The organism is Streptomyces sp. R41, assembly GCF_041053055.1.
In the GTDB taxonomy this organism is placed as follows: Bacteria; Actinomycetota; Actinomycetes; order Streptomycetales; family Streptomycetaceae; genus Streptomyces.
Map to the genome: position 1 here is coordinate 5124138 of NZ_CP163443.1, position 56944 is coordinate 5181081.

51 protein-coding genes, 5 tRNA genes, 1 other RNA gene and 1 pseudogene (2 of these 58 only partly in view) are annotated in these 56944 nt (G+C 71.0%); 30 read left to right on the top strand and 28 right to left on the bottom strand.

The features are described from left to right. Positions 1-783, bottom strand: partial view of a sterol carrier family protein gene (locus AB5J53_RS23465; RefSeq protein ID WP_369252411.1) — the 5' portion only. It extends 15 nt beyond the left edge of the window; the window shows 783 of its 798 coding nt (coding positions 1-783); the start codon lies at positions 781-783; its stop codon lies off the left edge, out of view. A gap of 10 nt (positions 784-793) precedes the next feature. Next, entirely contained in the window at positions 794-1432 is a 639-nt protein-coding gene (locus AB5J53_RS23470) for a TetR/AcrR family transcriptional regulator (protein ID WP_369247632.1), read from the bottom strand. 94 nt (positions 1433-1526) lie between these two features. Here AB5J53_RS23470 and AB5J53_RS23475 point away from each other — a divergent pair, with 94 nt between their 5' ends. Beyond that, a complete protein-coding gene (locus AB5J53_RS23475; RefSeq protein WP_369247633.1) occupies positions 1527-3017 on the top strand; it encodes an MFS transporter in 1491 nt (496 codons plus the stop codon). Positions 3018-3153: 136 nt separating this feature from the next. Here AB5J53_RS23475 and purL read toward each other — a convergent pair whose 3' ends face one another. Genes purL through purS form a run of 3 tightly spaced genes read right to left on the bottom strand, consistent with a single transcriptional unit; the run spans position 3154 to position 6349 of the window. After that, a complete protein-coding gene (purL, locus tag AB5J53_RS23480) occupies positions 3154-5412 on the bottom strand; it encodes a phosphoribosylformylglycinamidine synthase subunit PurL (RefSeq protein ID WP_369247634.1) in 2259 nt (752 codons plus the stop codon). Further along, complete coding sequence (gene purQ, locus AB5J53_RS23485; RefSeq protein ID WP_369247635.1) at positions 5409-6089, bottom strand: phosphoribosylformylglycinamidine synthase subunit PurQ; 681 nt, start codon at positions 6087-6089, stop codon at positions 5409-5411. The genes purL and purQ overlap by 4 nt, the downstream gene beginning before the upstream one ends. Beyond that, entirely contained in the window at positions 6086-6349 is a 264-nt protein-coding gene (purS, locus tag AB5J53_RS23490) for a phosphoribosylformylglycinamidine synthase subunit PurS (RefSeq protein WP_005482678.1), read from the bottom strand. The genes purQ and purS overlap by 4 nt, the downstream gene beginning before the upstream one ends. A gap of 359 nt (positions 6350-6708) precedes the next feature. Between purS and AB5J53_RS23495 the strand changes: the two genes are divergently transcribed. The 8 genes and pseudogenes from AB5J53_RS23495 (at position 6709) to AB5J53_RS23530 (ending at position 11793) form a co-directional block, all read left to right on the top strand. After that, on the top strand, positions 6709-7026 hold the full coding sequence (locus tag AB5J53_RS23495) for an Lsr2 family protein (RefSeq protein WP_369247636.1): 318 nt from the start codon (positions 6709-6711) through the stop codon (positions 7024-7026). A gap of 141 nt (positions 7027-7167) precedes the next feature. Further along, positions 7168-7239, top strand: a tRNA-Gly gene (locus AB5J53_RS23500). 79 nt (positions 7240-7318) lie between these two features. Next, a tRNA-Gly gene (locus tag AB5J53_RS23505) sits at positions 7319-7394 on the top strand. A 223-nt stretch (positions 7395-7617) separates the two neighbouring features. Then, the gene (locus tag AB5J53_RS23510; RefSeq protein ID WP_369247637.1) at positions 7618-8586 is read left to right on the top strand and encodes an ABC transporter ATP-binding protein; all 969 of its coding nucleotides are present in this window, start codon (positions 7618-7620) and stop codon (positions 8584-8586) included. After that, positions 8583-9392 carry an ABC transporter permease gene (locus tag AB5J53_RS23515; RefSeq protein WP_369247638.1) on the top strand — a complete coding sequence of 270 codons (810 nt, stop codon included), beginning with the start codon at positions 8583-8585 and terminating at the stop codon, positions 9390-9392. Before AB5J53_RS23510 ends, AB5J53_RS23515 begins: the two co-directional genes overlap by 4 nt. A 20-nt stretch (positions 9393-9412) precedes the next feature. After that, positions 9413-10624 (top strand): annotated as a pseudogene (locus AB5J53_RS23520) (sensor histidine kinase); the annotation flags it as partial. A gap of 404 nt (positions 10625-11028) precedes the next feature. Then, positions 11029-11694 carry a response regulator gene (locus tag AB5J53_RS23525; RefSeq protein WP_369247639.1) on the top strand — a complete coding sequence of 222 codons (666 nt, stop codon included), beginning with the start codon at positions 11029-11031 and terminating at the stop codon, positions 11692-11694. A gap of 23 nt (positions 11695-11717) precedes the next feature. Continuing rightward, a tRNA-Gly gene (locus AB5J53_RS23530) sits at positions 11718-11793 on the top strand. 116 nt (positions 11794-11909) lie between these two features. Here the strand turns inward: AB5J53_RS23530 and AB5J53_RS23535 are convergent. The 6 genes from AB5J53_RS23535 to ffs all read right to left on the bottom strand — a co-directional run bounded on the left by AB5J53_RS23535 (position 11910) and on the right by ffs (position 21226). Further along, entirely contained in the window at positions 11910-12809 is a 900-nt protein-coding gene (locus tag AB5J53_RS23535) for a phosphoribosylaminoimidazolesuccinocarboxamide synthase (RefSeq protein ID WP_369247640.1), read from the bottom strand. A 172-nt stretch (positions 12810-12981) separates the two neighbouring features. Then, positions 12982-14526 (bottom strand): N,N-dimethylformamidase beta subunit family domain-containing protein, encoded by a 1545-nt coding sequence (locus AB5J53_RS23540; RefSeq protein WP_369247641.1) that lies wholly within the window; start codon positions 14524-14526, stop codon positions 12982-12984. A gap of 610 nt (positions 14527-15136) precedes the next feature. Continuing rightward, positions 15137-16948 (bottom strand): hypothetical protein, encoded by a 1812-nt coding sequence (locus tag AB5J53_RS23545; protein ID WP_369252413.1) that lies wholly within the window; start codon positions 16946-16948, stop codon positions 15137-15139. A 403-nt stretch (positions 16949-17351) separates the two neighbouring features. After that, positions 17352-18605 carry a phosphoribosylamine--glycine ligase gene (gene purD, locus AB5J53_RS23550; RefSeq protein ID WP_369247642.1) on the bottom strand — a complete coding sequence of 418 codons (1254 nt, stop codon included), beginning with the start codon at positions 18603-18605 and terminating at the stop codon, positions 17352-17354. Between the two features lie 90 nt (positions 18606-18695). Beyond that, positions 18696-21002 carry a DNA polymerase III subunit gamma and tau gene (locus tag AB5J53_RS23555; RefSeq protein ID WP_369247643.1) on the bottom strand — a complete coding sequence of 769 codons (2307 nt, stop codon included), beginning with the start codon at positions 21000-21002 and terminating at the stop codon, positions 18696-18698. A gap of 125 nt (positions 21003-21127) precedes the next feature. Then, positions 21128-21226: signal recognition particle sRNA small type (ffs, locus tag AB5J53_RS23560), an RNA gene on the bottom strand. A gap of 71 nt (positions 21227-21297) precedes the next feature. Between ffs and AB5J53_RS23565 the strand changes: the two genes are divergently transcribed. Next, a tRNA-Ser gene (locus tag AB5J53_RS23565) sits at positions 21298-21385 on the top strand. 175 nt (positions 21386-21560) lie between these two features. On the opposite strand, the gene AB5J53_RS23570 is transcribed toward AB5J53_RS23565, so the two are convergent. The 4 genes from AB5J53_RS23570 to AB5J53_RS23585 all read right to left on the bottom strand — a co-directional run bounded on the left by AB5J53_RS23570 (position 21561) and on the right by AB5J53_RS23585 (position 24082). Continuing rightward, a complete protein-coding gene (locus AB5J53_RS23570; RefSeq protein WP_369247644.1) occupies positions 21561-22031 on the bottom strand; it encodes a hypothetical protein in 471 nt (156 codons plus the stop codon). Between the two features lie 170 nt (positions 22032-22201). Beyond that, positions 22202-23215 (bottom strand): thioredoxin-disulfide reductase, encoded by a 1014-nt coding sequence (gene trxB / locus AB5J53_RS23575; RefSeq protein WP_369247645.1) that lies wholly within the window; start codon positions 23213-23215, stop codon positions 22202-22204. A 6-nt stretch (positions 23216-23221) separates the two neighbouring features. Beyond that, positions 23222-23641: an arsenate reductase ArsC gene (locus AB5J53_RS23580; protein WP_369247646.1), complete on the bottom strand. Its 420-nt coding sequence runs from the start codon at positions 23639-23641 to the stop codon at positions 23222-23224. 54 nt (positions 23642-23695) lie between these two features. Next, complete coding sequence (locus AB5J53_RS23585) at positions 23696-24082, bottom strand: hypothetical protein (RefSeq protein ID WP_369247647.1); 387 nt, start codon at positions 24080-24082, stop codon at positions 23696-23698. 103 nt (positions 24083-24185) lie between these two features. Between AB5J53_RS23585 and AB5J53_RS23590 the strand changes: the two genes are divergently transcribed. Together AB5J53_RS23590 and AB5J53_RS23595 are read left to right on the top strand one after the other, a co-directional pair. Then, the gene (locus AB5J53_RS23590) at positions 24186-24500 is read left to right on the top strand and encodes an ArsR/SmtB family transcription factor (protein ID WP_369247648.1); all 315 of its coding nucleotides are present in this window, start codon (positions 24186-24188) and stop codon (positions 24498-24500) included. Between the two features lie 117 nt (positions 24501-24617). After that, positions 24618-25400, top strand: a complete 783-nt coding sequence (locus tag AB5J53_RS23595) for an aquaporin (protein ID WP_369247649.1) — start codon at positions 24618-24620, stop codon at positions 25398-25400. Here AB5J53_RS23595 and AB5J53_RS23600 read toward each other — a convergent pair. Next, positions 25379-25504 (bottom strand): hypothetical protein, encoded by a 126-nt coding sequence (locus AB5J53_RS23600; protein WP_369247650.1) that lies wholly within the window; start codon positions 25502-25504, stop codon positions 25379-25381. The two genes, AB5J53_RS23595 and AB5J53_RS23600, sit on opposite strands and share 22 nt — an antisense overlap. Before the next feature lie 29 nt (positions 25505-25533). After that, positions 25534-25902 (bottom strand): ArsR/SmtB family transcription factor, encoded by a 369-nt coding sequence (locus AB5J53_RS23605; RefSeq protein ID WP_369247651.1) that lies wholly within the window; start codon positions 25900-25902, stop codon positions 25534-25536. 153 nt (positions 25903-26055) lie between these two features. Between AB5J53_RS23605 and AB5J53_RS23610 the strand changes: the two genes are divergently transcribed. After that, on the top strand, positions 26056-27435 hold the full coding sequence (locus AB5J53_RS23610) for an FAD-dependent oxidoreductase (RefSeq protein WP_369247652.1): 1380 nt from the start codon (positions 26056-26058) through the stop codon (positions 27433-27435). A gap of 50 nt (positions 27436-27485) precedes the next feature. Here the strand turns inward: AB5J53_RS23610 and AB5J53_RS23615 are convergent, their stop codons facing one another. After that, entirely contained in the window at positions 27486-32375 is a 4890-nt protein-coding gene (locus AB5J53_RS23615) for a CHAT domain-containing protein (RefSeq protein WP_369247653.1), read from the bottom strand. Between the two features lie 67 nt (positions 32376-32442). Between AB5J53_RS23615 and AB5J53_RS23620 the strand changes: the two genes are divergently transcribed. Together AB5J53_RS23620 and AB5J53_RS23625 are read left to right on the top strand one after the other, a co-directional pair. Then, positions 32443-32829: a hypothetical protein gene (locus AB5J53_RS23620; RefSeq protein ID WP_369247654.1), complete on the top strand. Its 387-nt coding sequence runs from the start codon at positions 32443-32445 to the stop codon at positions 32827-32829. Between the two features lie 4 nt (positions 32830-32833). After that, positions 32834-33652 carry a hypothetical protein gene (locus AB5J53_RS23625; protein WP_369247655.1) on the top strand — a complete coding sequence of 273 codons (819 nt, stop codon included), beginning with the start codon at positions 32834-32836 and terminating at the stop codon, positions 33650-33652. An 89-nt stretch (positions 33653-33741) separates the two neighbouring features. Here AB5J53_RS23625 and AB5J53_RS23630 read toward each other — a convergent pair whose 3' ends face one another. From AB5J53_RS23630 to AB5J53_RS23665, 8 genes are all read right to left on the bottom strand, one after another. Then, complete coding sequence (locus AB5J53_RS23630; protein ID WP_369247656.1) at positions 33742-35748, bottom strand: beta-galactosidase; 2007 nt, start codon at positions 35746-35748, stop codon at positions 33742-33744. Next, positions 35745-37058, bottom strand: a complete 1314-nt coding sequence (locus AB5J53_RS23635) for a glycoside hydrolase family 36 protein (RefSeq protein WP_369247657.1) — start codon at positions 37056-37058, stop codon at positions 35745-35747. Before AB5J53_RS23635 ends, AB5J53_RS23630 begins: the two co-directional genes overlap by 4 nt. Positions 37059-37132: 74 nt before the next feature. Next, positions 37133-38020 (bottom strand): carbohydrate ABC transporter permease, encoded by an 888-nt coding sequence (locus AB5J53_RS23640; RefSeq protein ID WP_369247658.1) that lies wholly within the window; start codon positions 38018-38020, stop codon positions 37133-37135. After that, the gene (locus AB5J53_RS23645) at positions 38017-38997 is read right to left on the bottom strand and encodes a carbohydrate ABC transporter permease (protein WP_369247659.1); all 981 of its coding nucleotides are present in this window, start codon (positions 38995-38997) and stop codon (positions 38017-38019) included. The genes AB5J53_RS23640 and AB5J53_RS23645 overlap by 4 nt, the downstream gene beginning before the upstream one ends. Beyond that, entirely contained in the window at positions 38994-40307 is a 1314-nt protein-coding gene (locus AB5J53_RS23650) for an ABC transporter substrate-binding protein (RefSeq protein ID WP_369247660.1), read from the bottom strand. Before AB5J53_RS23650 ends, AB5J53_RS23645 begins: the two co-directional genes overlap by 4 nt. A 344-nt stretch (positions 40308-40651) precedes the next feature. Then, entirely contained in the window at positions 40652-42481 is a 1830-nt protein-coding gene (locus AB5J53_RS23655) for a copper resistance CopC/CopD family protein (RefSeq protein ID WP_369252415.1), read from the bottom strand. Positions 42482-42612: 131 nt separating this feature from the next. Further along, positions 42613-43227, bottom strand: coding sequence for a GNAT family N-acetyltransferase (locus tag AB5J53_RS23660; RefSeq protein WP_369247661.1), 615 nt, complete (start codon positions 43225-43227; stop codon positions 42613-42615). Beyond that, positions 43217-45280: a penicillin acylase family protein gene (locus AB5J53_RS23665; protein WP_369247662.1), complete on the bottom strand. Its 2064-nt coding sequence runs from the start codon at positions 45278-45280 to the stop codon at positions 43217-43219. Before AB5J53_RS23665 ends, AB5J53_RS23660 begins: the two co-directional genes overlap by 11 nt. Before the next feature lie 77 nt (positions 45281-45357). Between AB5J53_RS23665 and AB5J53_RS23670 the strand changes: the two genes are divergently transcribed. From AB5J53_RS23670 to AB5J53_RS23690, 5 genes are all read left to right on the top strand, one after another. Continuing rightward, positions 45358-46080 carry a siderophore-interacting protein gene (locus tag AB5J53_RS23670; protein WP_369247663.1) on the top strand — a complete coding sequence of 241 codons (723 nt, stop codon included), beginning with the start codon at positions 45358-45360 and terminating at the stop codon, positions 46078-46080. Positions 46081-46210: 130 nt separating this feature from the next. After that, the gene (locus tag AB5J53_RS23675) at positions 46211-46804 is read left to right on the top strand and encodes an HhH-GPD-type base excision DNA repair protein (RefSeq protein ID WP_369247664.1); all 594 of its coding nucleotides are present in this window, start codon (positions 46211-46213) and stop codon (positions 46802-46804) included. A gap of 522 nt (positions 46805-47326) precedes the next feature. Continuing rightward, on the top strand, positions 47327-47983 hold the full coding sequence (locus AB5J53_RS23680) for an HdeD family acid-resistance protein (protein ID WP_369247665.1): 657 nt from the start codon (positions 47327-47329) through the stop codon (positions 47981-47983). A 122-nt stretch (positions 47984-48105) separates the two neighbouring features. Beyond that, on the top strand, positions 48106-48480 hold the full coding sequence (locus tag AB5J53_RS23685; protein WP_369247666.1) for a hypothetical protein: 375 nt from the start codon (positions 48106-48108) through the stop codon (positions 48478-48480). Positions 48481-48532: 52 nt separating this feature from the next. Then, positions 48533-48730, top strand: coding sequence for a hypothetical protein (locus tag AB5J53_RS23690; protein ID WP_369247667.1), 198 nt, complete (start codon positions 48533-48535; stop codon positions 48728-48730). A 72-nt stretch (positions 48731-48802) separates the two neighbouring features. Here AB5J53_RS23690 and AB5J53_RS23695 read toward each other — a convergent pair whose 3' ends face one another. Then, positions 48803-50434 (bottom strand): helicase HerA-like domain-containing protein, encoded by a 1632-nt coding sequence (locus AB5J53_RS23695; protein WP_369247668.1) that lies wholly within the window; start codon positions 50432-50434, stop codon positions 48803-48805. Positions 50435-50548: 114 nt separating this feature from the next. Here AB5J53_RS23695 and AB5J53_RS23700 point away from each other — a divergent pair, with 114 nt between their 5' ends. After that, on the top strand, positions 50549-50845 hold the full coding sequence (locus AB5J53_RS23700; protein ID WP_003999914.1) for a type II toxin-antitoxin system VapB family antitoxin: 297 nt from the start codon (positions 50549-50551) through the stop codon (positions 50843-50845). Between the two features lie 89 nt (positions 50846-50934). Beyond that, complete coding sequence (locus AB5J53_RS23705) at positions 50935-51582, top strand: LytR C-terminal domain-containing protein (RefSeq protein ID WP_369247669.1); 648 nt, start codon at positions 50935-50937, stop codon at positions 51580-51582. Positions 51583-51608: 26 nt separating this feature from the next. On the opposite strand, the gene upp is transcribed toward AB5J53_RS23705, so the two are convergent. Beyond that, positions 51609-52244, bottom strand: coding sequence for a uracil phosphoribosyltransferase (gene upp, locus AB5J53_RS23710; protein ID WP_189187259.1), 636 nt, complete (start codon positions 52242-52244; stop codon positions 51609-51611). A 178-nt stretch (positions 52245-52422) separates the two neighbouring features. On the opposite strand from upp, the gene AB5J53_RS23715 reads away from it, so the two are divergent. The 8 genes from AB5J53_RS23715 to AB5J53_RS23750 form a co-directional block, all read left to right on the top strand. Beyond that, positions 52423-52605 carry a hypothetical protein gene (locus AB5J53_RS23715; RefSeq protein ID WP_369247670.1) on the top strand — a complete coding sequence of 61 codons (183 nt, stop codon included), beginning with the start codon at positions 52423-52425 and terminating at the stop codon, positions 52603-52605. A gap of 304 nt (positions 52606-52909) precedes the next feature. Continuing rightward, entirely contained in the window at positions 52910-53443 is a 534-nt protein-coding gene (locus AB5J53_RS23720; RefSeq protein WP_189187379.1) for a hypothetical protein, read from the top strand. Positions 53444-53521: 78 nt separating this feature from the next. Further along, positions 53522-54007: a nucleoside deaminase gene (locus AB5J53_RS23725; RefSeq protein ID WP_369252418.1), complete on the top strand. Its 486-nt coding sequence runs from the start codon at positions 53522-53524 to the stop codon at positions 54005-54007. A gap of 117 nt (positions 54008-54124) precedes the next feature. Then, positions 54125-54209: transfer RNA gene (locus AB5J53_RS23730), tRNA-Ser, on the top strand. A 482-nt stretch (positions 54210-54691) separates the two neighbouring features. Further along, a complete protein-coding gene (locus AB5J53_RS23735) occupies positions 54692-54871 on the top strand; it encodes a hypothetical protein (RefSeq protein ID WP_327429955.1) in 180 nt (59 codons plus the stop codon). 86 nt (positions 54872-54957) lie between these two features. Then, the gene (locus AB5J53_RS23740; RefSeq protein WP_369247671.1) at positions 54958-55251 is read left to right on the top strand and encodes a Dabb family protein; all 294 of its coding nucleotides are present in this window, start codon (positions 54958-54960) and stop codon (positions 55249-55251) included. 238 nt (positions 55252-55489) lie between these two features. Beyond that, positions 55490-56317 carry an RNA polymerase sigma factor SigF gene (locus AB5J53_RS23745; protein WP_369247672.1) on the top strand — a complete coding sequence of 276 codons (828 nt, stop codon included), beginning with the start codon at positions 55490-55492 and terminating at the stop codon, positions 56315-56317. Positions 56318-56561: 244 nt separating this feature from the next. Next, positions 56562-56944: the start of an RNA polymerase sigma factor SigF gene (locus AB5J53_RS23750; protein ID WP_369247673.1), read on the top strand. The gene runs 535 nt beyond the window's last position; only the first 383 of its 918 coding nucleotides appear in the window; its start codon is at positions 56562-56564; its stop codon lies beyond the right edge, outside the window.

Consider the following 56944-nt stretch of genomic DNA (forward strand, 5'->3'; position numbering starts at 1 on the left):
GAGGAGCCCTCCGAGGTCCGCGCGCTCCCCGCTCGCGCTGACCCTGGCATCCTCCAGCGCCGCCTGCCAGGCCATACGCCCGGTAGCGAGCCGGATCCACGTCAGGGGATCGGTCTCGACGACGTTCGGCGGCGTCCCGCGCGTGTGCCGCGGCCCTTCCACACACTGCACAACGGCATACGGCGGAATCCGCACCTCCGTCGACGCCCCGGGCGCCTTCACGGCAAGCGCGTCGGCGAGCAGCCGGGTACAGGCGGCGAGGGCCTGACGGTCGTACGGAATGCCGAGGCCGGGGACGGCGCGGTTCAGGTCGTCGGTGTGGACGACGAGTTCCACGGTGCGGGTGACGAGATAGTCGGCAAGGGTCATGGCACCGGTGCGCGCGGCGAGCAGCCGGTCGTCCGGCGCCGTGGCCAGACGCTCGGCGATCCGCTGCTCGGCGCGGGCGTAGAGCGCGTCGAGGTCGGGGTTCTGTTCGGCGAGTGCGCGGCTGCCGTCGGCGATGTCCCCGGCCCGCGCGGCGGTCGCGAACGGCCAGTCGAGCAGGCCGAGTTCGACCTTCGTCGGCTCGTCCCTCTCGAGGTTCCGGCTCACGGTCTCGACGGCCATCGTGATGTGCGCGGCCAACTCCCGCACACTCCAGTCCCCGAGGTGCGTGGGCCGCGCCAACTGCTCATCGGTCAGGGCGCGTACGCCGTCTCGTACGTTCCCGAACTGCGCGAGCACCGCCGCGCGGATCTTGGCGGAGTCGTACGTACGGGCGCGTCGCTTGGCCGGGGGCATGGTCATCAGCCTAGAGCTTGACGGCGTATCCGCTCAGACCCTTTTCGATCAGGTCGAAGGCGTGCCGGGCGCGTTCGGCGGCGTCGGCGGCGACGGTGTCCGGGCTCTCGCCGGCCTCGGCGCGGTTGTGGTGCTCCTCGATGAGGGCGTTGCGGGCGGCGCTCAACGTGGCGGCGACGACCGTGGCGAGCATCGCGTCGCCGGTCTCCTCGGCGAGGACGCCGGCCAGTTCGCGCGTCCCCTTCTGAGCCGCGAGGAAGGCGCGCTCCATCAGGGGCGGGGTCTCCATGACGAGTCGGCGCACCTGGCGGGCGAAGGGCTCGCTGTGCAGGCCGACCGAGGGATCGCGGGCCTCGACCATCTCCAGGAACTGCCGGCGTACGGCGTCCACCGCTGACTCGCCCGGCTTTCTCTCGCGCACGGCGCGGGCCACATCGCCGAAGTGCTCCTCCATGGGGCGGAAGACCAGGTCCTCCTTGGTGCCGAAGTAATTGAAGACCGTCATCTTCGACACCTCGGCCGCGTCGGCGATCTCCTGCACCGAGACGTTGTCGAAGCCCCGCTCGACGAAGAGGGCGATCGCGGTCCGGTAGATCCGCATCGCCGTCTGCAGCTTCTTGCGCTCACGCAGTCCCATCGCCTCAGCCATGGGGCCACTGTACCAACGGTCAATGTACCCAGATGAAATTTGAGCTTGGATGAAATATTGACTCGGTACATGCTTCTCGGGCAGGGTGATGCCCATGACCGAGACCCAGCGCAAAGTCGGCTTCCTCATCTGTCTCATCACGATCGTGCTGGCCGTCCTGGACCTGCAGATCGTGTCGGCGGCGACCGTCCCGATCGTCCGGGACCTCGATCCGGACCACGGCGTCGACAAGATCCCCTGGCTGGTCAGCGCGTTCGCGCTGGCGTCGGCCGCGATGCTGCCGCTGTACGGCAAGCTCTGCGACACCCTCGGCGCCAAGCGCGTCTTCACCGGCGCGATCGCCACGTTCCTCCTCGGCTCCGCGCTGTGCGGCGCCGCCCAGTCGATGGAACAGCTCATCGCGGCCCGCGCGGTGCAGGGCCTGGGCGGCGGCGGACTGATGAGCGTGACGATGGTGGTGATCGCCCACCTCAAGGGCCCGGACGAGGAGGGCACCGGCAAGGGCGGCAGCGCCGGCGGGCTCGTCGCGGGCGCCGGAATGGCGGTCGGCCCGTGGATCGGCGGCCTGCTCGCCGACCACGCGAGCTGGCGCTGGATCTTCTACGTCAACCTGCCCATCGGCCTCGCGGTCCTGGCCGCTTCCGCCTTCGTCCTCAAACTCCCCGACCACCCGGTGCGCCGCCCGCTCGACTACCTGGGCGCCGCGCTCGGGGCCGCGTTCTCCAGCGCTCTGCTCCTGGTCACGGACTGGGGCGGCAACCGGTACGCCTGGTCGTCCCCCGTCGTCGTCGGACTGATCGTCACGGCCGCCGCGGCCCTCGCCCTGTTCCTGTGGCGGCAGACCCGCGCGGCCGAACCGATCCTCCCGCTCTCCCTGTTCCGGGTCCGCGAACTGCGCCTCGGCTTCGTGATCCAGGCGATCGTGGGCGCCGCGATGATGTGCGCCATCTACTACGTGCTCGTCTATCTGCAGATCGCCCGAGGTGTCGCCAGCTCCTCCGCCGGCCTCTACCTGCTCCCCATGGCGATCGGCATGTCGACGGCCGGCCTGCTCTCCGGCAGGCTCACCGCCCGGGGCTGGTCCGCGCGGACCTTCACCCTCAGCGGCACGGCCACCACCGCCCTCGCCTTCGGCCTGCTCGCCCTCACGACCGGCCCGGCCACCTCTCTGTGGCTGATCCGCGCCGCCCTTCTGCTGATGGGCCTCGGACTGGGGCAGCTCATGGGCCAGCTGATCCTGCTCGTGCAGTTCGCCGCCCCACGCCACCAGCTCGGGGTCGCCACCACCGGCATCCGGTTCTTCCAGACCCTCGGCGGCGCACTCGGCGCCTCCGTCTTCGGCAGCGTCCTGGCGCGTCTGTACGCCGCCGACGGACCCGGCGGCGACGTCAGCGCCCTCGCCCGACTGACCGGAACCGCCCACGCCGAGGGCGTGCGCGCCTTTGTCTCCGCGACGGACGTGGTGTTCTGGAGCGGCGCCGCGCTGATGACGCTCGCCACCGTGCTGGCGGTACGGCTGCCCAGGCCCGGGCGGCCGGAGGACACCGAGCAGCCCGCGCGGCAGCCGGAGCCCGTCCCGGCCTGACGGTCGCATCCCGGCGTGACGGTCAGGTGCCCGGCCTGACGCACAGACGGCGAAGGCCCCGCCCGTTTCCCGGGCGGGGCCTTCATCGTCGTACGAATGCGACGTACGAATGCGTCGTACGACTGCTGAGTGCTTGCTACGCGAGCAGCGCCGGGATCGTGCCCTCGTGCGCCGTCCGGAGCTCGTCAAGGGAGAGCTCGAACTCGCCCTGGACGTCGACCGTGTCTCCGTCGACGACACCGATGCGGGTGACGGGCAGACCCCGCGCAGTGCACATGTCGTTGAAGCGGAGCTCCTCCGAGCGCGGGACGGCGACGACCGCGCGGCCCGCCGACTCCGAGAAGAGGAAGGTGAAGGCGTCGAGACCGTCGGGGACGATCAGCCGCGCGCCCTTGCCGCCGAGAAGCGCCGACTCGACCACGGCCTGGATCAGACCGCCGTCGGACAGGTCGTGCGCGGAGTCGATCATGCCGTCGCGGGAGGCCGAGATGAGGATCTCGGCGAGCAGCCGCTCGCGCTCCAGGTCGACCTGCGGGGGCAGACCGCCGAGGTGGTCGTGGACGACCTGCGACCAGGCCGAACCGCCGAACTCCTCGCGTGTGTCGCCGAGGAGGTAGAGCAGCTGGCCCTCCTCCTGGAAGGCGACCGGGGTACGGCGGGCCACGTCGTCGATGACGCCCAGCACGGCCACCACCGGCGTCGGGTGGATGGCGACCTCGCCGGTCTGGTTGTAGAGCGAGACGTTGCCGCCGGTCACCGGGGTTCCCAGCTGCTGGCAGGCGTCGGCGAGACCACGGATGGCCTCGGCGAACTGCCACATGACGGCCGGGTCCTCGGGCGAGCCGAAGTTCAGGCAGTCGGAGACGGCGAGCGGCTTGGCGCCGGTCGTCGCGACATTGCGGTACGCCTCGGCGAGCGCGAGCTGCGCGCCCGCGTACGGGTCGAGCTTGGCGTACCGGCCGTTGCCGTCCGTGGCGATGGCGACGCCGAGTCCGGTCTCCTCGTCGATGCGGATCATGCCCGAGTCCTCGGGCTGCGCCAGCACCGTGTTGCCCTGCACGAAGTGGTCGTACTGGGAGGTGATCCACTTCTTGGAGGCCTGATTCGGAGACGCCACCAGCTTGAGGACCTGGTCCTTCAGCTCGTCCGAGGTCTCGGGCCGCGGGAGCTTGTTCGCGTCGTCGGCCTGGAGCTCGTCCTGCCAGGACGGGCGGGCGTACGGGCGCTCGTACACGGGGCCCTCGTGGGCGACGGTCCGCGGGTCGACGTCGACGATCTTGCCGCCGTGCCAGTAGATCTCCAGGCGGTCGCCGTCCGTCACCTCACCGATGACGGTGGCGATGACGTCCCACTTCTCGCAGATCTCCAGGAACCGGTCGACCTTCTCCGGCTCGACGACCGCGCACATGCGCTCCTGCGACTCGCTCATGAGGATTTCCTCGGGCGAGAGGGTCGAGTCGCGCAGCGGTACGTCGTCCAGGGTGACGCGCATGCCGCCGGAGCCGTTGGAGGCCAGCTCGGACGTGGCGCACGACAGACCGGCCGCGCCCAGGTCCTGGATGCCGACGACCAGCTTCTCCTTGAAGGCCTCCAGGGTGCACTCGATGAGGAGCTTCTCCTGGAACGGGTCGCCGACCTGGACGGCGGGACGCTTCGACGGCTTGGCGTCGTCGAAGGTCTCGGAGGCCAGGATGGAGGCGCCGCCGATGCCGTCGCCGCCCGTGCGGGCCCCGTACAGGACGACCTTGTTGCCGGTGCCGGACGCCTTCGCGAGGTGGATGTCCTCGTGCCGCATCACGCCGATGGCACCGGCGTTGACCAGCGGGTTCCCCTGGTAGCAGGAGTCGAAGACGACCTCGCCGCCGATGTTGGGCAGGCCGAGGCAGTTGCCGTAGCCGCCGATGCCCGCGACGACGCCGGGCAGCACGCGCTTGGTGTCCGGGTGGTCGGCCGCGCCGAAGCGCAGCGGGTCGACGACGGCGACCGGGCGGGCGCCCATCGCGATGATGTCGCGCACGATGCCGCCGACGCCGGTGGCCGCGCCCTGGTAGGGCTCGACGTACGACGGGTGGTTGTGCGACTCGACCTTGAAGGTGACGGCGTAGCCCTGGCCGACGTCGACGACGCCGGCGTTCTCGCCGATGCCGACGAGGAGGGCGTCGGACTGCGGGGCCTTCTCGCCGAACTGGCGCAGGTGGACCTTCGAGGACTTGTAGCTGCAGTGCTCGGACCACATGACGGAGTACATGGCGAGCTCGGCACCGGTGGGCCGGCGGCCGAGGATCTCCACGACCCGCTCGTACTCGTCCTTCTTCAGGCCGAGTTCGGCCCAGGGCAGCTCGACGTCGGGGGTCGCGGCCGCGTGCTCGACCGTGTCCAGAGGCGTGCGGCTCATGCGTTGACCAGCTTCTTGAGGATCGAGGTGAAGAAGGGGAGGCCGTCGGTGCGGCCGGACCCGATGAGGGGCTCGACGGCGTGCTCGGGGTGCGGCATGAGGCCGACCACGTTCCCGGCCTCGTTAGTGATCCCGGCGATGTCCCGAAGGCTGCCATTGGGGTTGAAGTCCACGTAACGGAAGGCGACCCGGCCCTCCGCCTCCAGCATGTCGAGGGTGCGCTCGTCGGCGACGTACCGCCCGTCCATGTTCTTCAGCGGGATGTGGATCTCCTGGCCGGCTTCGTAGTCGGTCGTCCAGGCGGTGTTCGCGTTCTCCACCCGCAGCTTCTGGTCGCGGCAGATGAAGTGCAGGTGGTCGTTGCCGAGCATCCCGCCCGGGAGGAGATGGGCCTCGGTGAGGATCTGGAAGCCGTTGCAGATACCGAGGACCGGCATTCCGGACTTCGCCTGCTCGATGACGGTCTCCATCACGGGCGAGAAGCGCGAGATGGCACCGGCACGGAGATAGTCGCCGTACGAGAAACCGCCGGGAAGCACCACGGCGTCGACCTGCTTGAGGTCCTTGTCCTTGTGCCAGAGAGCGACGGGTTCGGCACCGGCGAGCCTGATCGCGCGCTGCGTGTCGCGGTCGTCGAGGCTGCCGGGAAAGGTGACGACTCCAATACGAGCGGTCACTTTCCTGCCTCCGCGACTTCCTCGACCTTGACGGTGAAGTCCTCGATCACGGTGTTGGCGAGGAAGGATTCCGCCAGTTCATGGATGCGGGCGAGCGCGGCGTCGTCCACCGGTCCGTCCACTTCCAGTTCGAATCGCTTTCCCTGACGGACGTCGGAGACACCTTCGAAACCGAGGCGCGGCAGTGCACGCTGCACCGCCTGGCCCTGGGGGTCGAGGATCTCCGGCTTGAGCATGACGTCGACTACGACGCGTGCCACTGGCACTCCCGGTGTGTGGTGCTGAGCAGGTCCCTTCAGACTACCCGCACAAAATTTCTACTCGCGTAGATTCGTAGAATCCTACGTGAGCCCGATCACGATCTCGCATCGACGCGGGGGCCTGCACGGAAAATCCTGGGAAAAACCGCAGAAGAGCGGCAGGACCCCATTGCCTTCGGACACGCGGAAGGATTTAGTCGGGCTTCACAATGCATTGCCGGGCACTGTACAAAGGAATTGGCAATAGCCGATACTTTGCCCAATAACAGCCGGACAGTCGACATCTCCCCGACAACTCCGTGACGTCTGCGCACGTCATGACTTGATCGCAGAGGTGCCGCACGAAGGGACCGATATTCGTGGCGCAGCGTGTCGTGGTCACTCTCTTTGACGACATCGACGGCTCAGAAGCGGCGGAGACGATCGCCTTCGGACTGGACGGCAAGTCGTACGAGATCGACCTCAATCCAACGAATGCCAAGAAACTGCGTAAGGTGCTCGCGCCCTACGTCGAGGCGGGCCGCAAGCAGTCGAAGTCCGGGAAGGCGTACACGCACACCGCACTGACCCCCGACCCGGCCGCCGTCCGCGCCTGGGCGCGCTCCAACAAGATGGACGTGCCGCCGCGCGGCCGCATCCCCAAGAGGGTGTACGAGGCGTTCGCCGAGGCGCACTGAGCCCACGGGTCCTCCGGGGCGCCCGCGAGGACCCCTCACCGGGCCCTGGGAACAACCGACTTGCGCTGACCCCCCGCTGATCAGCTAGAGTCTGGAGCACGCCGAGGGGCGAGGCCGAAAAGCCGGACCTCACGGAGTCGCGCGGGTGTAGTTCAGTAGCAGAACATCCCCCTTCCAGGGGGAAGGCGCAGTGTGCAATTCCTGTCACCCGCTCTGCATCGCTTACCAATCACTGTTGTGGATCAGGTAGGCTGGTGCTCGCGCCGATCGGTGAGAGCCGGTCGGAGGCAATGCGGACGTAGCTCAGTTGGTAGAGCGCAACCTTGCCAAGGTTGAGGTCGCGAGTTCGAGCCTCGTCGTCCGCTCCAGCACGAAGGCCCCAGTCACCGACTGGGGCTTTTTGCTGTGCCCTTCTCCGCACCCCGACTCTGCTGATCTCCGTACGTCTTCCGCCCATCTGCGTACGTCTTCCGCGGATCTCCGTAGGCCTCTCGCCGATCTCGGTACGCCTCCAGCCCATCTGACATTTGTCATGCGGAGTGATGACACCGCGCACTGCTGCCGGGTCCCGTCCGCGGGGACGCTGATTTCATGAACACGAACGAGCACGATGACGTGATTGAGGTCACTGATCTGCGGCGTGTGTACGGGGGAGATTTCGAGGCGGTCCGTGGAGTCACCTTCTCCGTGGGCCGCGGAGAGCTCTTCGCCCTGCTGGGCACGAACGGCGCTGGTAAGACGTCCACGGTCGAACTCCTCGAGGGCCTCGCGCCCCCGGCCGGCGGACGGGTGCGGGTCCTCGGGCGCGACCCCTACGCGGAGCGGGCGGCCGTGCGGCCCCGGATCGGCGTGATGCTGCAGGAGGGCGGCTTCCCCTCCGAGCTGACCGTCGCGGAGACCGTACGGATGTGGGCGGGCTGCACGAGCGGGGCACGCCCCATGGCGGAGGCCTTGGACCTGGTCGGCCTCGCGCGGCGGTCCGATGTACGGGTGAAGCAGTTGTCGGGGGGCGAGAAGCGGCGTCTGGACCTGGCGCTCGCGCTGCTCGGCCGTCCCGAGGTCCTCTTCCTCGACGAGCCGACGACCGGACTCGACGCCGAAGGACGCCGGAGCACCTGGGAGTTGGTGCGCGAGCTGCGCGACGGCGGTACGACGGTGCTGCTGACCACCCACTACCTGGAAGAGGCGGAGGAGCTGGCGGACCGGCTCGCGATCCTCCACGAAGGGCACATAGCCGCCTCCGGCACCCCGGCCGAGGTGACCGCCTCCCAACCGTCCCGGATCTCCTTCGAACTGCCCGACGGCTACTTCCTCGGGGACCTGCCGCCGCTCGCCGAACTCGGCGTGATGGACCACGAGACGGCGGGCCGCGTCATCAGGCTGCGCACCGGTGAGCTGCAGCGGACGGCCACCGCACTGCTGTTGTGGGCCCAGCGGGCGCAGGTCGAGCTGCGGGGGCTCGATGTGCGGTCGGCCTCGCTGGAGGAGGCGTTCCTGCGGATTGCGCGGGAGGCGGCGGCGCACGGCGTGGGGGTACGGGATAGGGAGACGGCGGCATGAGCGGAACGACAGTCACTACAGGCGTGGGTGAGGGTAGGGGTACGACCACGACCGCTCGGCGGATGGCCGCCCTGGCACGCGCCGAACTGACCCTGCTGGGGCGCACCAAGGCGACGCTGGCCGCCGCCGTGTTCGTGCCGCTGACCTTGCCGTTCAGCCTCCGCTCGACGGTCGACCAGATGGACCTGAAGGGCACCGGTCTCTCGGTGGGCTCGGTCGTCCTGTCGTCCTCCGTCGGCTTCTCGCTCCTCTTCGCCGTCTACAGCTCGCTGGTGAGCGTGTACGCGGCCCGCCGCGATGAGCTCGTCCTCAAGCGGCTGCGCACCGGTGAGCTGCGGGACGCCGAGATCCTCGCGGGCGCGGCCCTGCCGTCGGTCGCGATCGGCCTGGTGCAGTGCCTGGTCCTGACGGTCGCCTGCGCCGCGCTCCTGGACGTCGGAGCACCCCGAGCTCCCCAATTCGCCGTCCTGGGGCTGCTGTTGGGCGTGGCGATGTGGCCACCGCTCGCCGCGGTCACCGCGAACTTCAGCAAGAGCGTGGAGGGCGCCCAGGTCGCCGCCATGCCTCTGGTGCTGCTGTCCCTGCTCGGCTCGGGCACCTTCATCCCGCTTGAGGTGATGCCCGACGGGCTGGCCTCGGCCTGCGAACTGCTGCCCCTGACCCCGGTGATCACCCTGATACGCGGCGGCTGGACCGGCGACCTCTCCGCGCACGACGCCTTCGGCGCCCTCGCGACGGCGGTGGCCTGGATCGTGCTCGCGGTGTTTGCTGTACGGCGGAGGTTCCGCTGGGAGCCGCGGCGGTGACCACGGATGCGGGGGTGGGCATGAGCAGGCCGGGTGGCTGGTGGCGGGGCAAGAGCACGCCGGCGAAGGTCGAGACGTACACGCGGTGGTCCTTCCACTTCTTCGCCGTGATCGAGGTCGCGTCGATCGGACTGCCTGTCTTCGGGAGTGTGTCGCCCGCCCTGTCCTGGACGCTGTTCTTGCTGGTCTGCGGACACTCCGTGCTCTGCGCGGTGACCGCCTCCCAGGCGCTGGACTGGGCACGCGGCACCCGGGAGCAGCCCGGGCGCATGCTGATCGCGCTTGCCGCGGGCACCGCCGTGGTCGCCGTCGTGGCGGTCGTCCTCTCGGGCACCGCATGGCGCCCGGCGAGCGATGCCGAGGTGCGCTTGGCCGCCTCGTTGTTCGTCGGCGTCATAGCGTTCGGTACGGGCACACTCGCGCTCGGCACGCGCAACGTTCGAAGGATGACGCATGCGGTGGTCGGTGCGGCCGCGGGTGCCGGAGCGGTGTCGTTCCCCCTGGGCTTCCCGGGTCCCTCCGCGCTGATCACAGCGGGTGTGGTCATGCTGGCCGCCGGGTTCCTCACCTTCACCGCCGCCTTCTCCGTCTGGCTGCTGAACGCCGTCTACGAACTCGACGAGGCCCGCGAGACCCGCGCCCGCCTCGCCGTCGCCGAGGAACGGCTGCGCTTCGGGCGCGATCTGCACGACGTGATGGGCCGCAATCTGGCGGTGATCGCCCTCAAGAGCGAACTCGCCGTGCAACTGGCCCGGCGCGGGCGGCCGGAGGCCGTGGAGCAGATGATCGAGGTTCAGCGGATAGCACGGGAGTCGCAGCGGGAGGTGCGCGAGGTCGTACGCGGCTACCGCGAGGCCGACCTCGGAAGCGAACTCGCGGGCGCCCAGAGCGTGTTGACGGCCGCCGGTATCGACTGCGAGGTCACCGGCTCGGCGACGGGGCTGCCCCCGCAGGTTCAGTCGGCGCTCGGCTGGGTCGTACGGGAGGCGACGACGAACGTGCTGAGGCACGGGGACGCGGGGAGGTGCGCGGTGTCCTTGCTGGTGGCGGAGGGACGGGTGACCCTCACCGTCGAGAACGACGGGGCGCCCGGATCGGGGTCCGACTTCGAGCCGGGGAGGGGGTCCGGGCTCGCGGGGCTGCGGGAGCGGCTCACGGAGGTGGAGGGGGTACTGCGGGCCGGGCCTGCCGGGGAGGGTGTGTTCCGGTTGACGGCGGAGGTGCCGCTGCCGGTGCCGATGCAGCTGCCGCCGGGGTCGGCTTCGGGTCCGGGTTCGGCACCGGCTTCGGTTTCGTGTTCGGCGCCGGCGCCGGCTTCGGTTTCGTGTTCGGCACCGGCACCGGCACCGGCTTCGGCTTCGCGTTCGGCTCCGGCACCGGCTTCGGCTTCACGTTCGGCTCCGGCACCGGCACCGGCTTCGGCTTCACGTTCGGGTTCGGCTCCGGCTCCGGCTCCGGCTTCGGCTTCGGCTTCGGCTTCGGCTTCGGCTTCGGCTTCGGCTTCGGCTTCGGCTTCGGCTTCGGCTTCGGCTTCGGGTGAGGATCCGGGTGAGGATCCGGCTTCGGGTGAGGATCCGGTTCCGGAAGCCGGGCTGCTGCCGCCGTCCGGTGCGCATCCGGTGAGCGAGGTCACCCCATGACATCCGTACCGTCCGACTCCCCCGTCACGTCCGTACCGCACACCCCTTCTGCCCCACCCGTACGTCTGCTGCTCGCCGATGACGAGCATCTGATCCGGGGGGCGCTCGCCGCGCTGCTCGCCCTGGAGGACGACCTGGTCGTGGTGGCCGAGGCGGCGACCGGGCCCGAGGCGCTGGCGATGGCGCGGGCGCACGAGCCCGATGTCGCTGTCCTGGATCTCCAGATGCCGGGGGCGGACGGTGTGAGGGTAGCCACATCTCTGCGGGCCGAACTGCCGGACTGTCAGGCGCTGATCGTGACGAGCCATGGGCGGCCGGGGCATCTGAAGCGGGCGCTTGCGGCGGGTGTGCGAGGGTTCGTCCCGAAGACGGTGAGCGCACAGCGGCTCGCGGAGATCATTCGTACGGTGCATGCGGGAAACCGTTACGTGGACCCGGAGTTGGCCGCCGACGCGATCTCCGCCGGGGACTCGCCGCTGACGGCGCGCGAGGCCGAGGTGCTCGAATTCGCCGCCGACGGGGCGCCCGTCGCGGAGATCGCCGAGCGGGCCGCGCTGTCCCAGGGGACCGTACGGAACTATCTGTCGTCGGCCGCGTCCAAGCTCGGGGCGGAGAACCGTCACGCGGCGGTGCGTCTCGCGCGTGAGAGAGGTTGGGTATAGTTGCTCTCGCGCCACGGCGCAGTGCGGACGTAGCTCAGTTGGTAGAGCGCAACCTTGCCAAGGTTGAGGTCGCGAGTTCGAGCCTCGTCGTCCGCTCCAGTAAAGAAGCCCCCGGCCTCAGGTCGGGGGCTTCTTCGTGTACTCGGGGCCCCTTCGTGCGCTCGGGGCTTGTGCGTGCGCTTGGGGCCCGACTGTTCGCCGAGCCCCGGGCGGGGTTACGACCAGCTCGTGCCCGTCAGGCGCTCGTACGCCTCGATGTACTTGGCGCGGGTCGCCTCCACGATGTGCGGGGGCAGCGCGGGCGGCGGCTGCTCGCTCTTGCGGTCCCAGCCGGATTCGGGGGAGGTCAGCCAGTCGCGGACGTACTGCTTGTCGAAGGACGGCTGCGAGTGGCCCGGCTCCCACTCGTCGGCGGGCCAGAAGCGGGAGGAGTCCGGGGTCAGCACCTCGTCGGCGAGGACGAGGGTCTCTCCCTCGAAGCCGAACTCGAACTTGGTGTCCGCGAGGATGATCCCCCGGTCGCGGGCGATGTCGCGGGCGCGGCTGTAGACGGCGAGGGTCGTCTGGCGCAGCTGGGCCGCGGTCTCGGCGCCGACCTGGCGGGCGACCTCCTCGTACGACACGTTCTCGTCGTGCTCGCCGACGGCGGCCTTGGTGGCGGGGGTGAAGATCGGCGCGGGGAGTTCCGAGCCGTCGACGAGGCCCTCGGGGAGGGCGAGGCCGCAGACCGTGCGGGACTCGTTGTACTCGACCAGGCCGGAGCCGGTGAGGTAGCCGCGCGCGACGCACTCGACCGGGACCATCCGCAGGGACTTGCAGATCAGGGTGCGACCGGCCCAGTCGTCGGGGGCGCCCGGCGGGAGTTCGGTGCTCAGGATGTGGTTGGGGACCAGGTCGGCGAGCTGGTCGAACCACCACAGGGAGAGCTGGGTGAGCGTGCGGCCCTTGTCGGGGATCTCGGTGGGGAGCACCCAGTCGAAGGCGGAGATGCGGTCGCTGGCGACCATCACGAGGTCGCCCGCCTCGTTCTGGTACAGGTCGCGCACCTTGCCGGTGTGCAGATGCACCAGACCCGGAACCTCGAGGGGCTCGGGCTTTTCAACGAATCCGGACACGGTTCCTCCCCGTGGTTGAAGAAAAGGGGCGCCCGTAGGGCCCGAATAGGGTGGCGGTGGGCGACGGGTGGGCCAAGTGGCTCGATTCTCCCGTATGCCGGGAGTGACTTTGGCCAGGGGGTGGGCGGTGAGGTCATGGGTGACGCCGCGCGGGGTGCGCGCGGGCGCCTCGTCAGTCGCGTTTGCAGATGCGGTCGAGGAGATTGGCCGTGGCTCGCTGGATACGGGTGTCGACATGGCCGGGGCGGTCGAGGGCCGGGGACCACGCGAACGTTCCGGATGCGAAGACCAGGGCGCCTGACGGTGCTCGGTAGAGGGACGTCTCCTGGTGGCGGACGATGCCCTCGCTGTCCCGGTACGGGGAGTGGGCCAGCAGGATGCGGCCCTCGTGCTCGGGGAGCGGGGTGCGCGGGAAATAGCGGTCGGCCTCGCCCGCGACCATGCCCTCCAGCTCGTCGCCCTCGTGCGCGCCGGTCGCCTCCCACAGCCAGTGGTCGGCGTTGCGGACCACGAGGGGGTGGGGCTCGGGGACGCGTCCCGCGTACTGGATGCCGATGAGTTGCTGTTCCGGGCGGTCGACTTCACGCCAAAGAGCGGGTTTCCCGGGGCCCTTGCGCTTGCGGCAGGTCAGTAGGCGGTCGGCGACGCCGGACGGAGACGGGCCCAACTCCACCTGCCAGTACATGGTGTTGGCGGAGAGGAAGACGAGCGAGGTGCCGTTCTCGCGGGCGAGTTCCGTGGTGCGGCGCATCTGCGTCGACCAGTACTCGTCGTGGCCCGGGAAGACGAGGCCGCGGTAGCGGGTGGGGTCGACGCGGCCGGCGTGCAGGTCGCGGGCGTCGGCATAGGCGAGGTCGTAGCCGTAGCGCTCGGCCCAGCGGATGAAGTCGTAGGCATGGCCCACATGGAGCGGGAGGCCCGCACCCGCGTACGGCCGGTCGAAGGAGACCGTCGTCGCGGCGTCCGCCTCGCCGAGCAGGCGGCCGTCCTCGTCCCACGCGTGGTACAGGCTGGCGCCGGTGTGGCCGTCCTCCGGGTACAGGTTGTACGCCTGCCAGGTGATGTCCGGGAGCAGGAGGAGCAGATCGGCGGGGTGGGTGTCGCGGACGGTGAACGGGACGTGGGAGCGGTAGCCGTCGGCGGTGGTGAGGACGGCGACGTACGCGCCGATGCTCCAGTAGGTGGGGATCTGGAGGCGCCAGGAGAGCCACCAGTGGTGGCAGGAGACGGTTCGGTCCGCGGTGAGGGGTGAGGGCTGGACGATGCCGGAGAGGCGGGGGCTGGTGGTGATCTTGCTGGCGCCGTCGCCGCCGTAGTGCCCGATCCGGTAGATGTCGACGCTGAATTCCTGGGGCGGGTCGACGGTGATGTGGAAGTCGATGGCCTCGCCGGGGGCGGCCGCGCCGGTGGAGGTGAAACCCTTGATCTGGCGGTGGACGTCGTCGGCGGAGCGGGGGCCTCCGGCTCGGGGGTGGGGGATGGGGCGCTTGGCCGCCGCCCTGGCCCTGGTGTCGCGGTCGTCTCGGTCGTCTCGTACGAGGGTGGTGCCCCCCTGGGTGGGGTCGAGGTGGTCGATGTACCAGGGGACGACGTGGCCGGTGTCGTCGAAATAGTGCTCGTCGCCGCGGAGCCAGGGGACGGGGCCCTGGCCGAAGGGGTCCGTCACGGCGTGCGCGAGTGCGCCCGACTCCCAGCGGCGAATCTGCTCCGACCCCATGCCTGCTCCCCTCCCTCTTGCCCCCGTCGTCCTTTTAAGCCCTTGCCGTGCGCGCGATCGGTCCCAGCACATCACATTACGCACGCGGTCCGTCACCGTTCGTCGCGAATTGACGTGAGTGGAACGTGTGGCTCCGTCTTTCTGCCGGTGGGTGGGTCGGTTTCCACCGGTGGGTGGGTCGGGCTTCTGCCGGTGGGTGGGTCGGGTTTCCGCCGGTGGGTGGCTTCGCCTTTCCGCCGGTGGGTGGGTCGGGGCCGTGCCGGTACATCCGCCCCGTCGCCGGTGGCAGATCGCTTGCCTTACATGGTTCTGCCTGTTGGCAACCACGTAAGCGACGGGGCATGTGATGTACCGGCACGGCCCCTCCCGTGCGTCGGCGGGTGCGGGTGAGTGGGGCGCGTCTGCGACTGCGGGTCCGCGCGGCGTGCGTCCGCGGCTGCGGGTGCAGCCCACCCACCCCGGCCGGCAAGTTTTCAGCCCGTCCGGCGTTTGAGGACGAGGCCGTTCAGGCCGATGCGGGGGTCTGGGGGCGGCAGCCCCCAGGGACGGGACGGGTAGGGGCGGCGGGGGCGAAAAATGCCGTGGGGTGTACCCCGGGGGACGGCAGGTCTCAGACCAGGCGGACCGGTTTTTCCGGGCGGACGCCGAGGTGGCGGAGCCAGTCGCGGAGGGGGGTGGGGTCGCCGGTTTCGACGAGGGTGAGGACACGGGGGCCCAAGTCGGCGGCGCGTTCGCCGTCGACGAGGAGGGACGGGCCGTCGAGCCAGTCGAGGCCCGGCGCCGCCCCGGCGGTGTCCATCGCGGCGCAGCACACCATCGCCGTGACGTGGTCGGCCAGTAGCTCCCGGCCTGTGCGGGGTGGCTGGAGGGGGAAGAGAGGGAGCATCCCGTCGTCCCAGAGCGCACGGTCGGGGTCCTGCTGCTCCGTGCCCCCGACGGGGGCGGGGGCGGGCGCCGATGCCTCCTCGCGGGCCAGCTCCGCAGTGAGCCCGGCAGCCAGCGAAGCCGTCCGCTCGTTCCCGAGGCCGACGTCCGCGTCGTCCTCGGCCATCCCCATCTCCTCGTACGCGTCCCCGCGGGGAACGGCGCGGGCAGCCGAGTCGGGGTCCTCCGGCCGCGCGGACAGGTGGTCCATCACCCGCGCCAGCGTCGGACCGTCCGAGTCGCGCGCCGCCGGGTCGGTGGAGTGCCGCACGCCGAGCGCGTCCAGGACCCGGTGGAGGCGGGCCGCGTCGGCACGCCATTTGCGGTCGACGACCTCGTCCGGGTAGTCCTGCCAGTTGACCGGCGCCCAGTCGGGCCCGGGTTCGGCGGGGCCGCCGTGGAAGAGGCGGGCGGCGAGGAGCGAGGCCGCCTCGTCCACCGTGCCGGGCTCTTCGAGCAGGTCGCAGGCGGGGCGCTCGCCGAGGCGGGAGGCGAAGCCCTCGGCCAGGCGGTCACGGCGGGAGAGCTCGGTGAGGGCCGCGACGACGCCCGCGTCCAGCCGGGACGGCCAGCGGCCCATCCGCCAGGCGGGCAGCGCGACCCGGGTCAGGAGCCGGTCCCAGCCCGCGTACGCCAGACCCACCTGCTCCTGCGCGACGATCCGCAGGCCGTAATCCACAGCCTGTGCACGCTCGGCCGCTGCGGCCGCCACACCGCGTTCCATCTCGGCCGCGTGGCCCCGGCAGCTGCGCAGCAGCAGACGGGTCACCCAGCCGACGCCGCCGAGCACCGTGCGGGAGAGCGGGCCGCGAGCGGGCGCCGACGTCACGGCCACGGCCGCGTCCAGGCCCCGTACGAAACGACGGGCCGCGGCTATGTCGGGGTGCGCCGACGGGCCCGTACCGGCGACGACCGGGGCGAGGACCGCGCGCAGTTCCCCGACCCGCATCCACCACAGGAAGGGGGAGCCGATGACGAGGACGGGGGCGCAGGGGGCGCGGCGGGGCTGCGTCGACAGTCCCCGTACGCCCCGCGCTCCACGTATGCCTCGTACCCCCTCTATCTCGTCCCTGCCCGTGGGCGGGGGCGGGCCGTGCGCCGGGTGGGTGCGGTCCTCCAGCCAGCTGTCGCAGTCGGGAGTGAGCGCTATCGCCGAGGGGGCCGGGACGTCGAGGCGGTCGGCCAGGTCGCGAACCATGCGGTAGAGGTCGGGCGCCGATTCCTCGGCGATCGGGACGGTGGGACTCACGGCCGGTCGTGAGCGGGCCACGACGAGCGCGATGCCCGCGGCGGCGAGGAGGACGAGAGCGGCGAGGACCGAGACGATCCAGCGCGTGATCCCCCAGTGCCCGCCGACGATGTGGCCGGTGGAGCCGCCGGCGAGCAGCACGACGGCGACGGCCGCGGGCAGCAGGGCGACGGCCAGCGCCCTGCTGCGTATGCGCAGCACGGCGAGAGCCCGGGAACGCGCGGCCTGCGCGCCCACCTCCACACCCATACCGGTCACGACCGGACGTCACCCCCTACTGTCCGCCCCGCACCGGCTGTCTCGCAGCCCGCACCGACGGATCTCCTGGCGTTGCTCACTCCCCCACTGTGGCACCCATCACTGACATCGCAATGCCGGTGGGCCAAGTGCCGGAACGCTTTCGCCGCACCCTAGTTGGGGCCTCGGCCCCCGTCAGCCGGATGGGGCATCGGTCACTCGATGGAATGGCTTTGGGGAAAGGTGGAGGACGGTGGGCAACGATCAGGCCCCCGGTTCCGTACAGAAATCCGTGCAGGAGGACGAACGGAAATTCGTGCCGAAATCCGTGCAGCGAGAAGCCCCGGATCCCGTGCGGAATCCGGGGCCCGGGAGCTTGCCGAGCGGCGAGAGCGCCTCGGCGAGGTGAGCGGGGCTACGCCTCCGCCGCCGCCTTCGCCGCGATGTCCGTGCGGTGCTGCGAACCGTCGAGACCGATGCGAGAGACCGCCGCGTACGCGCGGGCGCGGGCCTCGGTGAGGTCGGCGCCCGTCGCCGTGACGGAGAGCACACGGCCGCCCGCGCTCACCACCGCGTCACCGTCGCGCTTCGTCCCGGCGTGCAGGACGTAGGCGTGCGGGGCGTCCTGGGCCGCCACCTCGTCGAGCCCGGTGATCGGGTCGCCGGTGCGCGGGGTGTCCGGGTAGTTGTGCGAGGCCACGACCACCGTGACGGCGGCGTCGTCGCTCCAGCGCAGCGGCGCCAGGTCCGCGAGAGTGCCGTTCGCCGAGGCCAGCAGCACGCCCGCGAGCGGGGTCTTCAGGCGGGCGAGGACGACCTGGGTCTCCGGGTCGCCGAAGCGGGCGTTGAACTCGATGACCCGTACGCCACGGCTGGTGATCGCCAGACCCGCGTAAAGAAGGCCGGAAAACGGTGTGCCGCGGCGGCGCAGTTCGTCGACGGTCGGCTGGAGGACGGTCTCCATGACTTCCTCGACGAGCTTCGGGTCCGCCCACGGGAGGGGCGAGTACGCGCCCATGCCGCCGGTGTTCGGGCCCTCGTCGCCATCCAGCGCGCGCTTGAAGTCCTGGGCCGGCTGCAGCGGGACGACGGTCTCGCCGTCCGTGATCGCGAAGAGGGAGACCTCGGGGCCGTCGAGGTACTCCTCGATGACGACGCGGTCGCAGGCGTTGGCGTGCGCGCGAGCCTTCTCGACGTCGTCGGTCACGACGACGCCCTTGCCGGCCGCCAGGCCGTCGTCCTTCACGACGTACGGGGCGCCGAAGGCGTCGAGGGCCTCCTCGACCTCCTCGGGCGTCGTGCAGACGTACGAGCGTGCCGTCGGGACCGCCGCACTCGCCATGACGTCCTTGGCGAAGGCCTTGGAGCCCTCCAGCTGCGCGGCCTCCTTCGAGGGGCCGAAGCAGGGGATGCCCGCCTCGCGCACGGCGTCGGCGACCCCCGCGACGAGCGGGGCCTCCGGGCCCACGATCACCAGCTCGGCGCCGAGCTCGGTGGCCAGCGCGGCCACGGCGGCGCCGTCGAGGGCGTCGACCGCGTGCAGCTCGGCCACCTCCGCGATGCCTGCGTTCCCGGGGGCGCAGTGCAGGGCGGTGACGTCGGGGTCGAGGGACAGGGAACGGCACAGGGCGTGTTCGCGGGCGCCGCTACCGATGACAAGGACCTTCACGGGGTCAGCCTAACCGCCAGGGGCGGGTGCCTTTGTGGGGGCTTCCGAAGCGAAGGGTGCCGAGCGTTGGTGGGATCCTCCGAAACGGGGTTACTCGTTGGAGAACTCCTCCACCACCGTCGCCCCCAGCTCGCGGACGATCAGGTCGTGGCCCGAGAGGGCGGACTCGTCGAGGTCGGGGTCGTCGTCCTCGGGGATGTCGTCCTCAGGGGCGACCGGAGGCGGTTCGGGAGCCGGAGGAGGGGTCGATGCCGGGGCGGACGCGGCCGGAGCGTGGCTCGCGGACGGGCCGCCCTGGGGCGTCGCGGGGCGCGGAGCCGGGGCCGGTGGCTGCTGGGGCGCGGGGCGCGGGGCGGACGGGGCCGCGCCGTAACCGCCACCGCCGTAACCGCCACCGCCGTAACCGCCGCCGAATCCGGAGCCGGCGGGAGCAGGCGGCGCGGAGCCACCCGTACCGCCCGAACCTCCTGAGGCGTCGACGATCGCCTCGATCTTCCACTGGACGTTGAACTGCTCGGCCAGCGCCTGCCGCAGCACTTCCTCGCTGCCGCTGCTCGCGAAGTTGTCCCGCGCGCCCGCGTTGACGAAGCCGATCTGCAGGGTCGTACCGTCGAAGCCGGTCACCTGCGCGTTCTGGCTGAGCAGGATCCAGGTGAACCGGCGGCGGTTCTTCACCGCCTCCAGGATGTTCGGCCACAGCATGCGGGGGTCGGGACCGCCGGGGGCCGGAGCCGCGGCGGGGGCGGGTGCGGCCGCGGCAGGAGCGGCGGCGGGAGTGGGTGTCGGCGCGGGAGCCGACGGTGCCGGAGGCTGGCCCCCACCCGCGGGTGCCGCCGTCGGCCACCCCCCGGGACGTCGGCCACTGCCCGCGGCCGTCGCGGTGGGCCAGGCGCCGGGGGCAGCCCCTGCCGGAGCGCCGGCCGGGGGCGAAGCGGCCGGAGCCTGCGGCTGCGCGGCCGCGGGAGGGGCCACCGGGGCAGCAGGGGGCGCGCTGGCCGCAGGAGCGGTAGGCGCCGCAGGAGCCGCGGGCACGGCCGGCTCGGGTGCCGCTCCCGCGCCCTGCGCGGCCCCGGCGCCCGAACCGGCTCCTCCAGGCCCGGCCCCCCGCACCGCCGCCCGAGCCGCCGCGGGCCCGCTCCCCGCGGGAACCGCCTGGCCCGCCGACATGGGCGCCGCACCATGCACCTCGGGCCCGGGCACGTACCCCATGACAGGGCCGCCCCCGCCACCGGAGAAGTTCACCCCGCGCTCGATACGGTCCAGCCGGGCCATGACGGACCGCTCGTCCCCGTACGCGGCGGGCAGCATCACACGCGCGCAGATGAGTTCGAGCTGGAGCCGCGGCGAGGTGGCGCCGCGCATCTCCGTCAGCCCCTCGTTGACGAGGTCGGCGGCGCGGCTCAGCTCGGCGGCGCCGAAGACGCCGGCCTGGGCCTGCATCCGCTCCACCACATCGGCCGGAGCGTCGATGAGCCCCTTCTCGGCGGCGTCGGGCACCGCGGCCAGAATCACGAGATCCCGCAGCCGCTCCAGCAGGTCGGCGACGAACCGTCGGGGGTCGTTGCCCCCCTCGATGACCCGGTCCACGACCTCGAAGGCCGCGGCGCCGTCACCGGAGGCGAAGGCCTCGACGACCGAATCGAGCAGCGACCCGTCCGTGTACCCGAGCAGCGAGGTCGCCATGGCATACGTCACACCGGCCTCGCCCGCCGCCGCGAGCAGCTGATCCATGACGGACATGGAGTCACGCACGGACCCCGCACCAGCCCGTACGACCAGAGGAAGCACTCCGTCCTCGACGGGGATGCCCTCGTGCCCACAGACCTCGCCCAGGTACTCCCGAAGGGTCCCCGGCGGCACGAGCCGGAAGGGGTAGTGATGGGTGCGCGACCTAATCGTCCCGATGACCTTCTCGGGCTCAGTCGTGGCGAAGATGAACTTGAGGTGCTCCGGCGGCTCCTCCACGACCTTCAGCAGCGCGTTGAACCCGGCCGACGTGACCATGTGGGCCTCGTCGATGATGTAGATCTTGTACCGACTGCTCGCCGGCCCGAAGAAGGCCTTTTCCCGCAGGTCACGGGCATCATCGACACCACCGTGCGAGGCGGCGTCGATCTCGATGACGTCGATGGATCCCGGCCCGTTCCGAGCGAGATCGCGGCACGACTGGCACTCCCCGCAAGGCGTCGGCGTAGGCCCCTGCTCGCAGTTCAGACAGCGCGCCAGAATCCGCGCACTGGTCGTCTTGCCGCATCCGCGCGGACCGCTGAACAGGTACGCGTGATTGACCCGGTTGTTCCGCAGCGCCTGCTGCAACGGGTCGGTGACATGCTCCTGCCCGATGACCTCGGCGAACGACTCCGGGCGATAGCGGCGGTACAGCGCGAGAGACGACACGCATACGAGGTTATAGGCGCCCACTGACAACAAGGACCGCCCGACAACGCATCCCCGCTTCTTCCCGGGCGTCCCGGGCTCCCGGCATCGCATCCCGGAGGATCGCTTCCCCGACATCCCCCGCAAACGCAAGCGCCCCCCACGCACCCGCCAGAGCCAACCTACCCTTGCTGCCTTCCGGCCCTGGGGGAGTTCAGTCAGATAGCGCCACGTGAGGGGCTCCGCACAGGGTACAGGATCTGAGCGGGGGGAACGAGTTCGCGAGCACTCCTCAACGTCTTGTATTGTTTGCGGCGGAGGATTCGCCTAGAGGCCTAGGGCGCACGCTTGGAAAGCGTGTTGGGGGCAACCCCTCACGAGTTCGAATCTCGTATCCTCCGCCAGTGCCTCACCGGGCACGACTCGAAGGGCCCCACCGTTCGCGGTGGGGCCCTTCGACGTTCTCCGTCCCAGTTCCCGCAGAGCTACGGATCAGAAGGTCCCGCCATCAAGAGGCGGATCGGCTCTCGCCCCGGGGCCGTCGTCCGTGGGGCAACAAAAGTTTCGGTGCCGCGGAGTTCAGCGCAGAGCCCCCCGCTCGTCTACACGGCGTGTCGGCAGACCCAGGAACACGTCGGGCGCCGCAGAGCCGTAAAGGATGTTGAACGTCTCCACTTGATAGGACCAGGCGCCGCCACAACTGCCGACGAACCGGTAGTTGATCTGCCATTGCAGCCACTGGCCGGGAGCCAGGCGAACGGCAGGCGGGCGCCGATGGCGTCGTGGCATGGCAAACATGCTCACCTCTGGTGGATCCACGCGTAGCAGCCCGTCGACCTCGCGGAGGATCGTCCCGGGCGCCGACAGATCCCGCACCTGCATACGCGGCTCGAAAGAATCCGACTCCCGCACAGCGACCTCGTGGAGGGCAGAACTCAAGCCCGGAGGCAACAGGAAGGCCGTTGGGGCAGCGTTCCTCCGGGCAGCTTCAGGGCCGCCGCGCGACTTCTTCGTCCACGACGTGCGCACCCGCTGAACGACAGCATCCATGGGCTCGATCATCAGACATGACGCCGCACCGCGGCCACAGAGTTATGTGCCGCGCAACCGAACCAGTCGCTTGCATGCGGTTGGTTGGTGGCGACCACGAACACTGTCGCCGGAGCGTCAGCGTGCTCGACCGCGGACGTGCGCGGTCCCGGCGGGTCCGCCCGCACCCCTCACCTGGTCCGGGTACGCCGCCGCTCCTCGGCCAGCGCGACCGCGGCTTCGGTCGTCTCCGCGGAATCCTCGCCGAGGGCCGCGAGGTAGCGCTCGGCGTCCAGGGCGGCCGCACAGCCGCTCCCGGCGGCGGTGATGGCTTGGCGGTAGATGTGGTCGACGACGTCTCCGGCGGCGAAGACACCGGGGATGTTCGTACGCGTGGAGGGGGACTGCACCTTGAGATAGCCGTTGCCGTCCAGCTCCAGCTGGCCCTTGAACAGCTCCGTGCGCGGGTCGTGGCCGATGGCGATGAACAGGCCGGTCACGTCCAGGTCGCGGGTGGCGCCGGTGGAGACGTCGCGCAGGACGACGCCGTCGAGCACGCCGTTCTTCTCCTTGATCTCGGCGATCTCGGTGTCGAAGGCGAAGGAGATCTTGTCGTCGGCGAAAGCTCGGTTCTGCATGACCTTGGAGGCGCGCAGGGTGGAGCGGCGGTGGACGACGGTCACGGAGCGCGCAAAGCGGGTGAGGAAGGTGGCTTCCTCCATCGCGGTGTCGCCGCCGCCGACGACCACGATGTCGCGGTCGCGGAAGAAGAAGCCGTCGCAGGTCGCGCACCAGGACACGCCGTGGCCGGACAGCTGGTCCTCGCGGGGCAGGTCGAGCTTGCGGTAGCCGGAGCCGGTCGCGACGATCACGGTCCGGGCGCGGTGGACGGTTCCTGCGGAGTCGGTGACCTCCTTGGTCTCACCGGTCAGGTCGACGGAGACGATGTCGTCCTCGACGATCTCGGCGCCGAATCTCTCCGCCTGCGCCCGCATGTTCGCCATCAGGTCCGGGCCGTCGATGCCCTCGGGGAAGCCGGGGAAGTTCTCGACCTCGGTGGTCGTGGTGAGCGCACCGCCGACGGAGACCGCGCCGCCGAAGACGAGCGGCTTGAGCTGGGCGCGGGCGGCGTAGAGAGCGGCGGTGTATCCGGCGGCGCCGGAGCCTATGACGATGACCTCGCGTATCTCGTCACTCGTGGGCACGGGACGTCACGCCCCCTGCTGGGTGTCGATCTCGGCGATCAGGGCCTCGATGCGGGTCTTGATCTCGTCGCGGATCGGGCGGACCGCCTCCACGCCCTTGCCCGCCGGGTCCTCCAGCGCCCAGTCGAGGTATTTCTTGCCCGGGAAGATCGGGCACGCGTCGCCGCAGCCCATGGTGATGACGTAGTCGGACGCCTGGACGGCCTCCGTGGTCAGGATCTTCGGCTTCTGGCCGGAGATGTCGATGCCGAGTTCCTTCATCGCCTCGACCGCGGACGGGTTGACCTGGTCACCCGGGACGGAGCCGGCGGAGCGAACCTCGATCCGGTCGCCCGCGAGGTGGTCGAGGAATCCGGCCGCCATCTGCGAGCGCCCGGCGTTGTGGACGCAGACGAACAGCACGGAGGCGAGCGGGCTGGAGGACATCGGATCTTCCTTCGTCAGTGGGTCGAGCGGATGGTGCGGGATCGGGTACGGAGGTCAGGTGCCCGGCAGGGAGTCGAGCAGTTCGATGATGTGGGCGTCGATCTCGTCGCGGATGCCGCGGACGACGGCGATCGGGGCGCCCTCGGGGTCGGTGACGGGCCGGTCCAGGCAGCGGCCGGGCACGATCGGGCAGATGTCCCCACAGACCATCGTGATGACGATGTCGACGGCCTGCACGACCTCGTCGGTCAGCGGCTTGGGGAACGTGTCCGTCAGATCCACGCCGGCATCGGTGAGCACCTGCGCGACGAGCGGCTCGACCTCGGCCGCCGGCTGCTGGATGGTCTCGGGCGAGAAGCGCCCGCGGTAGCGGACGGCACGTCGGGCGATGCCGGCCGGGAGGCGTTCGTCGGGCAGGGCAGAGGGCGGCGATGCGGTCATGGGAACCCCCTTCGAGGCATGGGCCCCAACGGGCTTCGGGATGCGGGTCCCAAGGTTCAGTCCAGGCTGGTATCAGCTCGGAATGATGTGAGAGTATCAGCCCATGATGACGTCGGTCGACACTGATCTGATGCGGGTTCTCGCGGACCCGCTCCGGCTCCGGATCGTCACCCTGCTCGCCAAGGAGACGCTCTGCAGCACCCATCTCATCGAGGAGACGGGAGCCAGGCAGACCAACCTCTCCAACCATCTGAAGGTGCTGCGCGAGGCCGGGGTCGTGGAGACGGAACCATGCGGCCGGTTCACCTACTACAGGCTCAAGCCCGACGTCATCGCCTCACTCGCCGGTCACTTCGCCGACCTCGCGGAGACCGCACGCGTCACCGCCGAGAACAACATCAAGCGGTCCTGCCCCTGATTCCCGTCGCCGACGCCCGACGCCTGATTTCCTTCGTCGACGCCGACGCCCGCTTCCCGTCGTCGACGCCTGATGCGCGACGCCCGACGCCCGACGCGACTGCACCGAGGAGTCTTCTTGACCACCACCCACGAGAGCGCTGCGGGCGCCGCCATATCCGTCGACTCGCCCCAGCCCGCTCCCGGGGCAACTCCGCCCCGTACGCCGCTCGCTGCCCGGGCCGCCGCCGAACTGGTGGGCACCGCGGCCCTGGTGGCGGTCGTGGTCGGCTCGGGCATCCAGGCCACCGGACTGACGAAGGACGTCGGCCTGCAGCTGCTGGCCAACTCCCTGGCCACCGTCTTCGGCCTCGGCGTCCTGATCACCCTGCTCGGCCCGGTCTCCGGCGCGCACTTCAACCCCGCCGTCACCCTGGCCGAGTGGTGGACCGCCCGTCGCGGCGGCGCCGGCGTCACGCTGCGCGAGGCAGCCGTGTACGTCCCCGCCCAGATCGTCGGCGCGATCGCGGGCGCCGTCCTGGCCGACGCGATGTTCGGCGAACCGCTGGTGAAGTGGTCCACCCACGACCGCTCCGCCGGCCACCTGCTCCTCGGTGAGGTCGTCGCCACCGCCGGCCTCATCCTGCTGATCTTCGGCCTGTCCCGCACCGACCGGCTGCACTTCGCGCCCGTCGCGGTCGCCTCGTACATCGGCGCGGCGTACTGGTTCACCTCGTCGACGTCCTTCGCCAACCCGGCGGTGACGATCGGCCGCGCCTTCACCGACACCTTCGCGGGCATCGCACCCGGCTCGGTCGCGGGGTTCATCGGCATGCAGCTCATCGGGGCCGTGGTCGGACTGGCGCTGGTGGCGCTCATCTTCCTGCCGGGGCGGACGGCTCAGGAGCAGCCCGCCGCATGACCCATGGGACGCAGGTGGTGGTGACCGGCGGCGGCCAGGCCGGGCTCGCCGCCGCCCTCCAGCTCCTCGTGGATCGTCTGGCGGTCCACCGACGACTCGTTCATCGGACCCACCCGCTCTCCGCGCGGTCTGCTCAGCCGAGGGTGCCGAGCATCTGCCCCATCGCGGCCACCACCGAGGGCTCGACCCGGTAGTAGACCCAGGTGCCGCGCCGCTCGGAGGTGAGCAGGCCGGCTTCCTTGAGCTTTTTCAGGTGGTGGGAGACGGTCGGCTGGGAGACGCCGACGTCGGAGATGTCGCACACGCACGCCTCGCCGCCCTCGTGCGAGGCGACCAGCGAGAACAGCCTCAGACGCACGGGATCGCCGAGCGCCTTGAACATCCGGGCGGTCTTCTCCGCCTCCTCGGCGGTCAGCGGACGCTCAGTGAGCGGCGGGCAGCACGGCGCCACGGCCTCGGGGGCCTCGGGTTCCAACAGCGGCAGCGCCTTCGTATTCGACATGCATCTATGTTGACATACGTCGAAGCAGAGCACCGAGGCCCTGACCGACTCACGCCACCCAGATTCGATGAGTGTCTATGTTGACGTTTATCGAATCAAGTGCCAGGCTGGCCGAGCAAGTCATCGACGGATGTCGAAACAAAGGGGAACCTCGTGGCTGTGTCCATCAACAGCGTGCCCACCGACACCGACCAGCTGCCCGTCGTGGTCATCGGAGCCGGCCCCATCGGCCTCGCCGCAGCCGCCCATCTCATCGAGCGCGGCCTCGAACCGCTGGTCCTGGAAGCCGGACCGTACGCCGGCACCGCCGTACGCGGCTGGGCGCACGTACGGCTGTTCTCCCCCTGGGCCGAGGTCACCGACCCCGCCGCCGAGAAGCTCCTGGCCCCGACCGGGTGGACTCGCCCCGACGGGGCGGCCTACCCCACCGGCGGCGACTGGGCCGAGCGCTATCTGCAGCCACTCGCGGACGTCCTCGGCGACAAGGTCCGCTACGGCGCAGCGGTGACCGGGGTGGCCCGCGCCGGCCGGGACCGGATCGTCGACTCGGGCCGCGACGAGCAGCCCTTCACCGTGCACATCCGAATGGCCGACGGCCGTGAGGAACGGCTCGCTGCCCGCGCTGTCATCGACGCTGCCGGCACCTGGTCCACGCCCAGTCCGATGGGCGCCGACGGCTTGCCCGCCCTCGGCGAGACGGCCGCCGCCGACCGCATCTCCTACCGCGTCCCCGACCTCAAGAACCCGGCCGTACGCGCCCGTTACGCGGGCAGGCGCACCGCAGTCGTCGGCTCCGGAGCCTCCGCGTTCACCGCCCTCGCCCATCTCGCCGACCTGGCCGAGGAGAGCGAAGGGACCCACGCCGTGTGGATCCTGCGCCGGGGTATCGGCGCCGGCACGTACGGCGGCGGCGAGGCCGACCAACTGCCCGCCCGCGGAGCCCTGGGCCTGCGCGCCAAGGCCGCCGTCGAGGACGGCCACGCGAGCGCCGCCACCGGCTTCCGCACCCAGGCCGTCGAACGGGACGGCGACCGGCTCGTCCTGGTCGCCGAGGACGGGCGCCGCCTCGACCCGGTCGACGAGATCATCGTCCTCACCGGCTTCCGCCCCGACCTCTCCTTCCTCTCCGAGGTCCGCCTCGGTCTGGACGAACGCCTCCAGGCCCCGACCGCGCTGGCCCCGCTGATCGACCCGAACGTGCACTCCTGCGGCACGGTCCACCCGCACGGCGTGAACGAGCTCTCCCACCCGGAGCACGGCGTCTATCTGGTCGGCATGAAGTCCTACGGTCGCGCCCCCACGTTCCTGGCGATGACCGGCTACGAGCAGGTCCGCTCCATCGCCGCCGCGATCGCCGGCGACCAGGAGGCCGCCGAGCGCGTCGAACTCACCCTGCCGGAGACCGGAGTCTGCGGCGGCGCGGGCCTGTTCGACGAGCCGGAGCACGCCGAGCAGTCCGGCGGTGGCTGCTGCGCCGCCCCGTCCACCCTTCAGATCGGCATCGGCGCCCCGGTCTCCTCCGGCGGCTGCTGAACTCCGCACCCACGCAACGAGGTTCGTCCGTCTTGGTCGACCGGATGCGCTCAGGTCCCCGCGTGGACGTACGCCGCCCAGACATGGGGGCGGTCGGGTATGCGGTGCCGTAGCTCTCGGACCGTGTGGTGCAGGGCGTGTGCGGAGGTGTTGGTGGCCGGGGGCGCCATGCGGCGGTAGAAGTCGCGGGTGACGTGGTCCGCGTGGGTGCTGTCGATCTCCCAGAGGGTGCCGACCGCGGTGGGGAAACCGGCGAGCAGGAAGGCGCTGGTGATGTGGATGGCCTCGTCCGAGAGGCGTTCGGCGGTGCGGGCGGTGCCGCAGGCCGCGAGGAAAGCCAGGCGTGCCGAACTCGGGCGTGCGCGGCAGATCTCCAGGACGGAGAGCGGTTCGCCGCTCGGCAGGTGGAGCAGGGCGCCGGAGGGTTCCGTCGGGTCGGTGGCCGCGTGGCAGCCGAAGTGGGCCCACGGGGTGCCGCCGAGCGCGGCGAGCACGGCCTCGCGGGTCGCGGCGGCCCCGATCAGCGGCTCACGCGCGCCGAGCAGTCCGGCCGCGTAGCCCGCCGCCGCCGCGACGCCGGGCAGCTCGTCCTCCGACGACGCCACCAGCAGGGCACCGCCGTTGTGGGCGGTGTCGCGGTGCTCGGCCCGGCTGCGCGCGTAGGCCAGGGTCTGGAACCCGGGTACGTACGACGACACCACGGCGTCGAGTGCGGCGCCGCAGCCGTCGAGGGCGCAGTCGGGCAGCGTGCACTGCGCCGCGTGGAGGGGGAGGGCGTTGAAGGCACCCGTGGGCACCCACCAGATCCGCGGCCAGGTGCCGTCGTCGGGAACGGGATCGGACGCCCCGACGAGATCGAGGACCGGGCGCACGATCTTGTGCCAGGTCCAGGACAGCGTCCGGCGGAGCGTGCCCCCGGCGGCGATGAGCTGCGCCGGGGACGGTCTCGACGGGCCGTGCGCGTTGATGGCGTCGACGGCCTCGCCCAGCCGCCGGGCCGCACCGGCGATCTCGTCCGACTCGGCTTCGAGGCGAAGGGCGGTGATCGACCGGGGCGTCACGACGAGGGCGTGGCAGTGGCGTGCCGCGTGGTTGAGCACGACGATCGGGCCGTCGGACGCGAGTGAGCGCAGCTGCTCGGCGGAGAGCGGACGCAGGAAGCCGTCGAACCCCGGCTGGGTACGGATGCGTACGACCAGCTCGTCCAGTTCGCGCGACGCGCGGAGTTTGGCCAGCCGGGACCATTCGGCGTGCCCGGCGGGGGCCGAGGCGGCAGCATGGGGCTCGGCGGCCAGCCGGTCGGTCAGCCGCTCGAACTCGCGCGCCAGCGCGGGGTGCGCCGAGCGCAGTTCGCCGATGTCGGCGCGGGCCTCGATCCGCCGCGCCAGCAGCAGCCCCCGGCCGCGCTCCAGCAACTCGGTGGCGCGGTCCACGTCGGGCCCCGCGATCACGCGGAGGAGAGTTTCCGGGTCGGGCATCGCGTCCGGAAGGCGTTGTTCCCGTACGGCGGCCGTGAGTTGGTCGACGATCTCGTGCAGCCCGGCGGCGGCCCCGCGGCCGAGGGCTGTCAGGAGGACCAGCTCGATGATCCGGCGGATGTCCCCCTCGAATGTCGTCAGGCCGTGCTCGGCGGACTGCTGGTCGCTTCCCCGGTCGGTGACGTCGGCCATGGCCTCGATGGCCGTTTCGAGGTGGGAGAGGGCCAGGTCGACACGCTGTTGCTCCCGCCCCAACGCACCTGCCGCGGCACCGAGTTCACCGTGCGCCCGGAACCACGCCGGGAGCATGGGGTCGCGCAGCGCGGCGGCGGAGTCGGCGGTGCCGGAGAGGCGGGCTCGGAGGGACGCCATCATGGCCTCTACGGCGTTCGCGGGGGCCTGGGATGAGGCCTGGGCCCCCGTGAACGCCGTAAAGGCCCGGAGCGGGGACCCGGCGACCGGCCCGTCCGACGGGCGCTCGGGCGACCCGTCCGGCGAGGAGAGCGGCCGGGCCGACGGCCGCTCGGGTGACCCGTCCGATGCGGAGAGCGGCCCGTCCGACGGCTCGGGCTGTCCGCCGTGCGACACGGACGGCGGAGGCAGGTGTCCTGCCCCGATGACACCGGTGAAGGTGCGCATGGTCTCGGCCCAGTCGCCGGGGGCCTCCTCCTCGACGCTGTGGATCACCTCGTCGGCCTCGGCCACGAGGCGAGCCGCGCGCTCCGGATCGGCGGCCCGCACCGCCACGGCACGCTGGGCGAGCGCCCGCATGAGCGTGGAGGCGGTGAAGAGTCGCATCGGATGACCGGCGGGGCACGCCGCGAACGTGCGCCGGCACTGGTCGACCTGGTCGTCGGTGAGGTCGGGTTTCGGACCGCCGCCGGGCCCCATGGTGTCGACCAGGTTGAGCAGGGCGTCGCCCAGCACGTCGAGCCCCGGTAGGTCCCCGGCCTGGGCGTCCGCTCGAGCGGTGAGTTCCTTGAGCCGCCGCGCGAGCTCCCGGGCACGTTGGAGCTGCCCCGGTTCATGCCCGAGCAGGTAGTTCCCCACGGCGTTGAAGAATTCGGTACGGACCGACAGCCACGCCTGGCCGACGTCGTCGGGTGCCGCTTCGGTCGCCGCGGTGGCGAGCAGTGCCGCCGCCTCTCGCGCCGCTTCCGCGTCGAAGCGGCCGACCGACCAGGTCGTGAGCGCGAAGGCGAGGACCTGATCGAGCTGTCCGGGGAGGTCGGGCGCGTTCGTGCGCGCGTAGCGCAGCAGCGGGACGGCCTCGTCGAGGGTGCCGGGGTCGCCGTGGGTGACGCCCTGGGCGGAGAGCGCGCTGCCGAGCGCCCCGGCCAGCGGAGCCCGTATGAAGGGGTCGTCCTCCCCGGTGTCCGCGAGCAGTTCCCGCATGACCGCGATGTCGGAGCTCAGCTGTTCGGGGTCGTCGAGGCGGACGTCGTCGAGGCGGGACACGAGGGAGACCAGCTTGGCCATCTCCCGCAGGTCCGCCGCGGCGTCCGCTTCGTCGGTGTGGATCACCGCCACGGCGACCGGCAGCGCGGCGTCGAAGAGGCCACGGCGCAGCAGGCCGAGCGCCAGGAAGCCGTCCGGGGCGTCGGCCGCCACCTCGTCGGTCAGCGTCCGGGCTTCCGCGCCGAGTTCGGCCGCCCTGGCGGGCTCGGTCTCCCGCAGAGCCTGTGCGTGCGCTCCGGTGAGGGCGGCCAGCACGGCGACGTAGGCGTATCGCTGCGGTTTGTCGGCGGGGAGTCCGGCCAGGGCGGTGCGGTACCGGGCGATCCGTTCGTCGGAGGCGGCACCGGACTTTCCGACACCGGCGACCGCGCCGGACTTCTCGGCACCGGAGCCCGCACCGCCGGACTTCTCGGCACCAGAGTCCGCACCGGACTCCCCGACACTGGTGACCGCACCGGACTCCCCGACACCGGTGACCACCCCGGACTCCCCGATGATCGCGCCGACGATGTCGAGGATTTCGAGGTCGATGTCCGGGGCGGGCGCGGACTCACCGTCGCGCGCGGCGCGCTGTCTGAGCTGTTCGACGAAGTGGCCGAGCAGCGGCCCGGCATTCTGGATGAGCTGCGGATCGTCGTCCTCGATCAGCTCCGTCAATCCCCGGTAGGCAGTGAGGAGTTCCTGGTCGGCATCGCTCAGGGTGCGCGACGCGTCGACGGTGGCGAGCAGTTCGATCGCCTCGCGTGCCGCCTCCTGTGCCGCCCCGTCGTCACCCCGTTCCTGGGCGAAGGCCGCGAGCGCCTGGCTCAGGGCGGCGGTGGCGACCGGATGCGCCGGATGTTCGGCGGGGGTGTGGGCGAGCGCCGCGCGCAGCCGCCGGACACCGCAGGCGATGCGGCTCGCGTCGTGCTCACGTATGCCCGCGTCGGCGATGACCGAGCCGACGCGCAGGTCCTTCTCCCCCGGCCAGGCGGCGCGTTCGGTGTGCAGCTCGCGCAGGAATCGCAGCGCCTCGGCGGCCTCCGGGGTGAGGGCGCCTTCCGGGGCCCCCGCCACCAGCCGCTCGACCTCGGCGAGGGGCGGTTCACCGAGCAGCCGGGCGGCGTCCAGGAGGGTCCCGAGGGCGATCGCGGCCGCCTCGGCCAGCTCATTTCCCTCGCCCCCCATGGCCCCCACACCGCTCTCGCGCCCGTTGGCCCCGTCACCACTCTCGCGCCCCTCCGGGCCGAGGGCCCACAGCCGCTCGCACACCGCCGCCGCGTGCCGGGCCGCGGCGGCGAGCGCGTCCGGGTCCGCCGCGAGCCGGAAACGCGTCACGCCGAGCCCGAGGCTGTGGAACGCCAGCTCGACGAACCCCTCGTGGCCGTCCGGCAGCAGCTGATGTGCCGTCTCGGACCAGGCGAGCGCACAGTCCAGCGCGGCCAGCCGCTCGGCGTCCCCGAGACCCGCGGCACCCTGCCGCTCGGTCTCCCCGAGCTCCGGGCCATCCGACCGCTCGGCCTCCCCAAGACCCGGGCCATCCGACCGCTCGGCCTCCCCAAGACCCGGGCCATCCGCCCGCTCGGCCTCCCCAAGACCCGGGCCATCCGCCCGCTCGGTCTCCCCGAATTCCGGCACACCGCCCACGGCACCCCCGTACGCCGAACTCACGAGGTAGGCGAACCGCGCCTCGTGCGCCGGATCGGCGGGGTCGAAGGCGTCCCGCAGGGGCACCGGAAGCTGCGCGTCCGCGGGCACGCGCGGGCACAGGAATCCGAAGGTGCTCAGCGTGATCAGTACGTTGCGCTGCGCGTCAGGGTCCTCGGGGCCCTGATGGCGGAGCCAGAAGGTCCAGCAGACGGCGGCGACCGAGTCGAGATCGATCGTCCCCTCGGGCGACGGCGCGGCCTCGCGCAGCAGGGCCAGGGCGTCCCCCACCGCGTCCTCCCCGCGCAGCGGGGCGGGATCGCGGGCGTTCTGAGCTGCTACGAGGCGGGCGACTACGCGGTCCTGAAGCTCAGTCATCCTTCATTACACTAATCTGATCTCTCGTCAGAGAGCAGTGGTTCTCCGGACTTTCAGGGAGTCTGCGGTGGGGGACGGGACGAAAGCGCTCAGGGTGTTCGAGGATGCCGTCGAGTACCTGTGCCGCAACGTCGACGCGGTGCGCGAGCTGATCGGCCCCGGACTCTGGGAGGCACCCTTCGCGGTCGTCAGGGCCGGTGATCCTTCCACCGTCGAGTGGCGGGAGGCCGTGCGCGAGCTGCATCACGCGGCCGAGGCGGCCGGGATCCCCGGCGGTCTTGGACTGAGCTCCACGATGGGCGTGGGCGACTGGCCGTCCGCGCCCACCCCGCGGTCGGTCGGCTGGGTCTGTCCCACGGGCCGTTGTGCCCGGGTGGACCTGCGCGAGGGAGCGGTCCCGGATACGCCGACGTGTGCCTTGGCCGACCGGCCGATGCGCCTGGTGGACGGCTGAGACAGTGGGACTGCTCGTCGAACTCCAGAAGCGCATACCCGACGGATGGTTCCTGCGGCGGTTGCTGCCCGCCGTGTTGTTCGTCGTGGTCGCCGTCGTGGGTGGCGGGCAGCTCGGGCAGCGCCACTGGGACGACCTCGGGCTGGCCCGCGAACGGATCGCCGGTGCGCTGCGGTTGGGCGGCGGCATGTCCGCCGACGCCGTCGCGTCCCTCGTACTCGTCGCGGTGGCGGCGGTGGCAGCCGCGTTCGCGGTGCCCTTCGCCGCCGGCGCGATCGGCGCCCTCGCGTCGGGGGCCTGGCCCTGGTGGCTGATGCCGCTGGGCCGGCGCCTCACCTCCTGGCGCGTACGACGCTGGGCGCATCCCGACGAGATCGGGAGGGAAGCCGTCCGCGCACGCGCCGCCGGGCGACAGCTGCGCGCCGACCGGCTCGACGCGCGCCGGGCCCGTACCGGACCGGACCGGCCCGGCTCCCCCACCTGGTCGGGCGATCGGATCCGCGCCGCCGAGACGCACGTCCGAACGGAGACGGGCGTCGACGTGGCGAGCGACTGGACCAGGCTGCTCCTCGCCGCTGAGGACACCTCCCGCGCCGCGCTGGGCGAGGCCCGCGACGCCTACGACGCGGCCTGCGAGGCGCTCGCCTGGAGCATCGCGTTCACACTCCTCGGCGCCTGGTGGTGGCCCGCGGCGCCCGTCGGGGTCGTGGTCTGGCTGGCCTCCTGGCGGTCGCTGCGCCGCGCGGTGGAGGCACTGTGCCGCACCACCGAAGCCGTCTTCGCCCTGCAGCACACCGGCCGCCCCACACCCACGCAGCCCTGACACAGCACAGCAGCCACTTCACGCAGCCCTGACACCGCACACCGGCCATGCCACACACCCCGGGCTCCCGGGACGCGCGCCCGGTGGTGTCAGCTCCCGCGCGGCTCCCGTACCACCGCCACGCCCCCCGGCGGCACAGCGACCACCCCCGAGACCCGCTCGCCGGTGAGCAGTTCCGTCCCCCCGTCGGAAACCGGGATCTCGGCACCCCGACCGCTGTGGTCGATCAGGAAGAGGTACTCGGCGTGCGGACCGCGCCGCCGGACCGCCTCGATACCGGGTGGAGTGGCGGCGACCGGCTGGACGCCCGCCTCCGTACGGATCCGGGTCAGCAGACCGGCCAGGGTGGCCGGGTCCGGGCGGGTGGCCAGGTACCAGGTGGTGCCCGCGCCGTACGTGTGACGCGTCACGGCCGGTACACCGGCGAGCGGTCCCTCCGTGTACGAGTCCACCGCCTCCGCCCCGGTGAGGCGCACGCGCTCCGACCACAGCGTGGCCGTGCCGCCTCCGCTCAGGCCCACCGTCTCGCCCGGCAGCAGCGGGAACAGTTCGTCGGACCGTACGCCGAGGGCCTCCCGGAAGGCGCCGGGGTAACCGCCCAGCCGCACATGGCAGTTCTCGTCCACCGCCCCGCTGTGGAAGCCCACCGCCAGCGTGCCGCCGTGTTCCGCGAAGCCGGCCAGATTCGCCGCGCCCGCGTCGTCCACCAGGTACAGGCTCGGGGCCAGGACCAGGCGGTACGACGACAGGTCCGCGTCCGGGCGTACGAAGTCCACCGCCACGCCCGAGCGCCACAGCGGCTCGTACCAGTCCCGGACCAGGTCCTGGAATCGGAGTTCGCCGCTCGGCTGCGAGGGCAGCTCCAGGGCCCAGCGGGCGTTCCAGTCCCAGACGACGGCCACGGAAGCCGTGCCCGTGCTGCCGCGTACCTCGGCCAGGGCCTTCAGGTCGGCGCCCAGCGTCACCACGTCCTGCCAGATCCGGCTGTCCGTGCCCGCGTGCGGCAGCATCGCCGAGTGCCACTGCTCGGCGCCCGCCTTCGCCGCCCGCCACTGGAAGTAGGCGATGCCGTCGGCGCCGCGCGCCACATGGGCCAGGGCGTTGCGGCGCAACTCCCCAGGATTCTTCGCCCGGTTCACCGGCTGCCAGTTCACCGCGCCCGTGGAGTGCTCCATCAGCAGCCAGGGGCCACCGGCCAGCGAACGCGTCAGGTCGCCGCTGAGCGCGATGTCGATCTCCGACTCCGGGTCCGCGGACTGGAGATAGTGGTCGTTCGAGACCACGTCCAGCTCAGGGGCCCAGCGCCAGTAGTCCAGGGCGTCGAAGTTGTACATCACCATGAAGTTGGTGGTGGCGGGGGTCGACGGGGCCGCCTCCCGCAGCACGTCGCGCTCCGCCGTGTACAGGGACAGCAACTCGTCCGAGCAGAAGCGGCGCCAGTCCAGCCGGTGGGTCGGGTTGGGGACGGCCCCGGTGGCGCGGGGCGGCAGGATCTCGTCCCAGTCGTAGTACCACTGGCTCCAGAAGGTGGTGCCCCAGGCGTGGTTCAGCGCCGCCAGGTCATCGGAGTACCTGGCCCGGAGCCACCCGCGGAAGGCCGCCGCGCTCGTGTCGCAGTAGCACTCCGCGTTGTGGCAGCCGTACTCGTTGTGGACGTGCCACATCGCCACGGCCGGGTGGTCGGCGTACCGCTCGGCCAGTGCGCCCGCGATGCGCAGAGCGGCCTCCCGGTAGGCGGGGCTGCTCGGGCAGAAGGTCTGGCGGCTGCCGTACGACAGCGTGCGGCCGTCGCGGTCCACCGGCAGCGCCTCCGGGTGGGCGCGGAAGAACCACGCCGGGGGTGCGGCCGTGGGCGTGGCCAGGTCGGCGGCGATGCCGTTCTCCCGCAACAGCTCCAGCAGGCGGTCCATGCGGGCGAAGTCGAACGCGCCCTCGGACGGCTCCAGCAGCGCCCACGCGAAGATGCCCACGCTGACCATGGTCACGCCGGCCTCGCGCATCAGGCGCATGTCCTCGGCCCAGACCTCCTCGGGCCACTGCTCGGGGTTGTAGTCACCGCCGTAGGCGATTCCGGGGACGGACAACTCACGCTTCACTTGACAACTCCCCGGAGCAGACGGCGCGTTGTGGTCACGCCCCATTCGTCCAGCGACAGCAGTCGGTCACTGGACGCCATCAGTCCGCCGGTCGACTCCACGTGTGCCGCCCAGCGTTCACGGGTCTCCACGGCGGGGCGAGCCATCAGGCAGTCGGGGTCGTTGACCCACAGGCGGCCGTGCTGCCACTGGCGTCCGACACCGGTGAACTCGGCGGGATCCTGGCCGGGTTGCGAGTAGTCGTCGGCCTCCGGGCGGCGGTGCGGAGCCGTGTCGGGGCTGACCCGCATCGCGTCGAACAGGCCGATGGAGGGGAGGATCGGCGCACCGCAGCCCAGCAGATACGCGTCCGGGCCGATCGCCTCGCGGATCACACCGATACCGGCGCGGTACGCCGTCAGCGCGTCGTCCGAGGAGTGCCGTACGCCGTCCAGTGCGCCCGCGTACAGGAAGTCGACCTTGAAGTAGTCGTAGCCCTCGGCCCGCAGGGTCCTGAACACGTCCGTCAGATACGCCGCCGCGTCAGGGTGTGTCGTGTCCAGGACGCACAGGTCGTGCCCCCAGTTGCGGCCCGCGTGTGCGAAACCGCCCTCCGCGTCCTTGACCAGCCAATCCGGGTGCCCGGCGGCCAGATCGCTCGCCGGGTCGACCAGGAACGGCGCCGTCCAGATGCCCGCCCTGCGGCCCCGCGCGCGGATGGCCTCCGCGATCTGGGCGCGGGAGCGGAAGCGGCCGGACAGCGTCAGCCAGTCGCCCAGCGCGCTCTGGTAGCCGTCGTCGATCTGGACGACGTCGATGGGCAGGTCGAGGGTGTCCATCGCGCGGAGGTTCTCGTGGATGTCGTCCTCGGTGACCGCGGTGAAGTACTCGTACCAGGAGCACCAGACGGTGGGCGCCGGCCGTGGGGCGGCGAGGCCGAGGCCGTCCGCCCATTCCGCCAGGGCCGACTGGATGTCGCTGCCGGTCAGTTCCCGAACGGGCCCGTCGGCGCTGACCTCGGCCCGGTCGCCGTGCACCTCGAGGCGGATGGACGCAACGGCGTGCAGCGGATCGGCGGCCGCCCACAGCCGCACCGGCGAGCCGTCGCCGGGGTCGAGCGCCAGGAGTCCCTCCCCCTGGAAGGCGCCGGACGGGACGGTACACCCGGGCCGGTAACAGACGGTCGCCCAGTTGTCGTTCGTCGGGCGGTACGGCTTGTCGCCGAGGGCGTAGGCGCCGCTGGGGCTCCAGGACTGCCAGCCCTCCTCGTGGACTCGGGCGACGCGCGGGTCCACGGGCACGGAGGCGAGGGGCGTGAAGGGGTGGGGCACGGTGGTTCTCTTTCAAAAGGTCGGGCGTCGGCAAGACATCAGGTCGGGCGCCGGCCACGACATCAGGTCGGGCGTCAGCCCTTGTTGGCACCGAGCGTGAGACCGCTGACGAACTGCCGCTGGAGCACGAAGTACACGACCAGCGTCGGGATCGCGGTGAGCAGGGCGCCGGCGGCGACCAGGTTGGGGTCGGTGAAGTACTGCCCGGAGAGGTTCTTCAGGGCCGAGGTGATCGGCATGTTCTCGCCGGTCGAGATGAGGACGATGGCCCAGAAGAAGTCGTTGTAGATCCAGATGGACAGCAGCGTCGCCAGGGCCGCCATCGCGGGGCGGCACAGCGGCAGCACGATCTGCCAGTACATCCGCCACACCGAGGCGCCGTCGACCAGCGCGGCCTCCGTCAGCTCGTGCGGCAGCATCCGCATGTAGTTGCTCAGCACGAAGGCGCAGAAGCCGGACTGGAACGCCACGTGGATGAGGACCAGGCCGAGCGCGGAGTCGTACAGCTTGCCGCTGACGGTGATGCCGGGCAGGTCGATGAGCAGGAACATGCGGTAGAGCGGGGTGATGATGACCTGCTGCGGCAGCAGGTTGCCCGCCGTGAAGACCAGCAGCAGGGCGAGGTTGACGCGGAAGTCGAACCGGCTGACGTAGAAGGCGACCATCGACGACAGGAACAGCGTCACCAGCACCGCCGGGACGGCGATCAGCAGCGTGTTGCCGAAGTAGTGCGCCATGTCCGACTGCGTGAACGCGTTCGTGAAGTTGTCGAAGCTCAGCTTGTCGGGCCAGGAGACGTAACCCTTGGTGCTGGTCTCGGAATACGGGCGCAGGGCCGCGTACATCGCCCAGAGCAGCGGGGCCAGCCACGCCAGCGCGGCGCCCGCGAGGAACAGGTGCAGCAGCAGCCGGGCGGGCCGGACGGGCGCGCGCCTCTTCAGCGCGACAGTGGCGGTGCTCATGCTCGCCGCTCCTTCCGGAAGGTGCTCACCAGGTACGGGATGATCACGACGAGCGAGATCAGCAGCAGGACGACCGCGATGGCGGACCCGTATCCGATACGGCTGGACTCACCGATGATGTTGTCGGTCACGAGGATCGAGAGCAGTTCGGTGCCCTGGGCCCCGCCGTTGAAGACGTAGACGAGGTCGAAGGCGCGCAGCGACTCGATGATGGTGACGACCAGCACGATGGTGTTGGTGGGGCGCAGCGTCGGGAAGATGACGTTCTTGAACGTCTGCCATTCGTTGGCGCCGTCGAGCGAGGACGCCTCGCGCAGCGAGGGGTCGACGCCCTTCAGACCGGCCAGGTAGAGGATCATCATGTAGCCGGTGTGCCGCCAGGAGGCGGCGATGAGGATCGCCCACAGGTTGAGGTGCGGGTCGCCGATCCAGTCGATGTAGTGGCCGGGCTTGTTGGCCCCGATGAGGCTGTTGATCAGGCCTGTGTCGGGGTTGTAGACGAGCTGCCAGACGAAGCCGATGCACGCCATCGACACGACGACCGGCAGGAAGAACGCGGTCTGGTACACCCGGCTGAACCGGATCTTCTTGTCCAACTGCACGGCCAGGAACAGGCCGAGCGGGGTCGGGATCAGGATCAGGACCACGAACCAGATGATGTTGTGCTGGACGGCGGGCCAGAACTGCGGGTTCTGGGTGAACAGTTCGCGGAAGTTCTGCAGCCCGACCCACTTGATGGAGTCGAAGCCGATGCCGTCCCAGGTGGTGAAGGCGAGGGCGACGGAGGCGAGGGCGGTCACCCACACGAGCGCGACGTGCAGGATCGTCGGGACGCCCGCCATCAGGCTCAGCGTGAACCGGTCGCGGCGGGTGAGGAGGCGACGGTGTCCCTGCGGTCCCCTCTTACCGGGTGCGGGGGCCGGAGGCGGCGCGACGGCCGCCTCCGGCATCTCAGCGGTGCTGATGTCGGTGCTCATGAGGACGCGAAGATCGTCTTCTTCTGGCGCTCGATCGACGAGAGCAGGCTGTCGATCCCCTTGGGGTCGCGGACGAACTTCTGCAGCGCGGGCTGCATCACCGTGGAGGTGAAGTCGGGCCGGCTGTCGCGGTCCATGTACTGGGTGAGGTTCTTGGCGCCGCTGATCAGGTCGTAACCCTTCTTCTGCATGGCGCTGTAGGAGGACGTGTCGGCCTTGGTGGAGGCGGCGACGACGTTCGGGTCCGACTTGAGGTAGATCTGCTCGGCGGCCGGGGTGCCCAGGTACTCCAGGAGCTTGACGGCGCCCGCGTGGTTCTTCGGGGCCTTGCTGAGCATGAAGCCGTCGGTCGGCGCCTCGACGGTGTCCTGCCCGTACGAGGGATCGATCTCCGGGAACGGGAAGAAGTCCAGGTCCTCCCGGTCGGCGGCATTGGTGAACTGCTGGCCCACAAACATGCCCAGCAGGTACATGCCCGCCTTCTTCGACACCAGGGTCTGGGCCGCGTCCTGCCAGGTGCGGCCGACGGCGCCGTCCTGGTGGTACGGGAGGATCTCGGCCCAGTTGTCGAACGCGGCGCGGGTGCGCTTGTCGGTCCAGGAGGCCTTTCCGGCCATCAGCTCGACATGGAAGTCGTAGCCGTTCGTCCGGAAGTTGATCTGGTCGAAGGTACCGAGCGCGGGCCACTCGTCCTTGTCACCGAAGGCGATCGGGACCAGGTTGTCCTTCTTCATCTGCTTGCACAGCGCGATGAACTGGGCCCAGGTGGTGGGGACTTCGTAGCCGTACTTCTTGAAGACGCTCTTCCGGTAGAAGATCGCCCAGGGGTACGTGTACAGCGGGACGAAGTAGTACTTGCCGTCCTCGCCCTTGCTGAGCGCCTTCATGGCGTCGGGGAAGTTGCCCTCGATCGTCTTCCACACGTCGTCGATCGGGGTGGCGAGCTTCTTGCCCGCGAAGAACTGCATGCGGTAGCCGGCGAACCAGTTGAACACGTCGTCGGGCGTGCCCTGCAGGTAGGAGTTGATCTGCTCCTGGAAGGTGTTGTGGTCCTTGGTGTTCACGTCGACCGTGATGCCGGACTGCTTCTTGAAGGCCGCGTAGATGTCGGCGAAGGCCTTCTTCGGCACGGCGTCCGAGGCGTTGGAGCCGAGGGTGAGGGTCTTCGGGTCGCTGGCCGCGCTGCTGCCGCCGCAGGCGCTGAGCAGGGGTATCGCCCCGCCGAGCGCTGCCGCGCCGCCGATGCCGCGCAGCAGGGTGCGACGGCTGGGACCCGGGACGGAGAGACCGGAAGGGGAGAGGTCGTGCATGAACGGCTCCTGACGGGCATGTGTCCGGTCGCGGGGAGAGCGGAGTTGAGCCAGATCGAAATCGACCAGAAATCAACTTGGCCGAACATCGTGGGCGCAATAACAGCCGCATGTCATGTCATACGTCAAGACTTGTCGGGCCCCTTTGTTGAAACGTGATCGGCACACCCGTGATCAGCTCCGCCGACGGGGCCTGTCCGGGCGGCGGGCGGCGGCCGGTGGCCGGTTGCCGGTGGGGTTGCCGGTGGCCGGTTGCCGCGCACGTCCGCGACGACGACCCGTACTTCTCCTACGTGGGTCGCGAGCGCTCGTACGCTCGACGCGGCTGCGAAGGCGTATCCGGATCAGCCGATCTTCACGGTCTTGGAGACCGTGACCTGGTCGATGTCGCTGGTGCGCACCGTGACGTTCATCGTCCAGGTGCCGGCCAGCGGGAGCGTGAGGCCGTCCGTTCCCCAGTAGCCGCCCTTGTCGGTGAGCTCCGCGTTGATCGGGCCGACCTTCTGCGCGGCGAGCGTGAAGGTGAGACGCAGTTCGGGGACGGTCGCGATGCCTCCGTCGGGGCCGAGGATCACGGCCTGCACCGAGTTCTCGCCCACCCGGCCCGGCGTCAGCTCGATCTGCACCTTGCCGTGCCCGCCCGGCGTACCGACGTCGAAGGGGACCAGCGTCGTCGACGACGTGGGCTGCCCGGGGGTCGCGGTCGAAGCCGCCGCCGTCTCCTCGGCCGCCCGCCCCGGCTGGGTCCCGGTCAGCAGGGTGGTGATCACCAGGACGACGATGCCGACGGTGATCTCGGCGAGGACGGAGCGGCGCAGAGCACGACGGTGCGCGGCAGGGTCGGCGGAGGCGGAGCCAGGTGCGGGCTCGGGGCCGGAACCCGGTTCAGGGGTCGCATCGGGGGGACCGGCCTCGGCTCGTACGTCCTCGGGGGCGGCCGTCCCCGCGGCAGCCGGCCCCCCGACCGGCACGGCCACCCGTTCCGCCGGAACGGTCGCGGGAACAGCCGCGGCCGTCTCCGCCACCACCAGCCGCCCCGTCCAGCGCCGCGAGTACGCCGCCCCCGCCAGCAGGAGCAGCACCCCGCACAGCTTGGCGACGAGGATCCTGCCGTACGACGTCGAGGTCAGGGCGTCCCAGGAGCCGAGGCCGCGCCAGGACTGGTAGACGCCGGTGGCGGCGAGGACGGCGACCGAGGCGAGGGCGAGCCGCGAGAAGCGGGTGACGACGGCCGTGGAGAGGGGCTCGCCGGGGCGGTGGAGCGCGGTGAGCAGGGCGGTCAGACCGCCGAGCCAGACCGCCATGGCGAGCAGATGCAGCACGGCGGAGACCATCGCCACGGGGACCTGGATCCCGGCGGACGCGTGCTCGGCGGCGGCCCAGGTGACCGCGAGAGCGAGGGCGAGCGCCCCGCCGAGTGCGAGAACACCGCGCGCCTGCCCGCGCTCCCGTACGCGTACGCGTTCGGGCAGGAAGGCGGCCGCCCCCAGCAGCACCAGCCGGGCCACCAGGACCATCCCCGGCTTGCTCGTCAGGGTCTCGCGCAGGGCGGCCGGGTCGAAGGCGGAGGCGACCCCCGTGCCGCGCTCGTAGGGGCCGCGCAGGAGCAGCAGCGCGAGCGTGGACAGCAGCAGGGTCCACCAGCCGGTCTGCAGCAGGCGCCGCACGCTGCCCGGGTACCCGCAGGCCAGCACGAAGACGCCCGCGCCGATGAGCAGGGCCAGGCCGCCGTACGCGACGTATCGGGCGATGTCGTAGAGGGTGGCCGAGGCGGCGTCGGTGGCGGGTGCGGTGGGCAGGGCGGCGGTGGTCGCGGAGGGCTTGCCGATGGAGAAGGTGAAGGCGCCCGAGACCGGGTGGCTGTCCGCCGAGACGACCCGCCAGACCACGGTGAACGTGCCGGTGCCCAGGCCGCCCGGCAGGGTCACGCGGGCGGTGGAGGACCGGTCGCCCGCGTGGCCCGGCTTGCCTGTGTGTACGCGCCGGTTCTCCGGGGTGAGCACGCGGAAGGAGTCGTCGAGGAGGCCGACGGACTCGCTGAACGTCAGCGTGACCTGGCGGGGAGCCGACTTCAGCACGCTGCCGTCCTGCGGATCGGTGCCCGTCAGCGCGGCGTGCGCGGACGCGCCGCCCACGCCGCCGAAGAGGACAAGGGCCAGGACACCGATGATCAGGCCCAGGCCCCTGACGATGCGCCGCCGGTCTCGCCGTTCGCTCACACGCCGTCTCCGTCTCACATTTCCAGAGTCAGTCTTGGATACGTACGGACGAATCCGGCGGCGTGCTCACCCGCCGCAGCCGGAGATTACTCCCGGAAGGCCGCCTCCCTGGTGAGGAAGGCGAGTTGGGCGCGCTTCTCGGGCAGGTACACGTCCGGAAGGTCGATTTCGGGCAGCACGACGGCCGGTCCCAGGTCGAAGCCCTGCCGCTTGAAGCGGGCGATCGCCTTCTCGTTTCGCTCGTCGGGATCGACGACGACCCGCTTGCGGTCCAGGCCGATCAGCACGTACGAGGTGAAGGCGACCAGCAGTGAGGAGGAGAAACCCTGGCGGGCGCCCGCGGGTCCGGGCGGTCCGATCAGCAGGTGGACGCCCATGTCGCCCGGCTCGGCGTCGTAGCACTCGCTGACGCGGTCGGCCTCGGGCTCATAGGTCTGGAAGAGCGCGACCGGTTCGCCGTCCGTGACCGCGAGGAAGGCGTGGTGGGTGTCGAGCGAGTCGAGATGCAGGTACGTGTCCAGGACCTGCTGCTTCGTGAACCCGTTCATCCCCCAGAACTCGGCTCGCTCCTGGGCCACCCAGGCGTGGACGACGTCGAGGTCGGCGTGCGGGTCGAGGGGCAGGATCCGGACGGTGCCGAAGCCGTCGACCAGCTGCTCGTGGACGGCCTCGCGGTCGCGCCCGTACGGCTCAGTCGTCATGGTTCTCCTTGGTCAGCTTGTTCCAGTCGGTGGCCACCGGGGCCAGATCTCCCTTGAGCCACAAGGGGAGCTGGTCCCGGTGGTGGGCCGTGCCCGGGACGCCGTCGGCGCCGAGGGGAACCACCCAGAGGCTGTTGTCGCGGTCGGCGAGATCCCAGACGTAGCGGGCGGCGGGGCCTCGCGCGCTCAGGTCGGTCAGGCCGGGCACCGCCGACGTGCACAGCACGCAGTCGTGGTCGCCGGAGAGCCCCGGAGCCTCGTACGAGGGGTCGGGGAGCGCGCGCCAGGGGGCGAGCCGGTGGGTGTCGCCCCAGGTGCCCGGCGTCCGGCCCGCCGCCACCTCCTCGACGGCGTCCCGCAGCACGGCGTCGCGCTCGATGCCGTACAACTCCTCGGCCTTCAGCAGGTTTTCGAGGGCGAGTCCGACCCGCGGGGTGAGGGCGAGCCAGGGGAGGAAGACCTCCGGGTACGCGGGCGGGTCGGCCAGAACGGCGAGCGCGGGGTGCGCCGCGAGCCGCCGTACGACCGCGCCGCGCACCGCCGCGTACGCCGCCGCGTCGCTGCTGCCGGCGTCCATCCGCCGGTCCCAGCCCAGGAGTTGCTCCCTGAGCGCGACCGCCTCGAGGCCGAGCCCCTCGCCGAGGGCGGCCAGCCGGTCCAACAGCGCGGCGGCCGAGGCGAGATGGGTGTCCATGTGCACGACGGGCATGTCCCGGGCGGACCACTTCCGCGACCCGTCGAGGAGCTGCCGGATGCGGGTGGCGCGGTGCGGCGGGGCGAACTCGACGCCCAGCGGGGTCGCCGGGCCGCGCTGGTTGGCCATCACGGCGACACCGTCCTCGAAGGACCCGCACGGCATCTCGTGCCAGCCCTGCCACTCGTGCCCCGGCTCCCAGGCGGCCACCACCCGTGTGCGGTTGTCCTCGCTCCGGACCGGGACCCGCCCCGCGACCCGGTGCAGCAGTCCGCCCTCGGTGTCGGCGGCCTGGACGACGTTCACGGGCTCCGCCCACAGGTCGAACGCCCGGTCCACGTCGGCGACTTCACGGGCCCTGAGCAGCGGGAGGAGCGCGCTGAAGCCGAGGTCCTCGGTCACGCGGGGCGGGTAGCGAAGGCTGATGGACTCCTCCGCGCCGACTCCCCCGATGACCACGGGTCCGCGCGCCGTCTCGATCACCTCGACCTCGACGGGCTCACCTCCGGCGACCTCGACGGTCTCGACGTGCCGCTCCACGGCTCGCCACTCACCGTCGGGATCGAGGACCTCGACGGACGAACCGGCCGACCTCAGGCGCTCCCGATACAGGTCCTGATAGTCGGCCATCGCGTTGGTGATCGCCCAGGCGACCGTTCCGGTGTGGGCGAAGTGGGCGATGCCCGGGACGCCGGGGACGGCGAGCCCGATGACGTCGAACTCCGGGCAGGAGAGGCGGATCTGCTGGTAGACGCCGGGGTCCTCGATGAAGCGGTGCGGATCGCCGGCGATGACGGCCTGCCCGGTGACGGTCCGTTCGCCGCTCACCAGCCACCCGTTGCTCCCCGAGGTGCCGGGCCCGTCCATGGCGAACAGCTCGACCGCCTCCGCGCCCAGCAGCCGTACCACCTCCTCGCGCCAGAGCTTGGCGGGGAATCCGGCGAAGAGGATGTGCGTACCGAGCCAGACGCCGAGCGGGCTCCAGGGCTGCCAGCGGCCGGGGGCGAGCCCGGTCGCGGCGAACTCCGGTGCGCGCCGGGCCCCTTCCGCCAGTCCGTCATTGACCCCTTGCACATACGAGACGACCCACGCGGCGGTCTCGGGGTCCCGTCCCTCCAGGGCGGCGAAACAGCGTCTGGCGGTGTCGTCGAGCCGGGCCTGCCGTGCGAACCGGTCCCAGCCGACGGCCTCGGCGCCGAGGAACGCGGCCGAGGTGCCCTGCGAGCGGTGCCGTTCGACCTCCAGCTGCCAGGCCCGGTCCACGGCGGTGGTCCGGCCCTGGGCGTGGGCGAGTTCCTGTGCGCTGTCCGCGCGCAGGTGCGGGATGCCCCAGGCGTCACGGTAGATCTCGGCGGTCACGAACCATCCCCACTTTTCTCAGGTTAGGCTAACCTAACTTACATTCGGCGGAAGCGTACGCGAGGGGTGAAGACCGCATGGGCCGGGGTCATGGCTGGGAGGGCGCGGTCCTCAAGCTGCTGCGCGCCAGGGATTTCACCTTCACGGTGACTGGGGCCGAGGACGTCACCCCGCACTACCGGCGGCTGCGCCTCACCGACGGCGGCATGCTCGCGGCGACCGGGGTCCACCCGACCATGTGGGTACGACTGTGGTTCGACGACGCGGGCAAGCCGCACCAGCGGGCGTACACACTGGTCGACCCCGACCCGGCGGCCGGGACCTTCGGCCTGGAGTTCGCCCTGCACGAGGGCCGCGCCAGCGACTGGGCGCGGGCGGCGAAGCCCGGGGACACCATCGAGGCGACGGTCCACGGCACCGGCTTCGAGCAGCCCCGGCCCGCCCCCTCGCACATCCTCGCGATCGGCGACCCGGCATCACTGCCCGCCCTCAACTCCCTTCTCGGGGCGCTGGGTTCGGCACCGGCGACCGTCTGGTTCGAGGGCACGACGGACGACCTCCCCCTCCACGTGGACCCGGCCCGGCACGAGGTGCGCCACGTGCCACGCCTGAACGCCGGCGCGCACCTCGTCGCGCAAGTACGCGCCGAACTGCCCGAACTGCTGAAGGGCGAGCCGGATCCGTACGTCTGGATCGCCTGCGACACGACGACGACACGGGCACTGTCGTCGTACGTCCGCAAGGAACTGGCCGTTCCCCGGCAGCGGACGCACGCGCTGGGGTACTGGCGGGCGACGTAGCGGAGCCTCCGGGTCGCGTACGGACTCACGTACGACTTTTCGGGGACCTCGTGAGTCGGGTGGGGGCGCCATGCGACGATCGCGCGCCCGCCCGGCTGCGCCTCACGGGCGATCGGGCGATCATCGACCCATGGACGTCACACTTCACCTCGCCCAGGACCCCGAGGCCGACGAACTCCTCGGCCGCAGTCCGCTCGCCGCGCTGGTCGGGATGCTGCTGGACCAGCAAGTGCCGATGGAGTGGGCGTTCAAGGGCCCGTCGACCATCGCCCAGCGGCTGGGCGCGGACGACCTGGACGCGCACGAGATCGCGGCACAGGACCCCGAGGCCTTCGCCGCGCTCCTGTCGGAGAAGCCCGCCGTGCACCGCTACCCGGGGTCGATGGCCAAGCGGATCCAGCAGCTGTGCCAGTACCTCGTCGAGCACTACGACGGGGACGCGAGCGCCGTCTGGGAGGGCGTCGGCACCGGGCAGGAGCTGCTGAAGCGGCTGGCGGAGCTGCCCGGGTTCGGCAAGCAGAAGGCGCAGATCTTCCTCGCGCTCCTCGGCAAGCAGCTCGGCGTACGCCCCACGGGATGGCGCGAGGCCGCGGGCGCCTACGGCGAGCCGAAGTCCTTCCGCTCGGTGGCGGACATCACCGGCCCGGAATCCCTGGCCAAGGTCCGCGCCCACAAACAGGAGATGAAGGCGGCGGCCAAGGCAGCGAAGGCCTCCGGCCGGTAGCCCGTCAGGGGCGCGGGGAACTGCGCGACCAGCCCCCACGCACCCGCAGCCAAAGAACCACCCGGCGGGTGCTCTGGGGCGGAGCCCCGGGGTACGGGTCGGGCAGAGGCGGAGGGGGCGAAAAATACCCCGCCTGTCGAGCCCGCCGTGTCCACCGCTCGGCCCATCCCGGCGGGCTCCGGGGCGGAGCCCCAGGTACGGGACCGGTACCGGCGGAGGGGGCGAAAACCCACCGCGCCCACCGACCCCGCCGTATCCACCGCTCAGCCCATCCCGGCGGGGCTCCGGGGCGGAGCCCCAGGTACAGGTCAGGCAGAGGCGGAGGGGGCGAAAACACCCCCGCCCACCGACCCCGCCGTATCCACCCCTCAGCCCATCCCGGCGGGGCTCCCGGGGGGAGCCCCAGGTACAGGTCGGGCAGGGGCGGAGGGGGCGATAACACCCCCGCCCGTCGAGCCCGCCGTGTCCACCGCTCGGCCCATCCCGGTGGCGGCCGCCCCCGGGCCGTTCGCAGCATGAGTCATGACCGAGCCACCGAGCGGCTCCCCCTGGGGCCCGGAGTACGACGACCGCCGCGTGCACGCCGCGAGGGACACCCGTGCTCCCACGGGCGAGCCCGAGGGCCCCCTGCACTTCCTCGCTCGCGCCGCCTGGCAGACCGTCCTGGTCGCCGGCATCGCCGCCCTGGTGCTCGGCGTCCTGGTGCTGATCTGGCCAGGCGCCTCACTCCTCGCCGCAGGAGTGCTCTTCGGCCTCTACCTGATCTTCAGCGGCGTCCTGCAACTCGTCTCCGCCTTCGGCACCCACGTGGCGACGTCCCTTCGCGTGATGGCGTTCATCAGCGGCGCCCTGTCCATCCTGCTGGGCCTCTTCTGCTTCCGCGGCGCGATGCAGTCGATCCTGCTGCTCGCCCTGTGGATCGGCATCGGCTGGCTGTTCCGCGGCATCACGCAGACGATCGCCGCCGCCTCCGACCCGACCGTGCCGGCCCGCGGCTGGCAGGTCTTCCTCGGCATCGTCAGCTTCCTCGCCGGCATCGTGCTGATCGTGTCCCCGTTCGAGTCGGTCGCCGTCCTCACCGTCGTCGTCGGCTGCTGGCTCATCGTGGTCGGCATCGCCGAGATCATCACGGCGTTCCGGATCCGCTCCGGCGCCCGGGCCGTCCCCCGCATCCTGTGACCGCTCCCCGACGCCGCCCGGCGTCCCCCGACGTCAACTCCGCGCCCGCCAGGTACGCCAACAGGGCGGATCTCGCGGCATACCCGATGAACCATCGGCCTCCTGTGGGGAGATGACGTCTCATGAGCCCCTCCCCGCGCCACCCGCACCCGCTGCGCCGGTGCGCGCGAGCGCGGGGAGGGGCTCCTTCGCGCGCTTGGCTGCGGATTCTCGTCCTGCTGGTCGTCGCGATGCTCGCCACGGGCGCACACCCCGAGGTGTTCGCCACGTCCTCCGCCACCGCCACCGCCAACGCCGCATCGGGCGCCGCCGAACACGACGTACTCGACACGGCGCTGCGTCCGCCCACCCGCCAGGGACTCCGCCCCCTCACCACCCTGCGCCCCGACACGGGCGACACCGAGCGGGAGCCCGGCGCCCGCCCCGTACCGGCACCCGCACCACCCGCGTACTCCCCCGTCCTGCACGCCCTGCGCTGCGTGGTCCTGCGCTGCTGACGGCCCCGGCCTCCGGACCGGTCCCTCACCAGCGAACGCAAGGACACCCCCCATGCCCAACGACCCCTACGCCGTCCTGCGCGCCCTGCTGCGCGCGGAAGCCGTACGCAACGCACCGAAGCCGGATCCCCGCCCCGAGCCGGACGCGCAACCGTCCGACCGGCACCTGTCGGAGCGGCGCCTGTCGGACGGACAGCTCCCGGGCGGACAACCGCCGATCGCACCCACCAAGGAACACGGCCGCGACTGATGGTGGAAGGCGACCGCCTCTTCCCTTTCCCCAGGACGGAGCGGTCGCCCTTCAACGGGACGGAGCGGGCGGCTACCGCCGGCGCCGGGCCGTCCCGAAGAGCGACCTGGTGATCTCCCGCCCGATCTGCGTGCCGACGGACCGGGCGAGGGACTTGAACAGGCCGCTGCCGACGACCTGCTCGACCATCGACTCCTCCCGCCTGTCCTGCTTGGGGCGCCCCTTCGAGGGGGCCGGTGCGGCCCGCGTCGCCGCCTCCCGCGCCGTCAGCTTCTCGTACGCCGACTCCCGGTCCACCGCCTGCGCATAGCGTCCATACAGCGGCGACCCCGTCACCGCCTGATCCAGCACCCCCGCGTCGACCGGCGCCATCAGGGACTGCGGAGCCCGCAGCCGCGTCACCGCGACCGGCGTCGGCGCGCCCTTCTCGCTCAGCACGGTGACGACGGCCTCGCCGGTGCCGAGCCCGGTGAGGACCTCCTCCAGGTCGTACCCGGAGTCGGGGAACGTCTTCACGGTGGCCTTCAACGCCTTCTGGTCGTCCGGGGTGAAGGCGCGCAGCGCGTGCTGGACACGGTTGCCGAGCTGGCCTAGGACATCGGCGGGTACGTCCTTGGGGGTCTGCGTCACGAAGAAGACGCCGACTCCTTTCGAGCGAATGAGCCGGACGGTCTGCGTGATGGAGTCCAGGAAGGCCTTCGAGGCGTCGTTGAAGAGCAGATGGGCCTCGTCGAAGAAGAACACGAGCTTGGGTTTGTCGGCGTCGCCGACCTCGGGAAGGTCGTGGAAGAGGTCGGCGAGCAGCCACATCAGGAAGGTCGAGAAGAGCTGCGGTTTGTCCTGGACCTCGGGGAGTTCGAGGACGGACACCACGCCGCGCCCCTGCGACGCCGTACGCAGCAGCTCGCTGGTGTCGAACTCCGGCTCCCCGAAGAACGGACTCATGCCCTGCGCCTCGAAGGCGGTGAGGGAACGGAGGATCACGCCCGCCGTGGCGGTGGACAGCCCGCCGATGCCCTTCAGCTCCTGCTTGCCCTCGTCCGAGGTCAGGAAGGCGACCACGGCGCGCAGGTCCTTGAGATCGACCAGATCCAGGCCCTTCTGGTCGGCGTAGTGGAAGATCAGGCCGAGCGACTGCTCCTGGGTCTGGTTGAGCTGGAGCACCTTGGACAGCAGCACCGGGCCGAAGCTGGTGATCGTGGCCCGTACGGGGATGCCGTGGCCCATGCCGCCGAGCGCGTAGAACTCGGCGGGGCACCCGGTCGGCGTCCACTCCTGATGGACGTCCCTGGCGCGCTCCTGGACTCTGTCGTTCGACACGCCCGGCGCCGACACACCCGACACATCGCCCTTGATGTCGGCGAGGAAGACGGACACCCCCTGGGCCGACAACTGCTCGGCGATCAGCTGGAGGGTCTTGGTCTTCCCGGTGCCGGTGGCACCCGCGACCAGGCCGTGCCGGTTGAGCATCGGCAACGGGATGCGGATCTGCACGTCGGGCAGGCACTGCCCGTCCCAGAGCAGGGCGCCGAGATCGAGGGCGGGGCCGGTGAAGGCGTACCCGGAGGCGATTTCCAGGGCCGCCTGGGGAAGTGCGGGAGCGCTTCCGGCCTTCTCGGGAGCGGTGGCGGGAGCCGTCCTGGGGGCGGTGGCCGGGGCTGATCGTGGATCGGTGGCAGGAGGCACGGTCTCGCTGTCGCTCATATCAGGCCCCTGTTCCCGATTTGCATGGATTTACGGAGTCAACGGCGTCTTTTCCAGCGTCGCACTCCGTCGCCATGGCTGCGCCCGGAAGGTCTTGACCGGTAGGCTTTCCGTGTGATCTTCAAGCGCATCGGAAACGGACGGCCGTACCCCGACCACGGCCGGGAAAGCACCCGGCAGTGGGCGGACGTCGCGCCGCGCCCGGTCCGCCTCGATCAGCTCGTGACGACCAAGGGCCAGCTCGACCTGGAAACACTGCTCGCCGAGGACTCGACGTTCTACGGCGACCTCTTCGCGCACGTCGTGAAGTGGCAGGGCGACCTGTACCTGGAGGACGGCCTGCACCGCGCCGTCCGCGCCGCGCTCCAGCAGCGCCAAGTCCTCCACGCGCGCGTGCTCGAGCTCGACTAGCGGTTCGCGTTGACCCTTTTGGGTTGGACTGCACGTCGGGCAATGATCATTTAGTAGTTATCGTCGCCACGGCGCACTACGCTGCGCCCATGAGCATGCTCACTCCCCCTGGCATGGGCGGCCAGTACCGGATCACGGGGGACAAGTACCCGCGGATGCGCCGACCCAAGGGACGCCGGAGGCTCGTGTTCCTGGTCGTCGCCTCCGTCACCGCACTAGGGCTGATCGGGTGGGGGACCCTGCAGCTCATCGACGTCTTCACGGGCGGCGGCGACAAGGCCACGGCGGCGGGCCCCAAGGCGGACTGCGCGTCCAAGGTCAGCCCGTCGGCCGAGGCGTCCACGGCGTCCACCGCCCTGCCCAAGCCCGGCCAGATCACCGTGAACGTCCTCAACGCCACGACCCGCAGCGGGCTCGCCAAGGAGACCGCGGACGAGCTGCAGAAGCGCGGCTTCAAGATCGGCGATGTGGGCAACGCGACGGACGCGTACGACAAGAAGGTCGCCGGCACCGGGATACTGCTCGGCGCGAAGGCGGCCTACTCGACCGCGCTCCCCGTCCTCAACACGCAGCTCTCCGGCGCCGAACTGAAGACCGACGGCCGCGAGAAGGCCGACGAGGTCGACCTCATCATCGGCACCGGCTTCAAGTCACTGACGAAGAAGGAGGAGGCCGACAGGGCCCTGACCGTCCTGGCCGAGCCCCAGCCGACCCCCTCCTCGCAGAAGAGCTGCTGAAAGCCTCGTAGTCCTCGTAAGTGGGGCTACTCGGCAGCCCCGTACATCCGGTCCCCCGCGTCGCCGAGGCCCGGCACGATGTAGCCGTGCTCGTTGAGCCGCTCGTCGACCGAGGCCGTGACGACGGTGACCGGCGTGCCCGCCAGCTCGCGCTCCATGACCTCGACACCCTCGGGGGCGGCGAGGAGGACCACGGCGGTGACGTCGTCGGCGCCGCGCTTGATCAGCTCCTGGATCGCCGCGACGAGCGTGCCGCCGGTGGCCAGCATCGGGTCGAGGACGTACACCTGGCGCCCGGAGAGGTCGTCCGGCATACGGGTGGCGTACGTGGAGGCCTGCAGCGTCTCCTCGTTGCGCACCATGCCCAGGAAGCCCACCTCGGCGGTCGGCAGCAGCCGCACCATGCCGTCGAGCATGCCGAGACCCGCGCGCAGGATCGGCACGACGAGGGGGCGCGGGTAGGAGAGCTTGACGCCCGTGGTCGAGGCGACCGGGGTCACGATGTCGACCTGCTCCGTGCGCACGTCCCGCGTGGCCTCGTAGGCGAGCAGGGTGACCAGTTCGTCGGCGAGCCGCCGGAAGGTCGCGGAGTCGGTGCGCCGGTCGCGCAGGGTGGTGAGTTTATGGGCGACCAGGGGGTGGTCGACGACGTGGAGACGCATGTCCACAACAGTAGCCGGGCCCGGGGCGCCCGCCACTGCCCCGCCCGAGCCGGACGGAAGCCCCTTGCCCTGCCCGGCTCCGTCCGGCAAGGACCGGCCCTCGCTGTCACCCGTCCGCTGGCATCAAACCGCCCGTCAGGGGGAAAGTGGGAGGGACGGACCTGGGGGTGGTGTGCCCATGCGGAACCGGGAAGAGGAGTCCCCCGAACAACTGGAGACCGACGCCGAGCGCAGGAGGCGCCGCGCCCAGTTCCTGCGCGAGCTGACCGAGGCGCGCGAGCTGCGCGACCGGGTCCAGCCCCGCCGCGCCAAGGCCGCCCGACTGCGCCACGCCATGCGCATGCGCACGTTCCGCTGGTAGCGCGCCCGCCCAGGCCGATGCCGCGCACGCCCCGAGCCGATGCCCCGCCCGCACCAACCCGATCCGCCAGCCGCGCCGCGCGAGCCCGTGTCTGGGCGAGGAGGTGCGTACGAGGCGCCGACGGCCGCGTACGATCCGCTGTTAGCGATCAAAAGAGGCAGACACAGCAGGCCGAAGACGTCCCCTGAACGCTCTGTTTCTGCCACGATTCCGAGTGGGTGGGACTCGGAGAAGCACTCCCCGCCCACAGCCTCCGCCGGGGGGACCCCCAACCGGCACGCCTATGACCAGTGGGAGAGTCACGGTGTACTTCGCCGCACTGCTCGCGCGCACCGAAGACGGGTGGGAAGCGAGCGACACAGAGCTCGACGATGTGGAGACCCTGTCGGATCTGACCGACCTGGCCCGTGAAGCCTCGGACGAGGACACGGTGCTCGTGCTCATCGAGCAGGAGGACGCGTGGTTCGGCGTCGTCCGCGTGGACGGCGAGGAGGACCCTCGTATCTACGTCTCGGACGCCGCCGCGGCTGCCCGCAGCTCGTACGGCGAGATCCTGCTCACGGACGAACTACTAGGACGGGAGCCCGGCGACGACGACGCCGACCTGGACTCCCTCGACCTGGACGGCACGGAGGACGGTGAGCCCGAGGACTCCGACGACGACGAGGACGAGACCGCGTCCGGCGAGGCCGTTTCGCACAGCCCCGTCGGGGACCGCGACATCCTCGCGGACCTCGGAGTGAGCGAGAAGGAACTGCTCGCCCTGGACGAAGGCGACGCGCTCAGCACGATCGCCGACGCCCTGGGAGCGGCGGAGGTCCTGGAGACCGTCCGCTAGGTTCCCCGGGTGAGCACCACCGAGGAAACGCCACAGCCCGATCCTGCCGATCCGGTACGCGACCGCTGGCGGGCCGCGATGCGGCTCGCCCTGGACGAGGCCCACCGGGCCGTCCGGGGCGGGGATGTTCCCGTCGGCGCCGTCGTGCTGTCCGCGGACGGTACGACGGTGCTCGCGACCGGGCACAACGAGCGCGAGGCCACCGGGGATCCGACGGCGCACGCCGAGGTCCTCGCGCTGCGCCGGGCCGCCGCGGTTTTGAGAGATTCGGCGGCGCGAAGCGCCTCCGGCAAGGGTGGTGGTGGGAGACGGGTGGGCGAGTGGCGGCTGACCGGCTGCACGCTCGTCGTCACCCTGGAGCCCTGCGCGATGTGCGCGGGCGCGCTCGTGCAGTCCCGGGTGGACCGGGTCGTCTACGGCGCCCGCGACGAGAAGGCGGGCGCGGCCGGCTCCCTCTGGGACCTCGTACGCGACCGGCGGCTCAACCACCGGCCCGAGGTGATCGAGGGCGTCCTCGCCGACGAGTGCGCGAGCCTCCTCACCGACTTCTTCCGCGACCGTTGATCATCGGGGCCGCGGCCGCTGATCATCGGGGCTGCTTCCGCGACCGCTGATCGTTGATCATCCGGGTCACCGAAACGGATTTCGGACCACGGCCCACCTTGGGGTAAGGTCTCCCTCGGTAGCGTGTCCGAGCGGCCGAAGGAGCTCGCCTCGAAAGCGAGTGTGGCGCAAGTCACCGAGGGTTCAAATCCCTCCGCTACCGCTTGAGAAGGGCCCCGTCGAGAGACGGGGCCCTTTGTGCGTCCGGCAGTCGTGCGAGTGCGTACGAACAGTGGCTCGGGTGCGCACGAACAGACGCTCCGCCGCACACGAAAGCCCCGGCGCCGCTCGCACGCCGGGGCTTTCGCGCACCCCATCCCGGGGGCTCCCGCGCCCCCGTGAGGACCCGGGGGAAGCGGCATCGGGGGGACAAGCCGCTTCCCCCGGTGGAGAAGGACCCACAAGTCCGCGCCGCTGTCTCGGGGGAAGCCTGCGGCGGGGACCCCGCAGTGGGGCCCGTCCCGGCCCCGCGGACTCCTGCCGGTTCCGCCGGGCTCACCATCCATCCTGGGCCCGGCGGCGCCCGGATCAGCCCGACAAAAGGCCTCGACCAGCGGGCCGTTGGTCCTTAAAAGCGGCGTGAAGGTTACACTCGCCGCCGGCAACAGGGGGCCCACCGGGCGCAGCAGTCACAGGGAGGCCGCGATGGCGGTGAATTCGAAGAAGATCGCCGTCTATGTGCTCGTGGTCTTCGCGCTCTACGTGATCATCACGGATCCGGCCAAGGCAGCCGATTACGTCCAGATAGGGTTCGAAGGCATATCGAACGCCGCTCAGGCCATCGGCGACTTCATGACCTGGGTCGCCGACGGAGCCAAGAACTGAGCCGGAACCGCGCCGGACCAGAGCCCGAGCAAGCCGGCCCCGTTCCGACGGGGCAGAGACAAGAACCGCACCACCAGGGAGTGCACGTGATCCGCCATCTGGTCCTCTTCAAGCTCAACGAAGGCATCGAGCGTGACGACCCGCGCGTGGTCGAGGGTGTCGCCGCCTTCCGCGCGCTCGGCGACCAGATCCCCGAGCTGCGGTTCTGGGAATGCGACTGGAACATCACCGACCGGCCCATCGCGTACGACTTCGCGATCAACTCCGCCGTCGACGACACCGACGCCCTGAAGCGGTACTTGGAGCACCCGGCGCACCAGGCGGGTGTCGCGCTGTGGCGGGAGTTCGCGACCTGGGTGATCGCCGACTATCCGTTCTGACCCTTCCGGGCCGCACCGTTTCGAAGCCTCTGGCCACAACCGGCCAGGGGCATTTTGTGTCTTACACCCCAACTCTCCCTCAACACGGCGTTATGCGGTGCTTGCACACAGTGCACATGTCTTGTGATGCTATGACCGCTTTTGACGGGTGAGTTGATCACGGATGAGTTGACGGATCACAGAGGTGGAGTTGACCGTGCCGGCCAGTACTGCGCCTCAAGCACCGCCGCAAGAAGTCGTGCAGGAAGTCGTACAGGAGGTCGTACAAGAGGTCACGCCGGAACAGGCCGCGCCCGAACGCCGTCGCGGTGCCGACACCCGTGCCCTCACGCAGGTGCTCTTCGGCCAGCTCAAGACGCTGGAGCCGGGCACCCCCGAGCACAACCGCGTACGCGGGGCCCTCATCGAGGCCAACCTCCCGCTCGTCCGGTACGCGGCCGGCCGCTTCCGCAGCCGCAACGAGCCCATGGAGGACGTCGTCCAGGTCGGGACCATCGGGCTGATCAACGCCATCGACCGTTTCGACCCCGACCGCGGTGTGCAGTTCCCGACCTTCGCGATGCCGACCGTCGTCGGGGAGATCAAGCGGTACTTCCGGGACAACGTGCGCACCGTCCACGTCCCGCGCCGGCTGCACGAGCTGTGGGTGCAGGTGAACAGCGCGACCGAGGACCTGACGACCGCCTTCGGGCGCTCGCCCACGACCGCCGAGATCGCCGAGCGGCTGCGCATCACCGAGGACGAGGTGCTGTCCTGCATCGAGGCGGGCCGCTCGTACCACGCGACCTCCCTCGAAGCGGCCCAGGAGGGCGACGGGCTGCCGGGGCTGCTCGACCGGCTCGGTTACGAGGATCCGGCGCTCGACGGGGTCGAACACCGTGACCTCGTACGGCATCTGCTCGTACAACTGCCCGAGCGCGAACAGCGGATCCTTCTCCTGCGCTACTACAGCAATCTGACCCAGTCACAGATCAGCGCGGAACTGGGAGTCTCCCAGATGCATGTGTCAAGGCTGCTCGCCCGTAGTTTCGCGCGTCTTCGATCCGCAAACAGGATCGAGGCGTAACCGGTAAGAGCGAATCGCTCAACGGCGCCTTTTCCGACAGTTCAACGCCGAAAAACCGTCAGACCCCCTCTTTCCAGGGCCGATTCACCCCCTCCATGTCGACATGTCACTACAGCGTGTTGCCGACATGTGACATTCTGCCGGAAGCGCGTTTGCCGCGGCCTCGCCTCCGGTATTCAGGTGGAGGCTGCGTTCCTCCGACGGGAGCGACTGCCGCTACCGTCCGCGACCCAAAGGGGGTGGCATGTCCGCAGACCAGGGCAGCTCGAAGGTGCTCACGCTCATGAAGAGCGAGTCCGCGCCCGACGCGCTTCACGATGTCCCGGCCCTTCCGGCCCCCGACGCCGTCCCGGCCGCTCCGGCCGCCGAAGCCGTCCTCCCGGCCCCCGAGTCCTCGGGCGCCATCGACACCCGCACCCTGTCCCGCTCCCTGTTCCTGCGGCTCGCCGCACTCGGTGAGGACAGCCCGGAGCGCGCCTACGTCCGGGACACGCTCATCGAGCTCAATCTCCCGCTCGTCCGGTACGCGGCCGCGCGCTTCCGCTCCCGCAACGAGCCGATGGAGGACATCGTCCAGGTCGGCACGATCGGCCTGATCAAGGCGATCGACCGCTTCGACTGCGAACG

Coding starts and splice junctions, on each gene's coding strand:
- AB5J53_RS23645 (WP_369247659.1), bottom strand. CDS start 38,997: ATGAGCACCGACATCAGCACCGCTGAGATGCCGGAGGCGGCCGTCGCG.
- AB5J53_RS23690 (WP_369247667.1), top strand. CDS start 48,533: ATGCCCAACGACCCCTACGCCGTCCTGCGCGCCCTGCTGCGCGCGGAA.
- AB5J53_RS23510 (WP_369247637.1), top strand. CDS start 7,618: ATGAACACGAACGAGCACGATGACGTGATTGAGGTCACTGATCTGCGG.
- AB5J53_RS23735 (WP_327429955.1), top strand. CDS start 54,692: ATGGCGGTGAATTCGAAGAAGATCGCCGTCTATGTGCTCGTGGTCTTC.
- AB5J53_RS23685 (WP_369247666.1), top strand. CDS start 48,106: ATGAGCCCCTCCCCGCGCCACCCGCACCCGCTGCGCCGGTGCGCGCGA.
- AB5J53_RS23605 (WP_369247651.1), bottom strand. CDS start 25,902: ATGTCGAATACGAAGGCGCTGCCGCTGTTGGAACCCGAGGCCCCCGAG.
- AB5J53_RS23515 (WP_369247638.1), top strand. CDS start 8,583: ATGAGCGGAACGACAGTCACTACAGGCGTGGGTGAGGGTAGGGGTACG.
- AB5J53_RS23650 (WP_369247660.1), bottom strand. CDS start 40,307: ATGCACGACCTCTCCCCTTCCGGTCTCTCCGTCCCGGGTCCCAGCCGT.
- AB5J53_RS23475 (WP_369247633.1), top strand. CDS start 1,527: ATGACCGAGACCCAGCGCAAAGTCGGCTTCCTCATCTGTCTCATCACG.
- AB5J53_RS23615 (WP_369247653.1), bottom strand. CDS start 32,375: ATGACTGAGCTTCAGGACCGCGTAGTCGCCCGCCTCGTAGCAGCTCAG.
- AB5J53_RS23470 (WP_369247632.1), bottom strand. CDS start 1,432: ATGGCTGAGGCGATGGGACTGCGTGAGCGCAAGAAGCTGCAGACGGCG.
- AB5J53_RS23600 (WP_369247650.1), bottom strand. CDS start 25,504: ATGAACGAGTCGTCGGTGGACCGCCAGACGATCCACGAGGAGCTGGAG.
- AB5J53_RS23545 (WP_369252413.1), bottom strand. CDS start 16,948: ATGGGTGTGGAGGTGGGCGCGCAGGCCGCGCGTTCCCGGGCTCTCGCC.
- purL (WP_369247634.1), bottom strand. CDS start 5,412: ATGAGCCGCACGCCTCTGGACACGGTCGAGCACGCGGCCGCGACCCCC.
- AB5J53_RS23725 (WP_369252418.1), top strand. CDS start 53,522: ATGCGGCTCGCCCTGGACGAGGCCCACCGGGCCGTCCGGGGCGGGGAT.
- AB5J53_RS23585 (WP_369247647.1), bottom strand. CDS start 24,082: ATGACCGCATCGCCGCCCTCTGCCCTGCCCGACGAACGCCTCCCGGCC.
- AB5J53_RS23715 (WP_369247670.1), top strand. CDS start 52,423: ATGCGGAACCGGGAAGAGGAGTCCCCCGAACAACTGGAGACCGACGCC.
- upp (WP_189187259.1), bottom strand. CDS start 52,244: ATGCGTCTCCACGTCGTCGACCACCCCCTGGTCGCCCATAAACTCACC.
- AB5J53_RS23540 (WP_369247641.1), bottom strand. CDS start 14,526: ATGGGGTCGGAGCAGATTCGCCGCTGGGAGTCGGGCGCACTCGCGCAC.
- AB5J53_RS23570 (WP_369247644.1), bottom strand. CDS start 22,031: ATGGATGCTGTCGTTCAGCGGGTGCGCACGTCGTGGACGAAGAAGTCG.
- AB5J53_RS23675 (WP_369247664.1), top strand. CDS start 46,211: ATGGACGTCACACTTCACCTCGCCCAGGACCCCGAGGCCGACGAACTC.
- AB5J53_RS23705 (WP_369247669.1), top strand. CDS start 50,935: ATGAGCATGCTCACTCCCCCTGGCATGGGCGGCCAGTACCGGATCACG.
- AB5J53_RS23670 (WP_369247663.1), top strand. CDS start 45,358: ATGGGCCGGGGTCATGGCTGGGAGGGCGCGGTCCTCAAGCTGCTGCGC.
- AB5J53_RS23640 (WP_369247658.1), bottom strand. CDS start 38,020: ATGAGCACCGCCACTGTCGCGCTGAAGAGGCGCGCGCCCGTCCGGCCC.
- AB5J53_RS23680 (WP_369247665.1), top strand. CDS start 47,327: ATGACCGAGCCACCGAGCGGCTCCCCCTGGGGCCCGGAGTACGACGAC.
- AB5J53_RS23695 (WP_369247668.1), bottom strand. CDS start 50,434: ATGAGCGACAGCGAGACCGTGCCTCCTGCCACCGATCCACGATCAGCC.
- AB5J53_RS23580 (WP_369247646.1), bottom strand. CDS start 23,641: ATGTCCTCCAGCCCGCTCGCCTCCGTGCTGTTCGTCTGCGTCCACAAC.
- AB5J53_RS23660 (WP_369247661.1), bottom strand. CDS start 43,227: ATGACGACTGAGCCGTACGGGCGCGACCGCGAGGCCGTCCACGAGCAG.
- AB5J53_RS23525 (WP_369247639.1), top strand. CDS start 11,029: ATGACATCCGTACCGTCCGACTCCCCCGTCACGTCCGTACCGCACACC.
- AB5J53_RS23590 (WP_369247648.1), top strand. CDS start 24,186: ATGATGACGTCGGTCGACACTGATCTGATGCGGGTTCTCGCGGACCCG.